The 43,961-nt window shown below is 59.2% G+C and carries 34 protein-coding genes and 2 pseudogenes; 16 read left to right on the top strand and 20 right to left on the bottom strand.

The features are described from left to right. Window positions 1-678: 678 nt before the first annotated feature. From AC13CN_RS14880 to AC13CN_RS14865, 4 genes are all read right to left on the bottom strand, one after another. On the bottom strand, window positions 679-1,149 hold the full coding sequence (locus tag AC13CN_RS14880) for a phosphate-starvation-inducible PsiE family protein (RefSeq protein WP_044630465.1): 471 nt from the start codon (window positions 1,147-1,149) through the stop codon (window positions 679-681). Between the two features lie 17 nt (window positions 1,150-1,166). After that, window positions 1,167-1,547 (bottom strand): PAS domain-containing protein, encoded by a 381-nt coding sequence (locus AC13CN_RS14875; protein WP_483053229.1) that lies wholly within the window; start codon window positions 1,545-1,547, stop codon window positions 1,167-1,169. 344 nt (window positions 1,548-1,891) lie between these two features. Then, window positions 1,892-4,741: a heat shock survival AAA family ATPase ClpK gene (clpK, locus tag AC13CN_RS14870; RefSeq protein ID WP_483053228.1), complete on the bottom strand. Its 2,850-nt coding sequence runs from the start codon at window positions 4,739-4,741 to the stop codon at window positions 1,892-1,894. Between the two features lie 94 nt (window positions 4,742-4,835). Then, complete coding sequence (locus AC13CN_RS14865; RefSeq protein ID WP_074211498.1) at window positions 4,836-5,405, bottom strand: Hsp20/alpha crystallin family protein; 570 nt, start codon at window positions 5,403-5,405, stop codon at window positions 4,836-4,838. Between the two features lie 404 nt (window positions 5,406-5,809). Here AC13CN_RS14865 and AC13CN_RS14860 point away from each other — a divergent pair, with 404 nt between their 5' ends. From AC13CN_RS14860 to AC13CN_RS14840, 5 genes are all read left to right on the top strand, one after another. Further along, window positions 5,810-5,998, top strand: coding sequence for a hypothetical protein (locus tag AC13CN_RS14860; RefSeq protein ID WP_044630468.1), 189 nt, complete (start codon window positions 5,810-5,812; stop codon window positions 5,996-5,998). Window positions 5,999-6,180: 182 nt separating this feature from the next. Next, complete coding sequence (locus AC13CN_RS14855; RefSeq protein WP_335589521.1) at window positions 6,181-9,729, top strand: SNF2-related protein; 3,549 nt, start codon at window positions 6,181-6,183, stop codon at window positions 9,727-9,729. Window positions 9,730-10,593: 864 nt separating this feature from the next. Further along, the gene (locus AC13CN_RS14850) at window positions 10,594-11,409 is read left to right on the top strand and encodes an IS701 family transposase (protein ID WP_052509971.1); all 816 of its coding nucleotides are present in this window, start codon (window positions 10,594-10,596) and stop codon (window positions 11,407-11,409) included. Between the two features lie 142 nt (window positions 11,410-11,551). Then, window positions 11,552-12,535 carry an ectoine hydroxylase gene (thpD, locus tag AC13CN_RS14845; RefSeq protein ID WP_054645159.1) on the top strand — a complete coding sequence of 328 codons (984 nt, stop codon included), beginning with the start codon at window positions 11,552-11,554 and terminating at the stop codon, window positions 12,533-12,535. A gap of 127 nt (window positions 12,536-12,662) precedes the next feature. Continuing rightward, complete coding sequence (locus AC13CN_RS14840; protein WP_044630473.1) at window positions 12,663-13,328, top strand: fumarylacetoacetate hydrolase family protein; 666 nt, start codon at window positions 12,663-12,665, stop codon at window positions 13,326-13,328. A gap of 88 nt (window positions 13,329-13,416) precedes the next feature. Here AC13CN_RS14840 and speA read toward each other — a convergent pair whose 3' ends face one another. Continuing rightward, window positions 13,417-15,339: a biosynthetic arginine decarboxylase gene (gene speA / locus AC13CN_RS14835; RefSeq protein WP_044630135.1), complete on the bottom strand. Its 1,923-nt coding sequence runs from the start codon at window positions 15,337-15,339 to the stop codon at window positions 13,417-13,419. Then, window positions 15,336-16,295 (bottom strand): homoserine kinase, encoded by a 960-nt coding sequence (locus tag AC13CN_RS14830; RefSeq protein ID WP_044630136.1) that lies wholly within the window; start codon window positions 16,293-16,295, stop codon window positions 15,336-15,338. Before AC13CN_RS14830 ends, speA begins: the two co-directional genes overlap by 4 nt. Window positions 16,296-16,468: 173 nt before the next feature. Between AC13CN_RS14830 and polA the strand changes: the two genes are divergently transcribed. Next, window positions 16,469-19,234 carry a DNA polymerase I gene (gene polA, locus AC13CN_RS14825; RefSeq protein WP_289099393.1) on the top strand — a complete coding sequence of 922 codons (2,766 nt, stop codon included), beginning with the start codon at window positions 16,469-16,471 and terminating at the stop codon, window positions 19,232-19,234. 112 nt (window positions 19,235-19,346) lie between these two features. Here the strand turns inward: polA and AC13CN_RS14820 are convergent, their stop codons facing one another. Then, entirely contained in the window at window positions 19,347-20,372 is a 1,026-nt protein-coding gene (locus AC13CN_RS14820) for a Fe(3+) ABC transporter substrate-binding protein (protein ID WP_054641614.1), read from the bottom strand. A 224-nt stretch (window positions 20,373-20,596) separates the two neighbouring features. Between AC13CN_RS14820 and AC13CN_RS14815 the strand changes: the two genes are divergently transcribed. Continuing rightward, the gene (locus tag AC13CN_RS14815; protein ID WP_062361828.1) at window positions 20,597-21,694 is read left to right on the top strand and encodes an ABC transporter ATP-binding protein; all 1,098 of its coding nucleotides are present in this window, start codon (window positions 20,597-20,599) and stop codon (window positions 21,692-21,694) included. Window positions 21,695-21,721: 27 nt separating this feature from the next. On the opposite strand, the gene AC13CN_RS14810 is transcribed toward AC13CN_RS14815, so the two are convergent. From AC13CN_RS14810 to dctP, 4 genes are all read right to left on the bottom strand, one after another. Next, window positions 21,722-23,422 carry an ABC transporter permease gene (locus AC13CN_RS14810; protein ID WP_062361831.1) on the bottom strand — a complete coding sequence of 567 codons (1,701 nt, stop codon included), beginning with the start codon at window positions 23,420-23,422 and terminating at the stop codon, window positions 21,722-21,724. 163 nt (window positions 23,423-23,585) lie between these two features. Further along, a complete protein-coding gene (locus AC13CN_RS14805) occupies window positions 23,586-24,914 on the bottom strand; it encodes a TRAP transporter large permease (RefSeq protein ID WP_062361834.1) in 1,329 nt (442 codons plus the stop codon). Beyond that, entirely contained in the window at window positions 24,911-25,414 is a 504-nt protein-coding gene (locus AC13CN_RS14800; RefSeq protein ID WP_089675070.1) for a TRAP transporter small permease subunit, read from the bottom strand. Before AC13CN_RS14800 ends, AC13CN_RS14805 begins: the two co-directional genes overlap by 4 nt. 77 nt (window positions 25,415-25,491) lie before the next feature. Next, window positions 25,492-26,595: a TRAP transporter substrate-binding protein DctP gene (dctP, locus tag AC13CN_RS14795; RefSeq protein WP_474354928.1), complete on the bottom strand. Its 1,104-nt coding sequence runs from the start codon at window positions 26,593-26,595 to the stop codon at window positions 25,492-25,494. Window positions 26,596-26,927: 332 nt separating this feature from the next. On the opposite strand from dctP, the gene AC13CN_RS14790 reads away from it, so the two are divergent. Both AC13CN_RS14790 and AC13CN_RS14785 read left to right on the top strand, forming a co-directional pair. Then, the gene (locus AC13CN_RS14790) at window positions 26,928-29,132 is read left to right on the top strand and encodes a tRNA(Met) cytidine acetyltransferase TmcA (RefSeq protein WP_483053227.1); all 2,205 of its coding nucleotides are present in this window, start codon (window positions 26,928-26,930) and stop codon (window positions 29,130-29,132) included. 32 nt (window positions 29,133-29,164) lie between these two features. Beyond that, window positions 29,165-30,622, top strand: a complete 1,458-nt coding sequence (locus tag AC13CN_RS14785) for an aminoacyl-histidine dipeptidase (protein ID WP_089675073.1) — start codon at window positions 29,165-29,167, stop codon at window positions 30,620-30,622. Window positions 30,623-30,728: 106 nt separating this feature from the next. Here AC13CN_RS14785 and AC13CN_RS14780 read toward each other — a convergent pair whose 3' ends face one another. Further along, entirely contained in the window at window positions 30,729-31,205 is a 477-nt protein-coding gene (locus tag AC13CN_RS14780; RefSeq protein WP_058577861.1) for a Dps family protein, read from the bottom strand. A 246-nt stretch (window positions 31,206-31,451) separates the two neighbouring features. Further along, window positions 31,452-32,585 (bottom strand): glycerate kinase, encoded by a 1,134-nt coding sequence (locus tag AC13CN_RS14775; protein WP_089675075.1) that lies wholly within the window; start codon window positions 32,583-32,585, stop codon window positions 31,452-31,454. A 117-nt stretch (window positions 32,586-32,702) separates the two neighbouring features. Here AC13CN_RS14775 and AC13CN_RS14770 point away from each other — a divergent pair, with 117 nt between their 5' ends. Genes AC13CN_RS14770 through AC13CN_RS14755 form a run of 4 tightly spaced genes read left to right on the top strand, consistent with a single transcriptional unit; the run spans window position 32,703 to window position 35,371 of the window. Beyond that, a complete protein-coding gene (locus tag AC13CN_RS14770; RefSeq protein ID WP_054641561.1) occupies window positions 32,703-33,278 on the top strand; it encodes a hypothetical protein in 576 nt (191 codons plus the stop codon). Further along, window positions 33,275-33,649, top strand: a complete 375-nt coding sequence (locus tag AC13CN_RS14765) for a hypothetical protein (protein ID WP_044630148.1) — start codon at window positions 33,275-33,277, stop codon at window positions 33,647-33,649. Before AC13CN_RS14770 ends, AC13CN_RS14765 begins: the two co-directional genes overlap by 4 nt. A gap of 44 nt (window positions 33,650-33,693) precedes the next feature. After that, on the top strand, window positions 33,694-34,320 hold the full coding sequence (locus tag AC13CN_RS14760) for a DUF1007 family protein (protein WP_058577865.1): 627 nt from the start codon (window positions 33,694-33,696) through the stop codon (window positions 34,318-34,320). A 58-nt stretch (window positions 34,321-34,378) separates the two neighbouring features. After that, entirely contained in the window at window positions 34,379-35,371 is a 993-nt protein-coding gene (locus AC13CN_RS14755) for a nickel/cobalt transporter (RefSeq protein WP_044630149.1), read from the top strand. 2 nt (window positions 35,372-35,373) lie between these two features. Here the strand turns inward: AC13CN_RS14755 and AC13CN_RS14750 are convergent, their stop codons facing one another. Then, a complete protein-coding gene (locus AC13CN_RS14750) occupies window positions 35,374-35,793 on the bottom strand; it encodes an HIT family protein (RefSeq protein WP_044630150.1) in 420 nt (139 codons plus the stop codon). A 166-nt stretch (window positions 35,794-35,959) separates the two neighbouring features. Here AC13CN_RS14750 and AC13CN_RS14745 point away from each other — a divergent pair. Then, window positions 35,960-36,090, top strand: a pseudogene (locus AC13CN_RS14745) (entericidin A/B family lipoprotein). A 118-nt stretch (window positions 36,091-36,208) separates the two neighbouring features. Next, the gene (locus tag AC13CN_RS14740) at window positions 36,209-36,547 is read left to right on the top strand and encodes an I78 family peptidase inhibitor (protein ID WP_172514877.1); all 339 of its coding nucleotides are present in this window, start codon (window positions 36,209-36,211) and stop codon (window positions 36,545-36,547) included. Between the two features lie 96 nt (window positions 36,548-36,643). Here AC13CN_RS14740 and AC13CN_RS14735 read toward each other — a convergent pair whose 3' ends face one another. From AC13CN_RS14735 to AC13CN_RS14715, 5 genes are all read right to left on the bottom strand, one after another. After that, entirely contained in the window at window positions 36,644-37,648 is a 1,005-nt protein-coding gene (locus AC13CN_RS14735; protein ID WP_483053226.1) for an ion transporter, read from the bottom strand. Window positions 37,649-37,681: 33 nt separating this feature from the next. Continuing rightward, entirely contained in the window at window positions 37,682-38,227 is a 546-nt protein-coding gene (locus AC13CN_RS14730; protein ID WP_089675809.1) for an acyl-CoA thioesterase, read from the bottom strand. A 77-nt stretch (window positions 38,228-38,304) separates the two neighbouring features. Next, window positions 38,305-39,615 carry a short-chain fatty acid transporter gene (locus AC13CN_RS14725; protein WP_273682638.1) on the bottom strand — a complete coding sequence of 437 codons (1,311 nt, stop codon included), beginning with the start codon at window positions 39,613-39,615 and terminating at the stop codon, window positions 38,305-38,307. Window positions 39,616-39,781: 166 nt separating this feature from the next. Next, window positions 39,782-40,921, bottom strand: a complete 1,140-nt coding sequence (locus AC13CN_RS14720) for an MATE family efflux transporter (RefSeq protein ID WP_483053225.1) — start codon at window positions 40,919-40,921, stop codon at window positions 39,782-39,784. A 163-nt stretch (window positions 40,922-41,084) separates the two neighbouring features. Continuing rightward, window positions 41,085-41,963, bottom strand: a complete 879-nt coding sequence (locus tag AC13CN_RS14715; protein WP_483053224.1) for a DMT family transporter — start codon at window positions 41,961-41,963, stop codon at window positions 41,085-41,087. A gap of 41 nt (window positions 41,964-42,004) precedes the next feature. Here AC13CN_RS14715 and AC13CN_RS14710 point away from each other — a divergent pair. After that, window positions 42,005-42,300: pseudogene (locus tag AC13CN_RS14710) on the top strand (HsdM family class I SAM-dependent methyltransferase). A 178-nt stretch (window positions 42,301-42,478) separates the two neighbouring features. Here the strand turns inward: AC13CN_RS14710 and AC13CN_RS14705 are convergent. Further along, complete coding sequence (locus AC13CN_RS14705; protein ID WP_483053223.1) at window positions 42,479-43,780, bottom strand: DEAD/DEAH box helicase; 1,302 nt, start codon at window positions 43,778-43,780, stop codon at window positions 42,479-42,481. Window positions 43,781-43,961: the final 181 nt, after the last annotated feature.

Below are 43,961 nucleotides of genomic sequence, written 5' to 3'. Positions count from 1 at the left end.
GTTATTGGATCTGACCAGGGTCAGAACCGGCATCACTGTCCCCGAATTCGGGGTAAGTTAATGGCATGAGCCGTATACGTGGTCCGTATGTACGGTTCTGTGAGAGGGATGAGGCGGAGACGCCTCACCCTACTCGCTGTTGGGTCTATGGTGGGTATAGAAATACTGCAAGGTACTAGGCCTTCGATAAAAGTAAGGAAGACCTAGCCATTTCACAGCTGCACGAATTCCGGGACTCTGCGACCCCGTGTAGCGCTCAGGCCTGCTGGAAGAGCCTAGAGATTTTTTCTTGCCTGGGTGCTGCGGCTGGGATGGTCGTTGCCACCAAAGAAAAACGGTCTGCTTTCTGCTGGCTACGCACACCTGATCGCCACCCCCTATATACCTATTACCCTTCGAGAGCTTCAACGCGCCTGTAACATGGTGGTTGAAGCGTCGTTCTGGGGCGCAGGTCGGCGCTATAAATTGGGTGCTTACCTAGGGGGCCGGGAGTCTTAGATACCACCTCGCTTAATCGGCCACAAATGTCCCATCAGGCAGTTTGTGGCCGACAACTACCCCACCCAACCGGCCATTTTAATTGTCGCCAAGCGGCCAAAGTAGTTGGCAATAACTCGCCAGCGGTGCCACGACCTAGCATCGTGTCGATCGTCTAGACGATAAAGAGCCATGATCCAATCACTCGCTTATCCGGTCGTCGCGTTCACGCATGAGCCAATAGGTCAGACCTAAGGCCAGTATCATCCCCGCCAGGGCGGCCAGTTTGGCAGGATCAATGTCGGGGTCAAGGATGATGAACTTGCGGGCCAGTGCCAGGATCGCGATCAGAATGACGGTCTTGACCTGGATGATGCTTTCCTTACGCAGCGCCACTTTGACGATCGAATGCTTGAATTCCATCGCGATCAGGAGGGTCATGGTGGCACCGAATACCATCTGAAAAGCCTTATGATCCGTTGGATTCAGTGCATCCATGACGAGCAGCGTGAAGACGAGCCGAATCAACTGAATTAGCGACACCACGATGATGACGGCAATGACCGCCGACAGAACGAGAGCGACGACCTGCTCGAAGCGCTCGTAAAACGTCATCAACCGCCACTGGGAGCGCATCTCGTCAAGGGTCGTGTGGCCAGGTTCTTTATGCATAAGCGTTGCTCTCTCTTTCAATGAAACGTTAATGGAACGGGGAGTCCGAGCTGCCGTCCGGACGAAGACGGTATTGGTAAAGCATACCGGGAACGTGGCTGGCCAACTCTTCTCGCTGTCGGCGCATAGAGTTCAGCGCCTGCTCGACCCTCTTGAGATCGGTGATGTCCTCTACCGTCCCGTCTGCCGCTCTGGGCCGACCAGAGGCGTCGCCCTTGAATGGCCCGCAGGTGTATCCAGCGAACCTGCCCTCCGCTGACGATACGATACTGCAGATCAAGGGACTTTCCGCACATGGCAGCATCCCATGCCCTATCGAAGAGGGGGCGGTCTTCAGGGTGAATGCACTGCAGGAATCGCTCGAAGGCTATTGGCGCACCAACATCCAGGCCGAGCACGCGGCAGGCTTCATCGGAGCAAGTGAGGAGTTGTGAGCCAAGATCGAGATGCCAACTGCCAAAATGGGCATTCTGGTTAATCTGGTCACCGTGTCGGGCTGAGATTTGAGGCGGCTCGTTCAAAGGTGACGCTCCTTAGGGGTGAAACAGAGGTTCCAAAGTTTCTGCAACTCGGAGCGCATTTCGTCAAAGATTGTGTGGCTGGGGTCGCTATGCATCGACTGGCCGGTGGCGCGTCCCACCAGGTGGGCCAGACCGGCAAGCGGTGGGATAGCGACCGCCAGCGACACGAGGGTGGCTGCCCATGTCACCCCGTTGGGTCGGACACGACAGCCACCCATCGCTCAAGATTCGCCGTCCGCCGGTTTCTTCTTGCGCGTAGCCTTGCTCTCGTCGCTAGGCGGTGCCTCGGCCACGTTCGCGGCATCGGGCTTTTCAGGCTCGGCCGGCTGCGCGGGTGGCTCCTGGCGCTCGAAGACCACTCGTTCGGCCTTGTCATCCCAGCGGGCGCTGGCGTGATCACCCTTGCCAATGCCACCACCGAGCATCTCGCGCGCCAGCGCGGTCTCCAGCTCGCTGCGGATCAGCCGCTTGAGCTCACGCGCGCCGAACTCGGGTTTGTAGCCTTCCTCCGCGAAGTGGTCGATCAAGGTCTGGTCGAAGGTCAACGTCACGCCCTGGCTGGCGGCGTTGCGGGCCACACGATCGAGCTGCAGGCCGACGATATGGCTGATCTCCTCTTTGCCCAGCGCATGGAAGACGATGATCTCGTCGATGCGGTTGAGGAACTCGGGGCGGAAGTGTCCGCGCAGCACGTCCATCACCTCGGACTTGGTCTTCTCGTATTCCTCGCCGGCGGCGCCACCGGCCTTCAGCCGACGCTGGATGATGTCCGAGCCCAAGTTCGAGGTGGCGATGATGATGGTATTGGTGAAATCCACCACCCGGCCCTTGCCGTCGGTGAGCCGCCCGTCGTCGAACACCTGTAGCAGGATGTTGTAGACGTCGGGGTGCGCTTTTTCGATCTCATCGAGCAACAACACGCTGTAGGGTTTGCGCCGCACTTTCTCGGTGAGCTGGCCGCCCTCGTCATAGCCCACATAGCCCGGAGGCGCGCCCACCAGGCGTGCCACGGCATGGCGTTCCCCGTACTCGGACATGTCGATGCGCAGCAGCGCACCTTCATCGCCATAGATCGACTCGGCCAGCGCCTTGGCGAGTTCGGTCTTGCCCACGCCGGTCGGTCCGAGGAACAGGAAAGTCGCCACCGGCTTGCTGCCTTCGCGCAGGCCCGCCCGCGACAACCGCACGGCATCGGCCACCGCGCGCACCGCTTCGTCCTGGCCCACGAGGCGCTCGTGCAGCCGCTGCTCCAGATGCAGCAGCTTCTCGCGTTCTTCCACCGTCAGCTCGTTGACCGGAATGCCGGTCAGGCGCGAGACGATCTGCGCGACATGCTCGGCCTTGACTTCGGCGTTGCCCGAGGCGCGCTCGCGTTCCCATTCCTCGACGAGCTTCTTGAGTTCAGTCTCCTTGGCCTCGATGCGCTTGCCCAGCTCGGCGGCCTTGTCGTACTGCTTGCGCGAGGCCACATAGTCCTGCTCACGCCGCAGCTGGTGCAGTTCGGACTCCAGCTCTTGCACCGCCACCGGGCGGGCCGTGGCCGACAGCTTCACGCGTGCGGCCGCCTGGTCGAGCAGGTCGATGGCCTTGTCAGGCAAAAAGCGCGCGGTGATGTAGCGGTCCGACAACTCGGCGGCGGCGATGATCGCATCCTCGGTCATGCTGACCTTGTGGTGCGCCTCGAAGGTGTCGCGCAGGCCACGCAGGATCATCATGGTCTGCGCTACCGTCGGCTCGGGCACCATCACCGGCTGGAAGCGACGCTCCAGCGCGGCGTCCTTCTCGATGTACTTCTGATACTCGTTGAGCGTGGTGGCGCCGATCAGGTTCAGTTCGCCGCGCGCCATCATCGGCTTGAACACGTTGGCCACGTCCAGCCCGCCTTCGCCGCCACCCTGGCCGGCACCGACGATGGTGTGCACCTCGTCGATGAAGAGAATCAGCTCGCCCTGGTGCTCGGTCACTTCCTTGAGCACCTTCTGCACGCGCTCCTCGAATTCGCCGCGGTACTTGGCGCCTGCCACCATGGCGTTGATGTTGAGTTCCACCAAGCGCTTGTCGCGCAGCGTCTCGGGTACTTCGCCGGCGACCATCCGCTGCGCCAGTCCTTCGACGATGGCGGTCTTGCCGACGCCGGGCTCGCCGATCAGCACCGGGTTGTTCTTCTTGCGCCGGGCCAGCACCTCGATAGTGGTCTCGATCTCCTGCGCGCGGCCGATGACCGGATCGAGCTTGCCCTCGCGCGCCATCTTGGTGAGGTCGCGCGAATACTTGTCGAGTTCCGGCGTGTTGGTCGGCGTCTCGGCGCGGCCATCCTCGGCCCCTTTGCCGACCACCTTGCTTACCTGCTGGCGCAGCGCTTGCGGCGTGAGGCCGTAACGGCGCAGCAGGTTGGCCGCCAAACCTTCGCCTTCCTCGGCCAGCCCGATCAGGAAATGCTCAGGGCCGACATAGGAGTGGCCGAGTTCGTTGGAGGCCACGAAAGCGCGGCTGAGCGCGTCCTTGACCCGGGGCGACACGCCGATTTCGCCCTCGAACGGCTTCTCGCCGCGCTTGGCTTCGGATTCGATTTGCCGCTTGAGGTCATCGACGTTGACCTTGAACTGCCCCAGGATGGTTTTCACCACGTCGCTGTCGGCGAGCGCCAACAGCAGGTGTTCGGTATCGACTTCGGCGCGCCCGAACTCTGCAGTGTGTCGGGCGGCCTCCTGCAATAGGGCCTCGGACTGTTCGCTGATGCGGCTGGCGAGCCCACTGCCGCGCCGGCGCGCGGTGCCCGTACCGGCCCGGGCGGGTTCGCCGAACGAGGCATCGACGACCTCGTCGGTATCGGCCGCCATGGACGATGCGGCGTCACCGATGCGGAAGAAGTCGCTGCCGAGAAAGTCTTCGAACAGGCCGCTACGTGAGCCGAACAAGGCTTCCAGCGGTGAGACGGTGCGCTTTTGCTGGCGCACCAGTTGGCGATAGTGATCGTCACACAACAGCATGGTGCTGTGGCGACCATTGAGATTGGCTTCCACCCGCGCCGTGGCGGGCTGACCGCAGACTTGGCATTGTTTTCTGGCCATGCTGATGCTCCTGTAAAGATTGATCTGACGAGGCGCCGAAGGTCTCGGCGCCTCGACCTTCACCTGGTTTTTTCGGAGAACGAGCCGATCGGCGTCAGCCGTTGATCGGGATCGAGCGGCCCTGCTTAGGCGCACTGGCCTCGCGCTTGTCCATCGTGATCGTGAGCACGCCGTTCTTGAATGCGGCCTTGATCGATTCCTGGTCGGCGTTGTCAGGCAGGTTCAGGACACGCTGGAAACTGCCGTAGGAGCGTTCGACGCGATGGAAGTCGCCCTCCTTCTTTTCCTGCTCCTGGCGCTTCTCGCCCCGTACCATCAGCAGGTCGTTGTCGAGCGTGATCTGGATATCCTGTTCCTCGACGCCGGGAACCTCCAAGGAAATCTTGTACTGCTTGTCGGTTTCCTGAATGTCCAGCGCCGGCTTCAGCATGCCCGGCCAGTCCGACGGCCATTGCGGCATGGCCTGCGTCGGCAAGCCGAAGCCTCGAAACGCATCGTCAAAGAGGCGGTCGATCTCGCGATGCAATTGCAGGATGGGACTGACGGGACCGCCTGCCGCCGGCAGGTCATTGCGCTGCACGGACAGCGAGGCAGCGCTCTGTTGTTCTTCCTGTTCTTTCTTGAACCAGTTCCAGGGAGCCAATTTCTTGAAATCAATGTCCATGTCACACCTCCAGAAGAAAAATTGAAGACTCTCGCTCACTCCGTTTGCCTGCGGCTATGGATAGCGCTCCCAGGCAACACGGGATGTTTCGCTGCCTTCGGCTGCTCATCTGTACGTATCACCTCCTTCTTTCTGCCTGCTTGGGTCTGATCATTGATCCATCGATCGATTTCACTTTGATGAAACCGCCATGCCCCCCACAATTTCCGCCTTCGTGCAGCCTCAATCGAGGGTTTTCTTCAAGACTTTGCAAAATATTGTGGCTAACATGCAGGAAGTCAAGAGTCAACACCTCGCGATCTGCTGGGCGATTGATGTGAGTCAATCGTAAGCAACCAGGAAACAAATCGGCGTTGCAGTCGCGCAGGCTGGTGACCACGTAGCGGGTGTTGAAGCCACGCTCGATGGCGCTGCTCTTTCAGGCGGTCTACCTGACGCTGCACGAGGTGCGCGAGGAGATTCCTAATCGGCCGCTCTATCGCCTGGGCTTCCTCAACCAGGAGGTGGAGATGAAGAGTCTCAACGAGGCACTGCTGCCGGTGCTGGGGCTGCCGGGTCTGCTCAGGGAGAGGGGCGGGCCCTCGCGCAGCTAAAAGCCAAAGGTTACGCCGACAAGTACCGCGACCGGGGCATGCCGATCTACCTGCTGGGCGTGGAGTTCTCGAAGGAGCAGAGCCAGGTCGTGGCCTTCGAGGTGGAGGAGGCGCGGCAACGATGAGCGTGGGGGATCGTGGTAGCATTATGTTCCCTGTAACATCGACCTCAAGGAGCCAATATGTCGGAGCGTTATCCTGAAGACCCTGCCCTGGATCTGTACTTGGCTCTGATGGAAGTGGATTGGCCGACTGCCTTTGATGCCGCCACCCTATCGCGTGGGTTGGGCTATGCCCACAAGGGGCGTGTGCATGATGGGTTCAACCTGCAGGTCGGCAGTGACATGCTGGGAATCTTCGGGCGCGTTGCCGGTGGCCGCAAGCAGGCCTACATGACGCGGGCTTATCTTGACCCCAAGGATCTCGACAAGGGGCTCTTTACCCTCTGCAACTGCCAGGTCGGCGTGCGCTGCAAGCATGCCGTGGCGCTGATCGAGACCTTCATGAATCAGATGGGCGAGGAGGGCTTCGCCTCGCCGGAGGAAAGCCTCGAGCCGTCTCCCGGTTCGCCCCCTGCGCCACCGCTTGCCAAGCGCTCGTCGTCGGCCGAACTGGCGTCGGCCAAGCGCGAGCGCCTGAAGCGCGACTGGGAAGCGTGGCTGAAGCGGGCGGATCGGCCTGCCTTGCAGGAGGAACCAGAAGGGCGGCGCGTCGGCGATGAGTATCGCCTCGCCCTGTTTCTGAGCGCGCCCGGTGCCTATCGTGAGCCGGTGCTGCGGGTGGTGCCGGTGTGGGTGCGTCCGTCGCGCCAGAGCCATCGCCACTCGGGGTGGGTGGCGCCACGGATCATCGAGGCGGCCTCCGACCTGGTGCCAGTGCCCGAGGGTGGTTGGCCTGCGGCCCAGGAGGAGGCCCTGACACTGCTTTTGCACGGCCCTCAGGAGTCCACTTTGATATCAGGTCAGATGCGCCGTGCGGCGGTCATCGATCAGCCACTGCAGGGGCGGGCGCTGTGGAATCTGCTTGAAGGCGATGAGCTCCCACTGCTGTTCCATGAAAAGCAGACGGGCCCCGTTCTTGAACTGGGCCCTGCCGGGCAGCTGGCGCCTCGCTGGCAGGCGGATGAAGAGGGGGTACAGCATCTGGCGCTGGATACGCAGCCAGAAGGATTGCTCTCGCAAACGGCGCTTGTGCTGCGTAGTGGGCGCGAGTTGTGCTACCTGGACGTTGAGCAGGGCTTGTTCGGCCGCCTGGCCGGTAGTCCCGAGTGGCTTAAAAGGGTGGCGCAGGCGCCGCCGCTACCCCCCGAGATGAGTGGCTGGTTGAGTGAGCGCCTGGGTGAGGCGCCGGCACTGGCCGAGACATTGCCGGCGCCGCATCAGGTCGAGGAGCGCCAGCTGGATGATGTGGTGCCGCGGCTCAAGGTCACCATGCAGGTAGCCGCAGGTCAGCTGGGCTTTCGTGACGGTGCACCTCTGCCGCGCTGGGTGGAAGTCGGTGCGGCGGTGGTGGGGCTTGACTATGCTGGTATCGAGGTGGTCCCGGAGCCCGGCGACTGGGTGCAGGGGTACCGTGATGGCCAGCGACTCAAGATCAAGCGCGATGCCGAGGCGGAGTTGGCGCTGGTGCGCGGGCTGCCATCGGGCATGATCACCCTGGAGTGGCTGCGCGAGGCCGAGCTGGTGCCGGCCTATCTGAAGCTGCCTGACTGGTCGCTGCTGCTGCCGAATGCCGAGGGTCCTCCGGCCACGATCCTCGAATGGTCGACCCACCTGGCCGGCCCCGATGAGTGGTGGGAGATGATCGCCCGGCTGCGCCAGGCGGGTTGCCTGGTTCACTTCAGCGACGACTTTCCCGAAGAACCCACCTATGTGGAGCCGGACGATTGGTACGGCGAGCTGGAGCCGGCCGGCAACGGCTGGTTCGACCTGGCGCTGGATATCGAGGTGGAGGGCGAACGCCTCAACCTGCTGCCGATCCTGCGCCGCCTGTTTCGGGATCCCGGCTTTCCGCTGGAGCCGGCCGCTGATGAACCAGAGGACGCCAGCTGGACGCTGGCCCTGCCGGAGAATCGCCGCCTGGTGATGCCGCTCTCGCGCCTGCGCTCGCTGATGGCGCCCATCCTCGACTGGTTGAATGATGAGAGCGACCCCGAGGCGGCGGTGCGCCTGCCGGTGACCGCCGCCGAGAAGGTAGCGCCCCTGGCCGAGCACGAGTGCTGGGCGGGACGAGACGACGTGACCAAACTGGCCCGGCGCCTGCGCGAGCTGCCCGCCAGCCTGCCGGCACCGCCGGGCTTAGTTGGCGAGCTGCGTGACTACCAGGCCCGAGGCATCGCCTGGATGCGCTTTCTCTCCGAGCTGGGCACCGGCGGCATCCTGGCCGACGATATGGGCCTGGGCAAGACCGTCCAGGTATTGGCTCATGTGCTCGATGAGCGCGCCCGCGGGGCGCTGACCGGCCCGACCCTGGTGGTGGCGCCCACCAGCCTGGTGGGCAACTGGTGCGCCGAGGCTGAACGCTTCGCCCCCGAGCTCAACGTCGTCGCCCTGCAGGGGGGGAAGGCTCAGCGCGAGCGCCAGTTCGAGGAGGCGCTTCCCGGTGCCGACCTCGCGGTGACCACCTATGCGTTGCTGATCCGCGATCTCGAACGCCTGCGCGAGCACGACTTCGGCCTGCTGGTGCTTGACGAGGCCCAGGCGATCAAGAATGCCGCCAGCCAGACCGCGCGGGCGGTGCGCGAGCTCAATGTGGCCCGCGCCATCGCCATGACCGGTACGCCACTGGAAAACCACCTGGGTGAGCTGTGGGCGCAGCTCGATGCCGTGGCCCCGGGCGCCCTGGGCAGCCAGCAGTGGTTCGGTCAGCGCTTTCGCACCCCCATCGAGAAAGAGGGCGACGTCGAGCTGCGCCAGCGGCTCTCCCGGCGCATCGCTCCGCTGATGCTGCGCCGGACCAAGCAACAGGTGCTCGCCGAGCTGCCGGAGAAGACCGAGACCCGTCGCGAGGTCACCCTGAGCGGCGCCCAGCGCGAGCTCTACGAGAGCCTGCGCCTGGCCCAGCACCAGCGGGTGCAGCAGGCGGTGGCCGAGCGCGGCCTGGCCGCTTCCGGCATCGTGATGCTCGATGCGCTGCTCAAGCTGCGCCAGGTGTGCTGCGACCCGCGGTTGGTCAAACTGGAGAGTGTGCGCAAGACCAAGCGCTCGGCCAAGCTGGAGCAACTGCGCGAACTGGTGGGGCCCTTGGTGGAGGAGGGGAGGCGCATCCTGATCTTCTCCCAGTTCACTGAGATGCTCACGCTGATCGGTGAGGCGCTGGAGAAGGACGGCATCCCCTTCACCACCCTGACCGGCGACACGCCGGGCAAGACCCGCACGCAGCGGGTGGCGCTGTTTCAGCAGGGCGAGATCCCGGTATTTCTGATCAGCCTCAAGGCCGGCGGTACGGGCCTGAACCTCACCGCCGCGGACACCGTGATCCACTACGATCCCTGGTGGAATCCGGCGGTGGAGGCCCAGGCCACCGGCCGCGCCCACCGCATGGGCCAGCAGAACCCGGTGTTCGTCTATAAGCTGGTATGCGCCGGCACCGTGGAGGAGCGCATCCTCGACCTGCAGGCGCGCAAGGCCGATCTCGCCGCCTCGATCCTTGAGGGTGGCGCCGAGCACAAGAGCGACGGCCCGCTATTCGACGAGGAGGATCTGGCGCTGCTCTTTGCGCCGGTAGTGTAGTGAGATGGGTTAAGAAAAAATCCCCCTCTGGTTGTTGGCTGAAGATTTTCCTGCTGAAGTGAACGAAATACCTCGCTTCCTGAGCATGAAGATGAAAAACGTTGGTGATGTGCACCTTCATGGGCACCTGGCGCTGGGCGTCCTGCCGCCGGAGCGAGCGCCTGCCGATGACGATCTCCTCTCGCATCTGTTGTTTGCTCTGAAGCATGAGGGCGTGGGCCTGGCCATTCTTTCCGAGACGCTCCCTTATCTCTCGGTCGAATCGCTAGTTGCGGCACTGGAGGCCTTGACTGGTTTGGTGGCGGTATTGGTCTGGGGAAGAGGTATACGAAGAGGTATACGGAGCACAGCCCCGTTATAGCTATTGCTCGCGGCGGTTCTCGTGCAGCTGCTGAGCTGGTCAATGATGGCGGGGCAGCACACGCCATACCCTGATGTTCTGGGGCCTCGCACTTCTGGGGCTGATGCTGGTGGTCTCGGTGGGTGAGTATGGCATTGCTCACTGGCGTCAGGCTTTCGATAACCCGCGATTTCGGCCCGACTTTGGTGTAATGAATGCCCCGCATCCTGCGATGTTCTTCGGAGCAACAATGTTGGCGGGCGTGAGCTTCGCTGCGCGTTGCTGGCGTTCGGGGAGGTGGGCGTGGACTCGGCACTTGGGCTGGCTGAGTGTCAATGGCTTCCTGACCGAACACGCCAGTATGGCCACCTACACAATACTACACTAGAGGTTCTGGTTGCCTATGGCGTGTTGGGTCTTAGTGTGATGATCGTGCTTGGGGCTTAGGTTGGTCTAGTACTACAGTCGTAACTGAATAAGCTACAATGCATGTGGTTGATATGGAAGCGATTACAGGGTGAAGGATGCAAGAACTGGATCTTTCTGTCTCAGCATTGTTGGATGACCTGGCAGAGCGGTTAGGCCCGCTCTTTCCGCGTTCGGAAACGCGCGCTCGAGCTCTACGTTACATCCAGGGGCTGCTCAGCCAGTGTGAACGTAAGAATAGCTGGCATCTTGCCGAATGGCTCGGCGATGCCACCCCAGATGGGGTACAGTACCTGTTGGATCGTGCCCGCTGGGATGCGGACGTAGCACGCGATATTCTCCGCCAATGGGTCATCGATACGCTGGGCTCGCCTAAGGGTGTCCTAGTCCTGGACGAGACCGGCTTTACCAAGAAAGGCCAGCACTCGGCCGGCGTGCAACGCCAGTACAGTGGCACCGCTGGCCGTATCGAAAATAGTCAGATCGGGGTCTTTCTTCTCTACGCTAGCCCGGCGGGACATGCCTTCCTGGATCGCGCCCTGTACTTGCCCAAATCCTGGACACTGGACCGCGAGCGTTGTCGGCGTGCGGGCATCCCTGATGACGTCGAATTTGCCAGCAAACCCGAGCTCGCTCGCCGGATGCTGGAGTGCGCGATGGATCAGGACATACCGGCCGCCTGGGTGACGGGGGATAGCGTCTATGACGGTAACCGCAGCCTGCGTCTGTGGCTGGAGGAGCGCTCACAACCCTTTGTTTTAGAAGTGGCTTGTAACGAATCCTTGTGGTGGCAGAGCTTCCACTACACGCGAGCGGACGAGATCGCAGCGGCATTGCCGGATGACGCATGGCAGACCCTATCCGCTGGCTCAGGCAGCAAGGGCGAACGCTGGTTTTGCGATAGTCAGAGATGAGGAGGTGAATGTCATAACCCACGTTATGAAAGGAGCCATCCTAGGTTGCAAGCGCAGAAAGGTTCGCTACCCTATCTACTGCGCTGTGTTTCTAAATGAGACACGTTTTAACTGAAGTTTAATCATACAAGGAGTGGATTAGATGACAGTCAGCAATACACCGCTTAACCATGTGACCGCCCACAAACAGTATAGCGAGATGGCCGACGTGCCCACGGCGGGCAATGCCAGGGTGGTAGACGCTTATCCCACACGCTTGGCCCAAGCCCCTGCATCACTCACACAGCCCCGCCAGGATGGCGTCGTAAAAGGGCGTGCGCTACCGGGACCGCTGAGTGAGGCTCAGCTCGATGAGTTCGAACGCAAGGGATATTTGTTCATTCCCAATTTGATCGATGGCGAAGAGCTGGAGGCGCTTCGCAAAGAGATGAATGCCCTGCTGAGCAACGACGCCTATCGCGATAAGGCGTTCAGCATCACCGAGCCAGAAAGCCATGAGATTCGCTCACTATTTGCCGTGCATCGCCTTTCTGAGCGATTAGGGGCGCTTGCCAGCGACGAGCGCGTGGCTGGTGCGGCTCGTCAGATCATCGGTGACGACCCCTACGTGCATCAGTCGCGTATCAACTACAAGCCGGGCTTTGCCGGTAAAGGCTTCAATTGGCACTCGGACTTCGAGACCTGGCACGCTGAAGATGGTATGCCCAACATGCACGCGGTCAGCGCCTCGCTGATTTTGACCGACAACCACGAGTTCAATGGCCCGCTGATGTTGATTCCGGGCTCGCATATGGAATTCGTGCCTTGCCAGGGAGAAACGCCGGAAGACAACCACAAGCGCTCGTTGAAAGCGCAGGAAGTGGGCGTGCCGAGCCCAGAGGCGTTGACACACTTGGTCGATAAATACGGCATCGATGCCCCCAAAGGGAAAGCTGGCGGGCTGCTGTTGTTCGATTGCAACACGCTGCATGCGTCCAACGCCAACCTCTCGCCGGATCCGCGCAGCAACGTGTTCTTCGTGTTCAATCGGCCCGATAACCGCTGCGTTGCCCCGTTTGCCGCGCCTAAACAGCGTCCTTCGTTCTTGGCGCATGGGCCTGAGGAGAGCGGGTATCCCGAGGCATAAGCGATCCAGATACTCCTGCAATTCGGAAATACGCGGTCGATACTGTGGAACATGGGCATGGCTGGGGTAGACTAATGCGCCTGTCGTTGCGAATACGGCACGCATAACGAGAAGGAGAAGACCCGCCATGCGTTTTGTTCCACAGTTTACCGATGGTCAGGAGTTTCCCCACGCGCTGGGCAAGGTCATCTGTGTCGGCCGCAACTATGCCGAACATGCCAAAGAGCTGGATAACCCGGTTCCCAGTGAGCCGCTGCTGTTCATCAAGCCCGCCACTAGCGTGGTGGACTTAACCAAGCCTCTCGACCCGCCATTTTCGCGAGGCGATGTTCATTATGAAGTCGAGCTGGCGCTACTGGTAGGGGAGACCCTCACCCACGCCACGCAAGATGAAGCCGAGCGTGCCATTGCAGGCATTGGCCTTGCGATGGATTTAACCCTGCGCGATGTGCAAACCAAGTTAAAAGAGAAAGGCCACCCTTGGGAAATCGCCAAGGCCTTTGATGGCGCCTGCCCGCTGTCGCCTTTCTTGCCGCTGAGCCGCGTGCCTAACTGGAACGCGCTGACCTTCACCCTAGAAATCGACGGTGAAGAGCGCCAGCACGGCGAAGGCGCGGATATGATTTTTGCTATTCCCACGCTGGTGGCAGAAATGAGCCGTCACTTCACCCTGGAGCCAGGCGATGTGATTTTGACCGGCACGCCTGCCGGAGTCGGCGAGCTACCCCGCGGCGCGGCGCTACGCTTAACGCTGACTGGCGGCCTGGAGATTTCGACCAGCGTCGTTGAGTAACGACCTGCTCACGGGTTCAGCACGCAAAACAAAGGCCACCGATACGCTCGGTGGCCTTTTTTGTGAAACGCGTTAAGCCGGTGAAGGGTTACTCCAGGTAGGTGTAGCCCTCTAGGCCTTCGGTCAGGCTAGCGGCAAAGTGCGCCTGCTCTTCCGGAGAGAAACCGCTTGTGACCAGCTGCTCGGTGAGCTTCTGTTTCAGTACGCAGGCATCGAAATTCACGTAGGCCAATACGTTGGCCACCGAATCCCCCGCCTGCGGGTTAGAGAGCACCCACTCGCCATCTTCACCTAGCGCTGCATCCACCGAATCGGTATCGCCGAACAGGTTGTGCAGGTCGCCAAGAATCTCCTGGTAGGCGCCCACCAGGAAGAAGCCTAACCAGCGCTCGTCGTCATTGGCCCACTCAGGCAGCGGCAGGGTGGTTTCTACCCCTTGGCCATCCACATAGCTATCGATACGGCCATCAGAGTCGCAGGTGATGTCCTGGATCACCGCACGGCGGGTGGGCGCTTTGTCCAGCCCACTGAGTGGTAGCACGGGGAAAATCTGCTCGATGCCCCACACGTCTGGCACTGACTGGAACAGCGAGAAATTGACGAACAGCTTGTCGGCCAATTTTTCGGCCAGCTCGTCCATGATTTCCCGGTGCGCGCGGTTGCGGGTATCCAGCTTTCCACGCAGGCGCGTGCAGGCGGCCATGTAGAGGCGCTCGCCTTCGGCGCGGGCGTTGATGCTGCTCAGACCCAGAACGAAACGGTCGTGTAGCTCGCTAACTGCCTGCAACAGGTCGTGCCACGCCTCGACCAGCACCCGCGGTTCTTGGGTCTCGGCCAACTGGTCGAACACCCGCCACAGCTCTTCTACCTGTGGATCTTCTTCCTGGGTTGTGCGCTCTGGCGGCGTGTCGTTGACGCGCTCTTCACCAATGACATTGGTGATCAGCACTGCATGGTGGGCGGTGAGCGAACGGCCGGACTCACTGATCAGGTGCGGTTGGGGCAGGTCAGCCTCCTGGCAGAGCTGGGAGAACGCGTTGACCACGTTGCGGGCGTACTCCTGCATGGAGTAGTTCGCCGAGCAGTAGCTGCGCGAGCGGGTGCCTTCGTAGTCGATCCCTAAGCCGCCGCCCACATCGACGGTGTCGATGGGCGCGCCCAGGCTCATCAGGTTTTGATAGAAGCGCGCGCACTCCCGCAGGCCGCGCTGAATATCGCGAATGTTGGCGATCTGCGAGCCTAGATGGAAGTGCACGAGCTGCAGGCTCGCCAGAGCATCCTGGGCGCGTAGGGTTTCGACCACTTCCAGAATCTGGCTGGCGGTGAGACCGAACTTCGACTTCTCACCGCCAGTATTCTGCCACTTGCCTTTACCCACCGAGGCTAGTCGCGCGCGCAGGCCAATGCGCGGGGTTACGTCCAGCTCGCGGGCCTCTTCTAAAATCAGCTCCAGTTCGGAGAGCTTCTCCACCACCAGATACACTTTGTGGCCGAGCTTCTCGCCCAGCAGCGCCAGGCGCACGTACTCGCGGTCTTTATAGCCATTGCAGACGATCAGTGACGAACCGCCGTCGGAGAGCGCCAGCACCGCCAGCAGTTCAGGCTTGCTGCCCGCTTCCAAGCCCACACGGCCATTACCCCGCTCAGAGGTAGCGAGAATCTCTTCTACCACCCGACGCTGCTGGTTCACCTTAATCGGGTAAACCGCGGTATAGCCGCCCTGGTAGTCCACGTCCTGCATGGCGGCGTCAAAGGCACCGCAAAGCTGTTCGACGCGATCGTGAAGAATATCGCTAAAGCGCACCAGCACCGGTAAGCGTAACCCCGCCGCCTGTAACTGACGGACTAACGCACTGATAGGCAGCGCCGGGCCTTCCGCATCGCTGCCCAGCGGGCGTACCAGGGCTTGGCCGTGGTCGTCGACATCAAAGTAACCGCTGCCCCACTGGTCCATGTTCCAAGTGCGGCGGGCACGCACGGCGGGGCTGCTGGTCGTTGCCATTTCACTCATGAAGATGCCTCTGGAATCGGGAGTGCGCCAAACGCGATGCGTGCTTTAAGAATCACGCGGAAGCGCTCGGGGTCGTGGGGAGTTAAGTCATGGGCCGGTGGGTCGACATACACCACCAGCAGCCGTGACAGCCAATAACGCAGTGCGGTCATACGCAGCATCGTCGGCCAAAGCGTGCGTTCGGATTCGGTCAGCGGGCGTCGCGCTTGATAGGCGCTTAAAATGGCGTTGTAACGCTCGGCGTTCAGCGAACCGTCCTCATTGGAGGCCCAGTCGTTGATCACGATGGCGAGATCAAACAGCAAGTCACCGGTGCAGCCGTTATAAAAATCGATAATACCGCCCAGGGCGTCGCCCTCGAACAGCGTGTTATCGCGGAACAAATCGCCATGCACTGCTCCTTGGGGAAGCTCGCCATGCTGGCTAAATTCGCTCTCGAAATCATCCACTGCGTTCTTCATCAGTGTTTGATCGTCAGGGCTGATGTAGGTGAGCACCTTATGGTGTACCGCCCGCAGCCAGTGCAGGTCACGGGGGTTGGGGCGATGCCCGGGAAAGTGCTGCGATACTTTATGCATCTGCCCAAGCGTGCTGCCCAGCGCTTGGCACTGGGCAAGGTTGGGGGCGCTGGGGTGCTTGCCCGGCAGGCGCGGGAACAGCAGCGCAGGCTTGCCCGCCAGGCTGTGCAGCGCCACGCCTTCGCGGTCATGAATAGTGCCGGGCACCGGTAAGCGGTGCTCGTCTAAGTAATCGAGCAACTCAACAAAAAACGGCAGCTCTTCGTGTTCGCCTTGCTCAAACAGGGTGAGCACCAGCTCGCGGCGGTCGGTGGTCACGAAAAACGTCGAGTTCTCCGTGCCGCCTGCCACGCCTTGAAGCGCAACAAAGCTGCCAACATCAAATTTTTCCAAAAACGCGGCGACCTGTGCGTCGCTAAGCGGGGTGAATACTGCCATGAGAATCTCGCCCAGGTTGCTAAGCCGATTATTGTAGCGGCTTGCCGCACGAGTTGGCAGCGTTGTGTGGTGAAGAGTAGCGAGTTTTAGGGCTCTTTTCTGCAGGCCCGGCGTTGAACGCGTATCATAGAGAGCAGACATCCTTACCGTTTTGCTGACTATGGAATTTGGTTATGGCCCGTGCCCCAATCGTGCTCGTCGATGGCTCTTCGTACCTCTACCGCGCGTTTCATGCGCTGCCGCCGCTAACGACCTCTAACGGTCAGCCGACCGGAGCCGTGAAGGGCGTGCTGAACATGCTCAAACGGCTGATGAAAGACTACCCCGATAGCCCCATGGCGGTGGTGTTCGACGCGCCGGGTAAAACCTTCCGCGATGAGCTGTACAGCGATTACAAGGCCCACCGCCCACCCATGCCGGATGACCTACGCAGCCAGATCGAACCGCTGCACGCCTGTGTCAAAGCACTCGGCCTGCCGCTGCTGTGCATCGAAGGGGTCGAGGCGGATGACGTGATTGGCACGTTGGCGCACCAAGCCACTCAGGCTGGCCGCGACGCGGTCATCTCCACCGGCGATAAGGACATGGCCCAACTGGTGAACGGCCACATCACGCTGGTCAACACCATGAAAGAGGAAACCCTCGATGAAGCGGGCGTGGAGGAGAAGTTTGGCCTGCCGCCGGCGCTGATTATCGACTTCCTCGCACTGATGGGCGACAAGGTGGACAACATCCCCGGCGTGCCTGGGGTGGGCGAGAAAACCGCCATTGGCCTGCTGCAAGGTATGGGCGGCGGTTTAGACACGATTTATGGCGATTTAGAGCGCGTGACCACCCTCGGTTTCCGCGGCGCGAAAACGTTACCCAAAAAACTGGAAGAGCACCGCGAGCAAGCGTTTCTCTCCTATCAGTTAGCGACGATCAAAACCGACTGCGACTTGCCGGTGGGGTTGGATGATTTGGACATTGCCCACCCGGATCGCGAAGCGCTGGTCGAGTTATATAAGGAGATGGAGTTCAAGCAGTGGTTAGCAGAGCTGCTGGAAGGTAACGACGAAGGCGTGGACGATGTGGCAGGCGGTGAGCCCGTCTCGGAAACAACCGACAGCGCGACGGAAACGGCGCCGACCGAGCGCCACGACCATGTGATTACCGAGCAGGCCGAGCTGGAGGCGTGGCTCGAACGGCTCAACAAGGCCGAACGTTTCTGCTTCGACTTGGAAACCACCAGCCTCAACTACATGGATGCAGAAATTGTGGGTATTGGCGTGTCGCTGGAAGCCGGGGAAGCTGCCTATATTCCGGTGGCCCATGATTACTTGGATGCTCCCCAGCAGCTTGATCGCAAAGCGGTGCTGGCAGCGTTAAAGCCACTGCTGGAAGACCCGGCCAAAACCAAAATTGGTCAAAACCTCAAATACGATATTTCCGTACTGGCGAACTACGACATTTCTGTCGTTGGCCCGTTTGCCGACACCATGCTAGCGTCGTATGTGCTCAACTCCACCGCCACGCGCCACGATATGGATTCGCTGGCGCTGAAGTACCTGGGCGAGAAAACCATTTCGTTTGAAGAGATCGCGGGCAAAGGCGCCAAGCAGCTGACGTTTAATCAGATTGCCCTAGAGCAAGCGGCTCCCTACGCCTGCGAGGATGTAGATATCACCCTGCGCCTACAGGACACGCTGCGTCCCCAAGTGGAGCGGGAAGGGCGCTTGGCCGAGGTGCTCGACCACCTTGAACTACCGCTAATCAGCGTGCTGTCGCGCATCGAGCGTAACGGCGTGGCCGTGGATGCCGAGCGCCTGTACGAGCAGAGCCAGCAGCTCGAACAGCGCATCCGCGAGTTAGAGAGTGAAGCTTTTGAGCTGGCGGGCCGCGAGTTCAACCTGGGGTCTCCCAAGCAGCTGGGCCAGATTCTGTTCGAAGAGCAGAAGATTCCGGTCATCAAGAAAACCCCCAAGGGCGCGCCTTCCACCGCCGAAGCCGTGCTGGAAGAGCTGGCGCTGGACTACCCCTTGCCCAAGGTGATCATGCAGCACCGTGGCCTGGCCAAGCTGAAATCTACCTATACCGATAAGCTGCCGCGCCTGCTGAACAAGAAAACTGGCCGCGTGCACACCAGCTATCATCAGGCGGTTACGGCCACCGGGCGGCTGTCGTCGTCGGACCCGAACCTGCAGAATATTCCTATCCGTACCGAGGAGGGGCGCAAGATTCGCCAGGCCTTCGTGGCCCGCCCCGGGTATCGCATCGTGGCTGCGGACTACTCGCAGATCGAGCTGCGTATTATGGCGCACCTTTCGGAAGATAAAGGGCTGCTAGAAGCGTTTGCCGAAGGGCGCGATATCCATACCGCCACGGCGGCGGAGGTATTCGGAACCTCACTGGAAAAAGTCACTGCCGACCAGCGGCGTAGCGCCAAGGCGATTAACTTTGGCTTGATTTACGGCATGAGCGCTTGGGGACTGGCTCGTCAGCTGCGTATTGACCGTAGCCAGGCCCAAACCTACATCGACCGCTACTTTGACCGCTACCCAGGCGTCGCCCGCTATATGGACCGCATTCGTACCCAGGCGGCGGAAGATGGCTTTGTCGAAACCGTGATGGGGCGGCGTTTATACCTGCCAGAGATTCACTCGCAAAACCGCAACCGCCGCCAAGGGGCCGAGCGCACGGCCATCAACGCGCCGATGCAGGGCACGGCGGCGGATATTATCAAACAGGCCATGATTGATGTGGATGCGTGGCTAGCGGAAGGGGAGTTCGATGCGCTGATGGTCATGCAGGTACACGATGAATTGGTGTTCGAGGTGGCCGAGGCGCAGGTAGAGCGCTTTATTGAGCAAGTGCAGGCACGCATGCAGGCCGCGGCCTCGCTCAGCGTACCGCTGATTGTGGAAGCGCAAAGCGGCGCGAATTGGGATGAAGCCCACTAACGAACGAGAGAGCACTCGCCAATAACACACAACCCCCACAGCGGTCGCTGCGGGGGTTGTGTTGAGTACGTTACTTAAGCACCGGCTTCAAAAGCGTGTGCCCAAGTCGCGCTTAACGCCAGCCGACGCGGTCGAAGATACGTACCGCTTCCGGGTTGTTCTCACCCAGGATGCTGATGTTGATGTCGTCTTTAGCGAAATCGCCCCAAGACTCCAGCACTGGGTTTTTCTTCACGCCTTCTACCACCGGGAACTCGTAGTTACGCTCGGCCAGCACTTCCTGCGCTTGGTCAGAGGCCAGGAACTCCAGGAAGCGAATGCCGTTTTCCGGGTTTTGCGCGTTGGCGACCAGGCCTGCACCGCCGACGTTCACGTGGGTACCGCGGTCATCCTGATTGGGGAAGATCACGCCCACTTTGCGCGCGGCTTCACGCTCGGCGGCATCGTCAGAGTGCAGCAGGCGTACGTAGTAGTAGTGGTTGGCGACGGCGAGGTTACACTCACCGCTGGCAACGCCAAGAATCTGATCGGTATCACCGCCTTCTGGGTCGCGGGCCATGTTATTCACAACGCCTTGAGCCCACTCTTGCGCACCCTCTGCGCCGTGGTGCTCAATCAGCGATGCCAACAGTGACTGGTTGTAGATGTTGTTGGAAGAGCGAATGCATACTTGGCCTTCAAACTGCGGGTCGGCAAGATCTTCGTAAGTAGAGATCTGGCTCGGGTCGAAGTTTTCGCGGTTGTAGTAGATCACACGGGCACGCTGGCTAAAGCCAAACCACATGCCTTCTGGGTGACGCATGGATTCCGGCAGACGCTCGTTAAGTACATCAGAGTCTACGCTTTGAAAAATGCCGTCTTGCTCGGCGCGCCACAGATTGCCTGCATCCACGGTCAGCATGACGTCGGCGGGGCTAGCCACGCCTTCACGCTGCATACGCTCCATCAGTTGGTTGGCATCGCCTTCCAGCACGTTTACTTCAATGCCTGTCTCTTCAGTGAACGCTTGGTAGAGAATTTCGTCAGAGTCGTAATGGCGTGCGGAGTAGATGTTGACTTCATTAGCGAGTGCGCTGCTGGCGAACGCAGAACCGGCCATGATGGCAGCTACGGAGGCCGTAAGACGTGCTTGTTTCATAACAAATACCCTGAATGTTTATGATAATAAGTTGCATTAACGGCGTGTGCTATTGAAACGCCTTGTTCGAAGAACGTCAAGCGAAATGCTAATGACTCGCATCACTTTTTGTGCCTAGACGTGCATCTCACGCCAATAGAAAATAGAATGCAAATAACTTTCAACCGTGTTCGCAATGGCTGAGCGGTCAGCGCTCTCCCGGCGAACAAACCATGGGTGAACGAATGACGGCAACTGTGTCCCTTTCTGAGGTGGCAGCACCTGCATCGGCGCTGTCGCTACGCGATGTTCAGCATACGTTTGCGGCTAACAAAGTTGTTAAAGGTATTGATCTCGACATTGCTCAGGGCGAAGTGGTCTGCCTGCTTGGCCCTTCCGGCTGCGGTAAAACCACGCTACTGCGCATTGCGGCAGGGCTGGAAGTGGTCCAAGAAGGCACCGTCAGCCTGGAAGGGCAGGCCATTGCCGCCCCCGGCAAACGCCATGTACCGCCGGAAAAGCGCAACGTCGGGCTGGCGTTTCAGGATTCAGCGCTCTTCCCCCACCTTAGCGTGTTGGAAAATGTCACTTTCGGCTTAAAGCATCTGCCCTCCAGCCAGCGCCGTGAACGTGCGCTGGAGCTACTAACCCAGCTTGGCATGGCTGACTACGCCGATACCTACCCGCATATGCTCTCCGGCGGTCAGCAGCAGCGCGTGGCGCTGGCCCGAGCTCTGGCACCTACGCCCAAGCTAATGCTGTTGGATGAACCCTTCTCCAGCCTGGACGCTCGGCTGCGTGACCGGATTCGCGACGATACGCTGCACGTGTTGAAAAAGCTGGGCTCTGCCACGCTGCTGGTGACTCACGACCCGGAAGAAGCGATGTTTATGGCCGACCGTATCGCCTTGATGCGCGATGGCAAAATCGTCCAAACGGGTACCCCGCGGGAGCTTTACTGCGCTCCCGTCGACCCATTTGTGGTGACCTTCTTTGGGGAAGTGAACGAGCTTGAAGGGATGGTGGAAGGAGGCGTGGTACAAACGCCGGTAGGCGACATAGATGCCAGCTGGCTGCCAGAGGGTAGCCAGGCCCAGGTGATGATCCGCCCGGAGGCGCTGCGTATCAAAGAGCGCGACCTGCCTGCGGAAACCCACAGCCACAGCCACGTGGTGATGGCGAAACTACTGGGCCGCACTAGCTTGATTCACCTATGTGCCCACGGTGCTGATGGCCAAGAAGCGCACCTGCACGCACGGGTACCAGGGGTCTTCCTGCCCCAGGAGGGGCAGCCGATTGATATCGACCTCGACCACACCCAGGTATTTATCTTTCCGCGTTAGTCTTTCCGCGTTAGTTGCGCGTTTTAATTACTCGGCTTGGCTGCCTGGGCGCGCCCGGCGCATCGCCAAGCTGAGTAGAATTACCGGTAGAATCCCCACCACCACAATGGTGAGCGATGCAGTAGACGCCTCCGCCAAGCGCTCATCGGACGCCAAACTGTGAGCGCGCACCGCCAGCGTGTCGAAGTTAAACGGCCGCAAAATAATCGTGGCGGGCAGCTCCTTCATCACATCCACAAACACCAGAATGCCCGCGGCCAATAGGCTGCTGCGCATCAGTGGCGTATGAATGCGCCGCAATGTGCCGCCGGCAGTTTGCCCTAAGGTGCGCGAGGCGGCGTCCATGCTTGGCGTCACTTTGCCCAGGCTCGCCTCTACTGCGTTAAACGACACCGCCAAAAAGCGCACCACATAGGCGTAAATCAAGATGAACGCCGTGCCGCTAAACACCAGCCCGATGATCTTATCGTAATGGGTGTGAAGCCAAGTGTTGAGCGCGTTATCCAGCCAGGCAAACGGAATCAAAATACCCACGGCCACCACCGAGCCAGGAATGGCGTAACCCATCGCCGCAATGCGGGTAAACAGTCGCGCGCTGGGGGAGTTGTGCAGCCGCACGCCGTAGCTCAGCAGCACCGCCAGCCCCACCGCAATCAGCGCTGCCACCGTAGCGAGGCTCAGGCTGTTCATGGCAAAGCCGATGAAGCGCGTGCCAAATAGGCTGTCGCCGGTAGTCATCGCCATTTCCAGCAGAATACCGCTGGGCAGCAAGAAGCCAACGGTGATTGGTAACAGGCAGGCCAGCGTCGCCCCGACGGCGTGCCAGCCGTGCAACCTGTACTCAGGCAACTGTTGATAGCGGTTGGTGGTGTGGAAGTAGCGGCGCTTACCCCGCGACCAGCGCTCCAGCAGCACGAAGGCGATCACGAAGGTCAGCAGGCAGGCGGCTAGCTGGGCCGCGGCAATCGGCTCGCCCAGGCCAAACCAGGTGCGGTAAATACCCGTGGTAAAGGTATCCACCCCAAAAAACTGCACCGCGCCAAACTCATTGAGCGTTTCCATCAACACCAGCGACACGCCACCCACCAGCGCTGGGCGCGCCAGCGGCAGCGCCACGCTGGCAAATAAACGCCAGGGGCCGCGCCCTAACGTGCGACCAACATCCAAGACGCACACCGACTGCTCTAAGAAGGAAGCGCGGGCCAGCAGGTACACATAGGGGTAAAGCACGAAGGTGATCAGCGTGGCAGCGCCCCCCAACGAGCGTACATTGGGGAAGTAGTAGTCGCCGACCTGCCAGTGAAACCACTCCCGCAGCAGGCTTTGTAGCGGCCCCGCCACCTGTAGAAAATCGGTGTAGGCATAAGCAATCACATAGGTCGGCACCGCCAGCGGCAGCAGTAGCGCCCACTCAAATAGGCGCTTGCCGGGGAAGCGACACATCACCACCAGCCACGCCGTTCCGGTGCCAATCACCAGGGTGCCTAAGCCTACCCATAGCACTAACCAGAACGTATTCGAGAGATAGCGGGGCAGCACGGTGCTGGCCAGGTGCTGCCAAACGCCTTCGGTGGGCATCACGATATGGCCAAGCACGACCAAAATAGGCAGCGCCACAATAAGCGCCACCAAAAACAGCGCGATTGACCAAGGGCTTAGCGACAGCGTGATGCGGGAAGCAAAACCTGAGAGCAGAGCCGATGGTGACCGGCGGGCAGGCGTAGACACGTCGTTGTCTCCTTGGACGAGGGGCAGCATGGCTCATCAATGCGAAAAAATAGCGGTTGCAAATAGTATCACCTGTGCCAAAAGGGTGCAGCCAGCATTCGGGCAGGCAAAAAAATCCCCCCGCAAAGCGGAGGGATTTAGCGCAGGCCTAACCGCTGATGTGTTAGTAGCCCACCATCATGCTAGGTAGCCCGGTAATCAAGCTGGGGAAGATAGACATCAGGATACAGGCCAGAATGATGATCGCCACAAACGGTACCACCGCTTTGTACAGATCAACGATCTCCACCCCTGGAGGGGCGACCCCTTTAAGATAGAACAGGGCATAGCCAAATGGCGGTGTGAGGAAGGAGGTCTGCAGCACCACAGCGACCATGACCACGAACCACAATACGTCCACGCCCATCTGAGCAATGATCGGCAGCATAATCGGGAAGCTCAGCAGCACGATGCCGGTCCAATCCAGGAACATACCCAGGATAAAGACCAGGAACAGCATCAGCAGCAGCGCGCCAAAGGTGCCGCCCGGCATGGCGAGTACAAAATCACTGATCACAGTCATGCCGCCACCAATGGAGAACACGCCGGTAAATGCCGTTGCCCCTACCAGTACCAGCATCACCATGGTGGTGGTTTTACCCGCTTCGATCAGCGTGTTGTAGCAGGTAGAGAGCTTGCGGTCGCCAAAGATCAAGAACAGCAGGAAAGCGATAAACACACCAATCGCGGATGCTTCCGTAGCGGTGGCGATCCCGGTAAACAGTGCGCCCAGTACGCCCAAAATCAGCGACATCGGCGGCACGACGTATTTACCCAGCATCACCAGCAGCTGTTTGGTACTTACCTCAGCGCGCTCCTCTTTAGGCACCTTGGGGCCGTAGCTGGGTTTCAGCCAGCAGATCAGCACCACGTAAAGCGCGTACATCACGCCCAGCAGCAGGCCTGGAATCAGCGCCCCGGCAAACAGCGCACCCACCGACACAGGCGAGTAGCTGGCCATCAAAATCAGCATGATGCTGGGCGGAATCAAAATGCCTAGACAGCCGCTGGCCATGATCACGCCCGCGCTGAGCTCTTTGTTGTAGCCATACTTCAGCATCGGCACCAGCGCGATCATCCCCATGACGGCGATGGACGCCCCAACAATACCGGTCGTGGCTGCCAGCAATACCGAAACAACCACGACGGTTAAGGCGAGGCCGCCGCGCACATTCGCCAGCAGCAGGCGCATGGCGTCGAACATCTTCTCCGTCACGCCGGAGTCGTTGAGAAAGCGCGCCATCAAAATAAACAGCGGAATGGCGACCAGCACATAGTTGTCCATGGCGTTGCCATAAACGTTATTAATAATAATGCCGAGGGTATTAATACCGGGGCCTAGATACGCGCCGATGACCGCCATGCCGCCCAGCACAAAGGCTAGCGGATGGCCCATAAACAGCCCGACCAGCAGCCCGCCAAACATCACCAGCGTCAGTAGTTCTGCACTCATGCGGATGTCTCCTCACGCAGCTGCATAATGGCGTGCAGCACAATGGCAATCGCCTGTAGCAAAATCAGCGCGGCGGCCACTACGATGACCCCTTTCACCGGATAAACGGGAATCGAGACCATGCCGTAGGTGGTTTCGCCACGGCTAAAGGAGCGCTCAAAGAAGCGCCAGCCGTAGGTCAGCAGCAGCCAAATAAACGGCACGAAGAAAACTAGGTAGCCAATGAGATCCAGCACGGCCTGCTTCTTACGAGATAGCAAACGCTTCACCACATCCACCTCAACGTGAGCGTGATGACGCAACCCGTAAGCCGCCATGAGCATAAAGTGAGCGCCGAACAGCATCTTCGTAATATCGAACGCCCAGTCGCTTGGGCGGCCGAAAAAAAAGCGCGACACAATGTCGTAAAGCACTATGAGAGTAATGATGGCAATTAACGGCGCGATAATGCGGCCAAACAGCTCGTTAATCGCATCGATCGCCTTGGCAATCGCATTCATGGAAGATCTCCGCAACTGAGCTAAGGCCGCCCCGGCAGGTGCTGGGGCGGCAATGTTACGCTTTTATAGTGAATGCCTTATAGGCAGGCTTCGATCTCTTCCAGTGAGGGCAGGTTATCCATGGTACGGCTCATGTTGAACGGGGCCGTCACATCACGCCATGCGGCGTACTCTTGCAGGTAGGTGATCATGGAGTGGTAGACCTTAGCATGGTCTGGATTCTCACAGGCGCCGCGTACGATGACCTCGTTGGTGATCTCCTGGATACGCGCCAGATCCTCTTCAGAGAACTGGTTGATGGTCACGCCCGCGTCGATAAACTTCTGGGTCGCTTCGGTGGATTCGCGCTCAGACCAGGAGAGTGACCACGCCATGGTGGCTTCGGCAGCGATACGCAGCTTGGCTTGCGTCTCTTCAGAAAGCGCATCCCAAGAATCTTTGTTGATCATAACGCCGAACACGCTCGCTGACTGGTGCCAGCCGGGGGTCGCCCAGTAGTCGGCCACTTCGGCAAAGCCTGCATTGAAGTCAACGCCAGGGGTGGAGAACTCACCTGCGTCAATCACGCCACGCTCAATGGCTTGGTACACTTCGCCACCAGCCAGTGTGACCTGTGAGCCGCCCAACTCTTCAAGCACACGGCCCTGGTCACGGCCAGAAAGACGCAGGCGCTTGCCTTCTAGGTCGGCGATGCTCTCGATGGGCGTGCGGCCCATAAAGCCGGATTCATTGTTGGTAATACCGTAGGGCAGGTAAACCATGTTGTACTGGCCATAGATCTCTTGGTAGAGCTCAAAACCGCCCCACTGTTGGATCCAGTTCAGATAATCGACACCGTTGAACAAACTGGTGGTGGTGGCCAGCGGCGAGAACGCTGGGTTTAAGCCTGCCCAGTAGCCGGGCCAGTCACCTGCGGCTTGGATAGCGCCGGTTTCAGTGGCGTCGAAGACTTCGGTGCCGGGCATCAAGGTGCCGCCTGCGCGGAAGTTAATTTGAACTTCGTCGCCCGCTAGTTGGTTAACCAACTCTGCCCAGTGCTGGTCGATCTTGATCAGATCCAGGTTCTCCGGCCAGGTGGAGGTCATGGTCCACTGCTCTTGTGCCTGGGCGGTGGAGGTGAGAGCGGCGAAAGCGACGCCAGCGGCAAGGCTGGTCAATACGAATTTTGTAGTCTTTTTCATTGTATGTTTCCTGGTACTTTGGCGGTTAGCGTTATTAGTGTTAATGACCTGAAAGCAGGAAAGTACAGCGGGCAGGCTAACGTTTACGTAAAGTAAAACATCCTGCGCTGCATCGCTAAGCTAGCACATACCCCCCGCTGCAGCGCAATATCAGTAATACAAGGAAGCTAACGCGGGCTTTGTTGCCGTTTTATTTGAAAAATGGCAGTCAAAACATCGCTTTAAAATGCTATTGGGTGCACTTCCACAGGGGGGATATGGTGATAAAACGTTGAAAAGCGCCTATTTGTTAAACCAAAGTTGTAAGAGAATTTTTATTTTAAGGAGTTGCCATGGGCAGGCCGCACCACGCTGAGCCTACCTCACCGGCTGGCACTGCCGTTGCACAACAAGCTGCTGTGTTAGCCAGCTATGCCCGCCGTTTAAAGCGGCGCGGCTGGCGGGGGTTAGTGTGGCTTAACGGTGCTCCAGAGCAGGCGCGCCAGCAGGCGTTGGCGCTATGGCAAGCACTCGACTGGAGTGCGCCACTGTGGATAGGGGATGGCCAGCAAGCGCCGGTAGCACCGAGCTTGCCAAGCCGCAAAGCGCGCACCCGGCTGGGAGCAGAGCATCAGCTGGTGATCCTGGATGCCAGCGGCCACCAAGGGTTAGATCCAGATGCCCTAGGCGCACTAGCGGGCACTGTCAGCGCTGGCGGTCTGCTGGTGCTGGTTACCCCAGCGACGTGGGGCAGCCAACCCGACCCCGACTACGCCCGCTTTGCCGATTACCCTTGGCAGTGGGAAGCGCTCAGCGCGCACTATTTAGCGCGGCTGGCCTGTCAGTTGGGCGAGTCTAACGCCGTGATCCGCTGGCCCGTTGGTGGTGCGTTATGGCTACCCGCGTTGAGCAAACGGCAAGCAGCCGCCGCGCACTGGAACGATGCTGACTGTCTCACTCTAGACCAAGCCAGCGCAGTGAGCGCGCTGGTCAAGCTCAAACGCCGCCGCCCGCTGGTGGTGACTGCCGACCGGGGGCGAGGCAAAAGTGCCGCTTTGGGCATAGCCTGCGCGCGCTTACTGCAGCAAAGCGGTGGTGTAGAGCTTCTGCTTACGGCCCCTCGGCTTAGCGCAGTGGAGAGCGTCTTTAGCCGAGTGGCGGCGCTGTGCCCTGAAGCACAGCACCACGGCCCCGCTGAGGTGTTGCTTCCCAACGGCAGTCGGCTGCGCTTTTTGCCGCCGGATGTACTGACGGAACAGGTAGAGCAGGGCACGCTAGGAGGCAGCGGCAGTATGCTGCTGGTGGATGAAGCCGCCGCCATTCCGGCGTCGTTGCTGGCCCGCTGGCTGGTGGCTTTTCCGCGCATTGCGTTTGCCACGACGGTGCATGGCTACGAAGGCTCGGGGCGCGGCTTTGCGCTGCGTTTTCGCGATATATTGGACCGCCAAGCGCCCCAGTGGCGTGAATTGACGCTGCAAGCGCCAATACGCTGGTCAGCCGGTGACCCGCTGGAAGCCGTCATTCAGCACCTGCTTTTACTCGATGCGCCGCTGCCCAAAGTAGAGCCACACCAGGGCGAGCGGCTTCCCAGCATGGTGATTAGCCAAGCGCAGCTAGCGGAGCGGGGGGCTTTGCTGGAAAAGCTGTTTGGCCTGCTGGTGCAGTCCCACTACCGCACCACGCCGAGTGATTTACGCCAACTGCTGGATGGCCCCGGCACGTCGCTGCGCATGGTGCTAGGCAGCGATGGGGTTGGCCCCCAAGCGGTACTGGTCACGCGAGAGGAGGGCGGCTTTGATGCCGCGCTTGCCGAGCAGGTAGCGCGAGGCGAGCGCAGACCTCAGGGGCATTTGTTGGCGCAGTCGCTGGCGGCCCATTGTGGCAGCCGTGAGGCGCTAACCGCCCGCTGGCGGCGGGTGGCGCGCATTGCTGCCCACCCACAGCGCCGTCGCGAAGGGCTGGGGCGGCAGCTGTTGGAAGAGGATATGGTCAGCGCTGCTCAGCAAGGTATTGTGCTGTATGGGGCTACTTTTGGTGCTGAGGCAGGGTTGCTCCAATTTTGGCTGGCGCTGGGGTTTGTGCCGGTGCGTTTAGGCATTACCCGAGAAGCCGCCACTGGCGAATACGCCGTGATGGTCGCCAAACCGCTCAACCAAGAGGGTCAGTCGGTGCTCGGTGAATTAACCGCAGGCTTTGCCGCTTCGCTACCCGGCCTGTTGGCGTTTGAGTTGGCAACACTGCCCACTCCGGTGGTGGCGCTGTTGCTCACCTCGCTCTCCGGCCAGCCGCTTAGCGCAGCCGAGCATCAGGCTGTTCACGACGTAGCCTATGCCCGCCGCGACCCCGCCCTGGCTCGCCCGGCGCTGCAGGCGCTGGCGCGTGAAGCCAGCCGCCAACCGTTAGGTGAGGCCCAGCAGGCGCATCAGCAGCTCGCTGCTTGGGCCTACCAAAATCAGCCGTTCGCTAAGGCTCAAAAAGAGGCCGTACAACGCTTACGTCAGGCTGTACAGCAGGTGATCGAAGCATGCGCGCTTTTCCCCAGTGAGCCAGAGCGGTAAAGTAAGCCCGTTATCGATAATGAAGAGTTTCCATGAACGCACATCTAGCAGCGCTCGAACCACGCCTTGTATGGCAGCACTTTCGCACCCTGTGTAACACGCCACGCCCCTCCGGCCATGAAGCCGCTTTGGTGGCGACGTTAGAAGCCTGGGCCGATGCTCAGGGGCTCACCCACGACCGGGATGCCTTTGGCAACCTGCGCATTCGCAAGCCCGCAACGCCCGGCTGTGAAGACGCTCCCGGTATCGTGCTGCAGGGGCACCTGGATATGGTGGCCCAGGCCAACTCGGGGCATGAGCACGACTTTACCCGTGACCCCATTCGCACCGTGGTCAAAGAGGGATGGCTTTACGCTGAAGGCACCACTCTAGGGGCGGATAATGGCATGGGCGTGGCGGCCATTTTGGCCGTACTGGAAGACCCCGAGCTGACCCATGGCCCGCTGGAAGCGCTGTTCACCCTGGAGGAAGAGACCTCCATGGGCGGTGCGCTGAACCTTGCTGAAAATTGGTTGGAAGGCTCGCTGCTGCTCAACTTGGATAGCGAAGACCGTGGCGAGGTGTATATCGGCTGTGCGGGCGGCGCGGATGTGGTGGTTGACGCTCAACTGCCCAGCGCTGCCCTGCAGGAGGGCGAGCAACTCCTTTCTCTCTCGCTCACCGGCCTGAAAGGCGGCCACTCGGGCATGGATATCCATAAGCCTTTGGGAAACGCTAACCGCCTGCTGGTGCGCGTGCTGTGGGCACTGGAGGCCTTCGGTGCCCGCCTGGTGAGCTACCAGGGCGGCACGCTGCGCAACGCCATTCCCCGTGAAGCCTTTGCCCAGGTAGCACTGCCCGCCGATGATATGGACGCCGCCCTGGCGGCCGTTGAGAAGCTGGCCGTGACCCTCAAAGCCGAGCTGGGCAGTGGCGATAGCGGCTTGGTATTGACCGCCACCCGTGCCGAACAGGCCGACGCTGAGCCGCTGACCCTGGACGCTAGCGCCATGCTGCTGGCCGCGCTACATGCCGCCCCGTGTGGCGTCGAGCGCATGAGCGCCGACGTGCCAGGCGTAGTCGAAACCTCCAACAACCTGGGCGTGTTAAGCGTCGAGCAGGGGCGTTTCCACCTCTGCGCCCTGGTGCGTTCGTTGCACGATAGCGCTGCCCAAGCGATGGCCGAGCGCTTTCAGGCGCTGTTTGGGCTAATGGGCGCACGGGTGAAAGTCGAAAACGGCTACCCCGGCTGGGCACCCAACCCGGATAGCCCGCTACTGGCCACCTTCAAGGCGCGCCACGCGGCGCTGATGGGTCACGAGCCCGAGGTGAAAGTGATCCATGCAGGGCTAGAGTGCGGTATTTTGGGCAGCAAATACCCGCACTTGGACATGATTTCCTTTGGCCCGCTGATTCGCGGCGCGCACTCGCCGGATGAGCGGGTGGAGATCGAATCCGTGGCGGAGTTCTGGGCCATGCTGCGCGATCTGGTAGCGGCGCTGGCGAAGTAACGCCATGCTAAAGTAGCAAAAGAGCAATAAAAACGGCACCGCGAAGGTGCCGTTTTTATTAGGGACGAAGAGCCGCAGCGTTATTAATCGCGGCTGTTCACCGAACTTACTTGCCTAGATAGGCGTTGAGCATCCACACGGTTTTTTCCTGCTCGCGGATGTAGTCGCCCGCCTGGGCGGCGGTGCCTTCGTCGTCGGCGTCAGACGCTAGCGCCAGCAGTTCGCGCTGCAGTTCGATCAGCGTTTGATAGCCTGCCAGAACGCCTTGCACGCAGGTCTTGCCATCGTGGACATCTTTGTCTTCTTGGATGCGCGACAGCTTCACGTAATCGCTGTAGGCGTGTACCGGCTTATGCCCCAGGGTGAGAATACGCTCGGCCACTTCATCTACTTTGGTCAGCAGGTCAGTGTAGAACTCTTCAAACTTGGCATGCAGCTCAAAGAAGTCGTTGCCCTTCACGTTCCAGTGGTAGCCACGCACATTCATGTAAAAAATCTGATAGTTGGCCAGCAGGTGATTGAGTTTCTCGGCTAACTGGCTGGCGCTGCCTTCGTGTAGGCCAATGCTGTTCATATTATCCATTTGTGCTCCTCCATGGTTGGAGCCGCGCTGAAAAAGTACGGCCATCAAATCGTTTGATCTAGCTTAAGGCGCTGTGCTTGTGATGCAAAACAGGTTTTTTGCATCGCAGCTATAGCGCCCTACCATTAGAGCGGTGAGCTGGCGACGGCTGACTCATCGCTGATGGATAAAGAAGTGTAGGCGCAGGCGCGTCATTTCAAGGGGCTTATCTTCAAGGCTCGCTCCACGACCCGCTCAAAGTCGCGCTCAGCGGCTTGCAAGCCACAGGCGTGCGATGCTTTCGCAACGGTCTGCCAGAAGCTCTGCCGTGCGGGGTAGCGCCTGTTCTAATGTCATTAGGCCATCGGCTAGCGCAAAGGCGGCGGTAACGCCTTCTTCCGTGCAGGCTTGCCAGCCATCGCCTAGGCTACCCGCGAGCACAATCACCGGCTTGCCCTGGCGCTTAGCGGCGCGTGAGACACCAATCGGCGTTTTGCCCGCTAAGCTCTGGCCATCTAGGCGGCCCTCGCCGGTAATCACTAAATCTGCATCGTTCAGTAATTGGGCAAAATTCGCCTGCTGCATGATCATTTCAATGCCTGGCGTTAGCGTCGCGTTCAAAAAGCAGTGCGCCGCAAACCCCATGCCGCCTGCCGCTCCCGCTCCTGGCAGCTCTCGGTCGTCTCGGCCCAGCGCCTTGGCGGTGAGGTCGGCAAAGTGGCCGAGTGCGCGGTCTAGCGTTGCCACATCGGCGTCTGTCGCGCCCTTTTGTGGGCCGAAGACGGCACTGGCACCGCGTTCGCCTAGCAGTGGGTTATCCACATCCACGGCGGCCTCTACGCGTAATTCGGCCAAGCGCGGGTCTAACGTCGAAAGATCCAGGGTCGCAAGCTGCTGGAGTGCGCCGCCGCCTGGAGGCAGCGGCTGGCCCTGGGCATCCAGTAGCGTAGCCCCCAATGCTTGCAGCATTCCTGCGCCCGCATCGTTGGTGGCGCTTCCGCCGAGCAGCAGCAGGGCATGGGTGGCGCCTGCATCTAGGGCAGCGAGAAACAGCTCGCCCACGCCGAAGGTGGTGGTATGCAGGGCGCTGCGCTCTGCGTGGGTCAGGTGCTGCAGGCCGCTGGCTTCTGCCAGCTCGATAAACGCGGTACGCTGCTCGCTTAGCCAGCCCCAGGCGGCTTGGCGTGGCCGCCCAAGGGCGTCTTGCACCGTGAGCGTACGGCGCTCGGCATGGGTGGCGGCAATTAAGGCATCAAGGCTGCCTTCGCCGCCATCCGCCAGGGGGCAGAGCTGTGTGATGGCGTTGGGCGCTGCCCGTTGAATACCTTGTGCCATGGCCTTGGCGGCCTCTTCGGCATCCAAGGCGTCCTTAAAACTGTCAGGGCAAAGCAGTACTTTCATCGCACAACCTCCTTAAAACGTTGTCTCAGCGTGTTGTCGTTCTTTTTAATGTCTGTTGGCGAGCTTAGCGCGCTGCTTGGTGGCACACCAGCCACGAAGGTAGCGAGAGGATTTATCATGAAGGCCATACCCCTTAGCATTACCTGCCTGTTGGCACTGGCGGGTTGTCAGACGGTTCCTGACCGGCTGCCCCAAGCGGAGCCTGCGCCAGCGGCGGCTTGTTACTTTCCCACCGACCCTCCCACCGACCAGTCTGCACCGGATGAAACGCTGAGCGTTTTGACGGCAAGCATCGATGTGCTGGAAGCCTGGGGGTTTTCGTTGGAGACCACTGATACGGAGCTTGGGCTAGTGAGTGCCTCCCGGGAGCGCGAGCTGATCGGCTACTATGACCGCTATGACTACGACTATGGCTACGGCAGCGGCTTCCGCCTGTTTGGCGGGTTTGGTATTGGTCGCGGCGTAGGGATTGGCGTGGGTGGCTCTTTCGGCCCAGGGTTTGGCCAGCAGCCCGTTGAGGTAGAGCGGGTATCGCTGCTTGCCCGCGATGGCCATCTGCGCATTTCAAGGGACATTCGCCGCTTTGACCACCTGGGCGACCTGCGAGAGTCCTATAGCGCCAGTAACGATGATTTCTGTGGCCGTTTCCAGGACGCTTTTTCGTCATCCGTCACACCGCAGGGGGCATCATGACACCATTCCGCCATACCTCATGGGTAGCGCTCACGCTATGCGCCACGCTGTGGCTGGCAGGCTGTGCCACCACGCAACCCCTTGAACCGCGCGAGCTGCGCTATAGCGCGCCAATGGAGCAAACCTTCCGCGAGGCGGTGGCACTGATGATGGAGCAGGGCTATGTGATACGCCACGCTGACTTGACCTTAGGGCGCGCCGAGGCAAGCCTGGCACGCTGGCCGGAGTATCGCATCCAACTACAAGTAAGCGATGCACAAGGAGGCAGCTTAGTGAGCGTGTCAGCACTGCGCGGTAGCCAGCCGATACCGCCTTATGTGCTAGATCCCTGGCTCGTGGAGTTACAGCGCAAATTAGGAGAATTACCGTGATAAGAGCATGGCCACGGGTATCGGTTCGGCGCACCTGTCAGGCGTTGGTGGCAGGCAGCCTGTTGGCTAGCCATTTAGCCATGGCGCACCCCCATGGCTGGATCGATATGAGCGTGCGGGTCATTACCAACGACGACGGTGCAGTCACCGGGCTTCATCAAACGTGGCGAATGGACCCCTTTTATAGCTTGGTCGTCATGGAGGAGTTGCAGCAGGTACCAGGCACGAGCCTGGAGCAGGGGCTGGATCAGTTGGGCAGTGAGATTCGCAATAACTTGACTCCTCAGCACTACTTTACCGAGGTGCGGATCGGCGACAAGCCGCAGACGTTTGGCGAGGTCACCGAGTACACCGCACTGGAGCGGGACGGCCGTTTAACGTTTATGTTTATTTTACCGCTGACCTCACCCCAGCCTTTGAGCGGTCAGGTGCTGGAGTATCAAGTCTTTGACCCCACGTACTACATCGAGATGGTACATGAGGAAGAGGGCGACGAGCCCTCTCCTCAGGCGCTGATTCTCAACGGCGAACCCGATTGCACGCTAAGCGTGCTACCCGCCGACCCCGATCCGGAGAAGGTGTTGCAGGCGTCACTACTAGACGTGGACGAGGAAGGCGAACCGGGATTAGGCCGCCACTTTGCGGAAACAGGGCGGGTGGATTGCCGCTAGCGGCCTACTGGCTGGTCATGTATAAAGTGTTACTTTATATCTTTTGTGCGGAGGGGGAATGCCGTTAACGGGACGACAGTTGGCCACTGGTGCCCTGGTGCTATTAGGCGTGGCGCTGCTGGTGTGGGCGGTACAGGCGAACTTACAGGGTGCCAGCCTGCAGCTACTTACGTGGCAGCGAGAACTACACCGCAGCCTGACCCTGGCGATTACCGAGTTGTCACGAACGCCTTCCACCGGCACGTGGCTAACGCTGCTTGGCGTGAGCTTCGCCTACGGCGTGTTTCATGCCGCAGGGCCTGGGCATGGTAAAGCAGTATTGGCCACCTATTTGGCGTCTCATGGCGGTGCGACTCGCCGGGCGCTAGGGCTCTCGTTTGCTGCCTCGCTACTGCAGGGCGTGACGGCCATTGCGATGGTGGCGATATTGGTACACGGGCTGGGCTGGGTGACGCGTCAAGCCATGGGCAGCGTGGTATGGGTGGAACAGGCCAGCTTTTTTCTGGTAGCGCTATTAGGGGCTTGGCTCTGCTGGCGGGCGGTGAAGCAGCTACGCCATGCCTATGCCGTGCAGAGTGAGCCGGTCATGGAGCACGTACATGCGCATGATCACAGCCACGACCACAGCCACTGCTGTGGCGGTGCCCATCATATTGAACCCGAGCAGGCGTTGGATTGGCGTACGGCCTTGATGACCGTCGGGGCGATTGGTATGCGCCCCTGCAGCGGAGCGATCTTGATGCTAGGTGCCGCAAGCCTTTTGGGCCAATTTTACGTGGGGGTCGCGTCGGTGGTGGCGATGTCGCTGGGCACGGGCATTACCGTATCGATACTGGCCCTGGCGAGTATTGTAGCCCGAGGGTGGGCCACCAAGCGGCTACACAAGCAGAGCCAGCAACGGGTCGAGAAAGCGGCGGGCTGGGCGGCACTCACCGGTGGGGCCGTGATTATTGCGCTGGGAATTTCCTTAGCGCTGGCCGGTGCGGCGCAGCCTGCCAGCGGCCCGTTACTCAACGAGCCGCCCGCGCGTGGCTCAATGCTGGGCGGTTGAGCTTAAAGCGACAGCCCCTCAATTTGCGCTAGCAGCTGTTCCCGTCGCTCCCCCTGCTGGGCGAGCTCATAAGGCTTGGGAGTGCCGTTGCCCCACACCGGCGCGGGCCAGCTGGCGTCATCGGTATAGCGCACCACTAAATGGATATGTAGCTGGCTGACCACGTTGCCCAGCGTGGCGATATTGAGCTTGTCGCCCTGGAAGGCCTCTTTCATGGCCGCTCCCAGTTGAGTGGCCTCCTGCCAGAGCTGCGCTTGCTCCTCTTGACTGAGTTCAAACACTTCGCTGACCGATGCTACTCTGGGCACTAGCACCACCCAAGGGTAGCGAGCATCGTTCATCAGCAGAGCGCGGCAAAGCGGTAGGTCGGCGAGGGGAAAGGTATCGGCCTCTAAGCGTGGATCGATTTCAAAGGTTGCCAAACGGAGTGCTCCTAAGCCAAACGGTTAGACTAGCATCATAGCAGGCAACGGTTATGTCAGGGAAAACAGGCGAAATGATTAAAACCTGTTACGCTGAAAACACTCCCAGGCGGTAAGGCTGCCGCCGGAGCTTCCCGATGTTGAATGACTTGTTAAGGAGAACACCATGAAAAAACTACTGGCGACTAGCTTTATCTGCTCATCACTGCGGGTGCTCTAGCGGGCTGCAACACCATTGCAGGGGCAGGACAAGACGTTGAAGAGGGCGGCCAAGCAGTACAGGACGCCGCGAGTTAAGGTTCGGTCTAACGGTTTATTGTACAATGTGCGGGCTAGGCAGCAATGCCTGGCCCGCACTGCTATCGAGACAGGGATTTGTGGAGGAAGGTAAACAATGACGCCAGGAAAGCTTTGGATGACCACCACTCAGCGCCATATAAAAGGTCTGGGCAGTGCGCTGGCCGTGATGCTGCTAGCCGGGTGTAGCAGCGCGCCCAATGAGTCCGCTGCGCCTAAGCCGCCGACGGTTGATCAAACCGCGCCAACTAGCCAAGCATGCGATGCCAGCGCCGTGCAGTATGCCATTGGTGCGCCCTTTGATGAGGCCAACGTGGCGACTCTAGAAGAGCAGAGTGGCGCTCGTCAGGTGCGTGTGCTGCGCCCCGGCACTGCCGCGACCATGGATTTCCGTGACGACCGGCTCAATATTCATCTGGAAAGCAACGACATGATTGAGGCGCTGCGCTGCGGCTAACGCAAAATCAGCCATACGCAGGCGGCGCTTACGCGTGCGCTGTCCATTGTGCGCGCGAGCCTAGAGCAGCCGCCCCTGGCAACCGCAACGGTCTAGCTAGTCGTAGCGGTCTTTCCAGCCTTGGTGGCGTACCTGCTCTTTAAGCATTTCGAGTACGTCGTAAAGCACTTGCTCGGTCACTTTTGCGCTGGAGTCGTCGACGGTTAGCCAGCTGTCAAAGCCATTTTCAGCCGTGCGCTCCACGAGCTGGCGGAAGGCGGGGGAGTGCATGCCCTGGGCCATTTCATCCACCAAACGCTGGGCCACGTTGCTAATGGATGCCTGCATCGCACTGGACGCGGTTTGCCCCATGGGTAAACGGTGCAGCCGTCGAATTTCCGGGCTCTCCCGCAGCGTGCGGCTCACCAGGTCATCGATGGCCGCCATAATGGCGGGGCGATTTTGCTGATAGGCTCGGCCTGCCGTGGCCTCTAAGCGCTCGGCAATTTCATGGATCAGCTGGGTTTTACGCGGCATGATCACCCGCTCGATGACGCGCTCGGTGAGCGAGTCGCTGGCCACGATCTGCTCCTGAACATTGCCCAGCAGGCGTAGCGCAATACGGTCAGAGAGTTCTTCCAGCAGAATATCGTAGTACTTAGCGAAGAACTGATAGATCGTCCAGTGGGTGACGTTAATCAAGCGCAGCCGATGCAAACGGTGCAGGAGCGCTATAACGCGAAACACGCGCAGCCAACGGAACCCGCTGAGCGGAATGCAGCCCAGCACGTCGTACCAGTGTACGAAGGGATAGAAAAACCAGCGGTGATAGCGCCGCTCGGCAATCGCCACGGCCCAGCCCAGTAGAACATCGGCAATAAAGAAGCTGACAAAGACCAGGTCAATGGCAATAAATCGGCTGTGAATCGCCGTATCGTAAAAACGGTGAAAACCAGGCGCGATAGCGGCAATCGCTTGGTTGATCGGGCCAATCAGAAACAGTGAGTCAAACAGCAGCAGGCTAAGGTTAATAATAACGGCGGCGAGGATCAGCAGATCCCAGCCGATGTGCGCATACTCAACGGCCTTGGGCAGGTGGGGATAGCGCTGCCTGATGGGCATGATGACTCCTTGTCGTTGAAAGTAGAGCAGCGCTTAGCGCTGCTGGTGATGCTGCTGGGTCAGCTCCTCTTCGCGCTCTGCCTGCTTACGCAGCTTCTTGCGCAGCGCCGCCTTTTCGAAGCGCAGCTTCTGTAGCGGGGTCTCCAACGCCAGGGGCGGCACCCGGGCAGGTTTGCCGTTGGCGTCCACGGCTACCATGGTGAGGTAACAGCTATTGGTATGGCGAATCAGCTTCTGGCGAATATCCTCGGCCACTACCTTAATGCCAATTTCCATGGAGGAGCGCCCCACATGGTTCACGCTGGCGAGAAACGTCACCAGCTCGCCCACATGGATTGGCTGTTTGAACAGCACTTGATCCACCGATAGCGTCACCACATAGTGGCCGGAGTAGCGGCTGGCGCAGGCGTAGGCGACTTCATCGAGCTTTTTAAGAATAGCACCGCCGTGCACTTTACCGCTGAAGTTCGCCATATCCGGCGTCATCAAGACCGTCATGGAGAGCTCGTGCTGGCCCGGTAAGGCGCTGTGTTCAAGGCTCTGGTCTGAGGCGTTGGGTACAGCAGAGGCGTCGGACATAAAAGTCACCTTACGATTAAAAATGCCCGCCCCCAGGCGATACCACAGGGGCGGGCGTTGACATCGTGCTTAGCTGCTTAGAACCACACTAAGCCCACGGAAATGATAATACCGGTAATCAACAGCTGGATCAGGCAGAAGCCCATGATGTCCTTAGCTTTCAAGCCGGCAATCGCCAGTACTGGCAGTGCCCAGAAAGGTTGCAGCAGGTTAGTCCAGGCGTCTCCCCAGGCCACCGCCATGGCCACGCGGGCAATATCGGCCCCCAGCGCTTCTGCGGCAGGCAGCATGACCGGCGCTTGTACCGCCCACTGACCACCGCCGGAAGGCACGAACAGGTTCACGATACCGGCGCTAATGAACGACCAGAACGGCAGCGAGTTAGCGGTTGCAAACGAGACCAGCCATTCGGACATGCTCTGTGCAAGGCCCGACTGCACCATGATCGCCATAATGCCCGCATAGAAGGGGAACTGAATCACGATACCCGCGCCGCCTTTAATGGCCTCGTTCAGGCTAGTGAGCAGGTTACGGGGCGTGCGGTGCAGCACGATCGCCAGGAACAGGAACATGAAATTCACCACGTTCAGGTTCAGGCCGCCGCCGCGCAGAATGAAGTGGTCGAGCAGGAACAGCAGGCCAGGTACACCTACCAGCAGGGCCAGCGGCATGCTGTTTTCGAGCTTTTCGGCAGGTCGCGTGATGCGGCCTACGGGCTCTGGCTCGTCGTCTAGCAGTTTGGGATCGACGTACACGCTGTCTTTTTCATCGGGCAGCATCATACGGTTGACCAGCGGTACGGCGATAAAGAGACACACCACAATGGCCAAGTTGAAGAAGGCGAAAATGGTCGAACCCGTGCCAATGACACCGATCTGATCGGCAGAGAAGTGGCCTTCGGTGGCAATCGTCAGCGGCACCGAACCGGCCAAGCCGCCGTGCCACACCACGAAGCCCGAGTAGGCGCTGGCCACCAACAGGCGGTAATCGACCTTGATCAGCCGGGCCAGCTCTTTGGCGAACAGAGCACCGACCACCAGGCCAAAGCCCCAGTTGATCCAGCTAGCGGCTAAAGAGACCAGCGTGACGAGAATAATCGCGCCGCCGGGCGACTTCGCAGTACCGGCAATTTTTTGCAGAATGCGTTTCACGGGCGGAGAGCTTGCCAGCATGAAGCCGGTGACCAGCACGAGCAGCATCTGCATCGAGAAGGTCAGTAAGCCCCAGAAACCGTCGCCCCACATACGCAGCACGGCCAAGGGTGTTTGGCGCTCTACCGCGATGGCGGCGACGGCAGCAATCAGGGTTAGCAGGAGAACGAAGATGTACGGGTCTGGTAAATAACGCTCGACCAGCTTAACTGCTGGTTTTGATATGAGTTTTAGCATGGAGTGCTCACTTTATTCGTTATTAGGAAGTGCGCGGCTAATATACGGCGGTGCGGCACAATTTTCACCCCTCAACGGCCAATGCGCAGAGTGCTTAGCTTCTACACATAACGTTACGTTAGCGCAGTTTGCTAGCCCTGCCCGTTGTGGCGTTCAACGCTGCTAATCAAAGGTGAGAAACGCTGGATGACGGCCGCCAGCGGGTCAGCCGGTAGTGCCGATAATAGCCAATGAGCACGGCCGAGCGGGTGAGCATAAAAAGTGTGAAGGCTAGCCAGAGGCCGTGATTGCCCAGCCCCTGGCATAGCCACCAGCTAGGCAGGTAGACCGCGAGGCCCGCAAAAATGCTGTTGCGCATCTCGCGTACCGCCGTGGTGCCGATAAACACGCCGTCAAGCAGGTAGCTCCAGACGGCAATCAGCGGCATGACCACCATCCACGGCAAATAGCTGGCGGCGGTGGCGCGCACGTCGCTCAGTCCAGTCAGTAGGGCGATCAGTTGATTACCACCCAGGGCAAAAAGCAGCGCCGCCGCAGCGGATGTCCAGAAAGAGAACTGTGCCGTGGCCCGCACCGTGGCGGCAAACTCTCGCCAATCGCGACGCCCGTAAGCGCGCCCTACTAGCGACTCAGCCGCGTGGGCAAAGCCATCCAGCGCGTAGCTGGTCAGCATAATAAATTGCAGCAGCACGGCATTGGCGGCGAGCACGGTATCGCCCTGACGGGCGCCTTGCGCTGTAAAAAACGCCATGGCAAATAGTAGTCCAAGCGTTCGCACAAACAGGTTCGCATTAACACTAAATAACGCCGAATAGGCCTGCAGTGCCAATAGGCGCTGGCGTTGAAAGTGGCCTTCAAGATGCCCCAGCTGGCGCAGCACCAAGTAGCCACCGAACAGCAGCGCGCTGTAGTCAGCGAGCACGCTAGCCAGCGCTACGCCGTTACTGGTCATCCCTAAGTCCACCACGAACCATAGGTCAAGCACGATATTGACGCTGTTGGTCAGTACTAGAATCATCAGCGTGACGCGGGAGTTCTGCTGCCCTAAAAACCACCCCAAAATGGCGTAGTTGGCCAGTACGGCAGGGGCAGACCAGAGGCGAATCTCGGCATACTCGCGGGCCAGCGGCGTGGCCTGTACGCTGCCATCTAGTAGCCATAGGCCAAGCGAGATGAGCGGTGTGCCAAACACGATTAATAGTGTGCCGATGACACCTGCCATGATCAGCGACTGGCCTAGCAAGTTGCGCACGTCACTAGGCGACTCGCGCCCTATGGCCTGGGCGACCAGTCCGGTGGTGCCCATACAGGCACACTAAGGTTGGAAAGATTGACACTTCTTATGGATGCCCCGAATTCTCTAGGTTTTTGGGTGTCAGGTGTTTATTTTCTTTGACAGCATAAATTGGGTGTTATATTTGACACATTGACAAGGTTATTGCGGAAATTTGTCAAATAAATGAGGTTGCCTAGCGCTTGCAGAGGGTGTTTAAAAGTGCCCCGGAAATGATGAGCACGCCTCCAGCAATCGTCCATACAGTAGGGACTTCAGAAAAGATGCTCCAGCCCAGTATTGCGGAGAAAACGACCTGGACATAGGCGTAGGCTGTTACCTTGCCAGCCTGTTCTGCAGCCATCGCTTTAGTTAGTCCAATTTGACCGACCTGTGTGAATATGCCAACCAAAATGAGCAAGGCCAGTTCTTCCAAGCTGGGTGTTACAAAGCTGTCACCTAAGAGTACGACCGAAACAGGAAAGGCAATCAAAGGGAAGTAAAATATGATTACACTAGAATCATCAGTTCGACTCAGTTGCCGCACCATCACATAGGCCAATGCACTGCCCAAGGCGCCAATTAAGGCTGCTAAGATGCTAAGAGGGGGGGTGCCTGTGAGTAGCCCGTCTCGAAGGTTGGGCTGCATCATTGCGATCACACCAACGATACTCATGCCAATACAAAGCACCGTCGCGATCTGAATACGCTCCTTAAGGAACCATAAGGCAATCAAGGCGGTAAACGCAGGGTACGTATATTGTAGAACTGTGGCTTCTGCTAATGATAGCGTGGATACTGCGTAATACACGCATATAAGAGTGAGTGCACCGACCGTACCCCTAGCAATTAGCAAGGGTTTGTTGTTGCCCCAGACAGACAAGCGTTTGCGCTTTATGTCCAAGTAGCTCAACACAAGAGAGATGACAGCTCGGAACGCAACGATTTCGAGTACTGGAATGCCGCGATCTGCAGCACTTTTGACACATGCAGTCATTAGCGCGAAGCCGAGTGCTGACAGCAGCATGTAACGAGCGCCAGTTGAGAGATGCACTAAAGAGGTTTCCTTGATCATATCCGTTTTTGTTGGCGAATACTAAATGAAGCGCAGATGCTTTGCTATGCAACCCCAATCTGCTGGTTGAATACGGCGGTTTGAAGCACTTCGATATTGTGGTAGCTAATCCGCCGTTCTCGTTGGAGAAGTGGGGTGTTGAGGGCGCCGAGAGCGACCCTTATGCCCGGTTCCGCCGTGGCTTGCTGCCCAATACCAAGGTGATTACGTCTTCATTCTGTACATGATCGAGACGATGAAGCCCAAGACGGGCCGCATGGCGGTTGTCGTGCCCCGTGGCGTGCTGTTCCGTGGCTCTAGCGAAGGCAGGAGTGAGTGCTTCGATCATTTGAGCTGACTCGGAGATAGCCGATCGTTGCCATTGAGCTGCATCCTCAATTTTGGATCATAAGGTGGGTTTTTTTTGAACCTAGGCCATAACCAAAAGAGACACTTATGACCTATTTGAATTCAAAGATAATAGAAGGGGGTCAAAAGGTACACTTTTTGACCCATAAATCTTGCAGAGGCTGAGTCTATATAAGAGACAAAAGATGCTGGCGGTAATATTCTGAGAAGCTTAGCGTTAGTAATGGAGGCTCAAGAGACAGCATCTCACGCTCATTAATGTTTTTTGTAGATAACGGTTGGCCATTGTCTGCAGCTGACCCACTCTCATCAGTGCCGTGCATATGACTGGAACGCGCTTTCTCTAATCGTAGGTTTAGCTTTTGGTTTTGAAGCATTGCCTGGTCTTCGGGAAGATCGTCAGCAATTCGCTGCGAATATTTGCGCAGTAGCGGCTCGGCGATCACATAGAGCCACGCTTTATCATCTGAGTCGCCCATTTTGCGTAAAATACGGCCTAAAACCTGCCTGTAATGCAGCTCCGTGCGAATCCTGCTTAGGTACGCACATACGCATAATCGTTGAATATCTGTTCCTTCGGAAATCATGCTTACCGCAACAATCCAGCGCGTACTGTTATATCGGTATTGGTCAATTAGCTGATGCGCCTTCGGTATTCGGCTAGTCACCACTACATAGCTTTGACCTTTGTGGCGCAAAAGCTCGGCGATCTGATGGGCATGCTCAATGTCAGTAGCCACTACTAGACCGCCAGCATTAGGCACACTGTTCCGTTCTTGGTTAAGTCGGTCAATGCTTAGGTCTAGCACCGCATTCAGGATATCGTCGTGTCGCAACAGGTCTTCGTAGCTGATTGGCGATTCACTGAGCAACTGTTGAAATGAGGAAAACGCTTTTACCGATGCTGTACTCTCGTCCTCTTCGGTCAAGCGGATCAATGGGTTATCGATAAGCGTAATTCGTGGCGAGCGACATACGGCGTCTTTAATAGCGGATTTCAGGTCATAACGGTAATCGCAGATGAGCTTGCCTTCTGGATCGCTGTAGCGAGCTAATGCGATAGGTAATTCATCTGAACGCCAAGGCGTTCCTGACAACCCTAATGTGTAGGTAGCCGCATTTTGGATACGCTGAATTATCTGCTGGCCCCACGTGTTGCTGAGGAGCGGATCATGGCCTGCACAGTGATGTATCTCATCAAAAATGGCCAAGGTGCGATATTCTGTGAATAACGCCCAAAAATCCTCAGGGTGATATTCCATAGATTGGTAGGTATAGGCAGCCCCTACCGACGCAAGCGTATCGCCAAACCGCTGATTCAATACAACAGTAAAGGTGCGCTGGATGCCAGCCACCACTTCTCTGGTAGGTGCAAAGCAGATAACAAAATCAATATGTTCTTCTTCAAGGAGCCATCGTGTAATTTCAGCTGCCAGTAGAGTTTTACCGCTCGCAGGTGTTGCTTGCACGAAAAAGTCGCTATGAATTAAGTAGTGAACCTTCGCTAGCTGAGTTATTGTCAAATTCTGTGTATGGCCGGTCAGGCGGCAGTCCTGTCTGACTGATCGGTCAAGGGTTCGCCGTCCTTGAACTGGACGTTGTTCACGACCAGCTCCAGCTTGTTGAACCCCTTGATCCGCTTCCAGCGCT

The organism is Vreelandella sp. L-25 (genome assembly GCF_056857535.1).
This window is presented reverse-complemented; position numbering and strand designations above follow the sequence as displayed.

Excerpts from the sequence above, each read along its gene's own strand:
- AC13CN_RS14880 (WP_044630465.1), bottom strand. The coding sequence starts at position 1,149 with ATGCATAAAGAACCTGGCCACACGACCCTTGACGAGATGCGCTCCCAG.
- clpK (WP_483053228.1), bottom strand. The coding sequence starts at position 4,741 with ATGGCCAGAAAACAATGCCAAGTCTGCGGTCAGCCCGCCACGGCGCGG.
- AC13CN_RS14865 (WP_074211498.1), bottom strand. The coding sequence starts at position 5,405 with ATGGACATTGATTTCAAGAAATTGGCTCCCTGGAACTGGTTCAAGAAA.
- AC13CN_RS14860 (WP_044630468.1), top strand. The coding sequence starts at position 5,810 with ATGGCGCTGCTCTTTCAGGCGGTCTACCTGACGCTGCACGAGGTGCGC.
- AC13CN_RS14855 (WP_335589521.1), top strand. The coding sequence starts at position 6,181 with ATGTCGGAGCGTTATCCTGAAGACCCTGCCCTGGATCTGTACTTGGCT.
- AC13CN_RS14850 (WP_052509971.1), top strand. The coding sequence starts at position 10,594 with ATGCAAGAACTGGATCTTTCTGTCTCAGCATTGTTGGATGACCTGGCA.
- thpD (WP_054645159.1), top strand. The coding sequence starts at position 11,552 with ATGACAGTCAGCAATACACCGCTTAACCATGTGACCGCCCACAAACAG.
- AC13CN_RS14840 (WP_044630473.1), top strand. The coding sequence starts at position 12,663 with ATGCGTTTTGTTCCACAGTTTACCGATGGTCAGGAGTTTCCCCACGCG.
- speA (WP_044630135.1), bottom strand. The coding sequence starts at position 15,339 with ATGAGTGAAATGGCAACGACCAGCAGCCCCGCCGTGCGTGCCCGCCGC.
- AC13CN_RS14830 (WP_044630136.1), bottom strand. The coding sequence starts at position 16,295 with ATGGCAGTATTCACCCCGCTTAGCGACGCACAGGTCGCCGCGTTTTTG.
- polA (WP_289099393.1), top strand. The coding sequence starts at position 16,469 with ATGGCCCGTGCCCCAATCGTGCTCGTCGATGGCTCTTCGTACCTCTAC.
- AC13CN_RS14820 (WP_054641614.1), bottom strand. The coding sequence starts at position 20,372 with ATGAAACAAGCACGTCTTACGGCCTCCGTAGCTGCCATCATGGCCGGT.
- AC13CN_RS14815 (WP_062361828.1), top strand. The coding sequence starts at position 20,597 with ATGACGGCAACTGTGTCCCTTTCTGAGGTGGCAGCACCTGCATCGGCG.
- AC13CN_RS14805 (WP_062361834.1), bottom strand. The coding sequence starts at position 24,914 with ATGAGTGCAGAACTACTGACGCTGGTGATGTTTGGCGGGCTGCTGGTC.
- AC13CN_RS14800 (WP_089675070.1), bottom strand. The coding sequence starts at position 25,414 with ATGAATGCGATTGCCAAGGCGATCGATGCGATTAACGAGCTGTTTGGC.
- dctP (WP_474354928.1), bottom strand. The coding sequence starts at position 26,595 with ATGAAAAAGACTACAAAATTCGTATTGACCAGCCTTGCCGCTGGCGTC.
- AC13CN_RS14790 (WP_483053227.1), top strand. The coding sequence starts at position 26,928 with ATGGGCAGGCCGCACCACGCTGAGCCTACCTCACCGGCTGGCACTGCC.
- AC13CN_RS14785 (WP_089675073.1), top strand. The coding sequence starts at position 29,165 with ATGAACGCACATCTAGCAGCGCTCGAACCACGCCTTGTATGGCAGCAC.
- AC13CN_RS14780 (WP_058577861.1), bottom strand. The coding sequence starts at position 31,205 with ATGGATAATATGAACAGCATTGGCCTACACGAAGGCAGCGCCAGCCAG.
- AC13CN_RS14775 (WP_089675075.1), bottom strand. The coding sequence starts at position 32,585 with ATGAAAGTACTGCTTTGCCCTGACAGTTTTAAGGACGCCTTGGATGCC.
- AC13CN_RS14770 (WP_054641561.1), top strand. The coding sequence starts at position 32,703 with ATGAAGGCCATACCCCTTAGCATTACCTGCCTGTTGGCACTGGCGGGT.
- AC13CN_RS14765 (WP_044630148.1), top strand. The coding sequence starts at position 33,275 with ATGACACCATTCCGCCATACCTCATGGGTAGCGCTCACGCTATGCGCC.
- AC13CN_RS14755 (WP_044630149.1), top strand. The coding sequence starts at position 34,379 with ATGCCGTTAACGGGACGACAGTTGGCCACTGGTGCCCTGGTGCTATTA.
- AC13CN_RS14740 (WP_172514877.1), top strand. The coding sequence starts at position 36,209 with ATGACCACCACTCAGCGCCATATAAAAGGTCTGGGCAGTGCGCTGGCC.
- AC13CN_RS14735 (WP_483053226.1), bottom strand. The coding sequence starts at position 37,648 with ATGCCCATCAGGCAGCGCTATCCCCACCTGCCCAAGGCCGTTGAGTAT.
- AC13CN_RS14730 (WP_089675809.1), bottom strand. The coding sequence starts at position 38,227 with ATGTCCGACGCCTCTGCTGTACCCAACGCCTCAGACCAGAGCCTTGAA.
- AC13CN_RS14725 (WP_273682638.1), bottom strand. The coding sequence starts at position 39,615 with ATGCTAAAACTCATATCAAAACCAGCAGTTAAGCTGGTCGAGCGTTAT.
- AC13CN_RS14720 (WP_483053225.1), bottom strand. The coding sequence starts at position 40,921 with ATGGGCACCACCGGACTGGTCGCCCAGGCCATAGGGCGCGAGTCGCCT.
- AC13CN_RS14715 (WP_483053224.1), bottom strand. The coding sequence starts at position 41,963 with ATGATCAAGGAAACCTCTTTAGTGCATCTCTCAACTGGCGCTCGTTAC.